This window comes from Cellulomonas sp. P1_C4 (assembly GCF_056406355.1).
This window is the reverse complement of sequence record NZ_JBFUAI010000023.1, coordinates 1-55839: the sequence shown is the minus strand read 5'-3', so window position 1 is coordinate 55839 and position 55839 is coordinate 1. Positions and strand designations below refer to the sequence as shown.

At 74.0% G+C, this 55839-nt stretch carries 57 protein-coding genes and 2 tRNA genes (1 of these 59 only partly in view); 39 read left to right on the top strand and 20 right to left on the bottom strand.

The window, feature by feature from the left end; genetic code table 11:
* Positions 1–570, bottom strand: the 5' portion of a protein-coding gene (locus AC1DYZ_RS17470; protein WP_477066398.1) for an RDD family protein. Its footprint begins 246 nt before the window's first position; the window shows 570 of its 816 coding nt (coding positions 1–570); it begins with the start codon at positions 568–570; its stop codon lies off the left edge, out of view.
* A gap of 51 nt (positions 571–621) precedes the next feature.
* On the opposite strand from AC1DYZ_RS17470, the gene AC1DYZ_RS17465 reads away from it, so the two are divergent.
* Positions 622–1611: a stage II sporulation protein M gene (locus AC1DYZ_RS17465; protein ID WP_477066397.1), complete on the top strand. Its 990-nt coding sequence runs from the start codon at positions 622–624 to the stop codon at positions 1609–1611.
* Here the strand turns inward: AC1DYZ_RS17465 and AC1DYZ_RS17460 are convergent.
* The 6 genes from AC1DYZ_RS17460 to AC1DYZ_RS17435 are packed head-to-tail and all read right to left on the bottom strand — an operon-like array spanning position 1608 to position 8048.
* A complete protein-coding gene (locus AC1DYZ_RS17460) occupies positions 1608–2765 on the bottom strand; it encodes a winged helix DNA-binding domain-containing protein (RefSeq protein ID WP_477066396.1) in 1158 nt (385 codons plus the stop codon). The two genes, AC1DYZ_RS17465 and AC1DYZ_RS17460, sit on opposite strands and share 4 nt — an antisense overlap.
* Complete coding sequence (locus AC1DYZ_RS17455) at positions 2762–4054, bottom strand: DUF58 domain-containing protein (RefSeq protein ID WP_477066395.1); 1293 nt, start codon at positions 4052–4054, stop codon at positions 2762–2764. Before AC1DYZ_RS17455 ends, AC1DYZ_RS17460 begins: the two co-directional genes overlap by 4 nt.
* A 1-nt stretch (position 4055) precedes the next feature.
* On the bottom strand, positions 4056–5063 hold the full coding sequence (locus AC1DYZ_RS17450; protein ID WP_477066394.1) for an AAA family ATPase: 1008 nt from the start codon (positions 5061–5063) through the stop codon (positions 4056–4058).
* Entirely contained in the window at positions 5060–6250 is a 1191-nt protein-coding gene (locus AC1DYZ_RS17445; RefSeq protein ID WP_477066393.1) for a DUF4350 domain-containing protein, read from the bottom strand. The genes AC1DYZ_RS17450 and AC1DYZ_RS17445 overlap by 4 nt, the downstream gene beginning before the upstream one ends.
* Complete coding sequence (locus AC1DYZ_RS17440; protein WP_477066392.1) at positions 6247–6915, bottom strand: DUF4129 domain-containing protein; 669 nt, start codon at positions 6913–6915, stop codon at positions 6247–6249. Before AC1DYZ_RS17440 ends, AC1DYZ_RS17445 begins: the two co-directional genes overlap by 4 nt.
* Entirely contained in the window at positions 6912–8048 is a 1137-nt protein-coding gene (locus tag AC1DYZ_RS17435) for a glycerophosphoryl diester phosphodiesterase membrane domain-containing protein (RefSeq protein WP_477066391.1), read from the bottom strand. Before AC1DYZ_RS17435 ends, AC1DYZ_RS17440 begins: the two co-directional genes overlap by 4 nt.
* Before the next feature lie 197 nt (positions 8049–8245).
* On the opposite strand from AC1DYZ_RS17435, the gene mtrA reads away from it, so the two are divergent.
* From mtrA to secA, 8 genes are all read left to right on the top strand, one after another.
* Positions 8246–8929, top strand: coding sequence for an MtrAB system response regulator MtrA (gene mtrA / locus AC1DYZ_RS17430; protein WP_055912929.1), 684 nt, complete (start codon positions 8246–8248; stop codon positions 8927–8929).
* 7 nt (positions 8930–8936) lie between these two features.
* Positions 8937–10643, top strand: a complete 1707-nt coding sequence (gene mtrB, locus AC1DYZ_RS17425; protein ID WP_477066390.1) for an MtrAB system histidine kinase MtrB — start codon at positions 8937–8939, stop codon at positions 10641–10643.
* The gene (locus tag AC1DYZ_RS17420) at positions 10640–12295 is read left to right on the top strand and encodes an LpqB family beta-propeller domain-containing protein (protein ID WP_477066389.1); all 1656 of its coding nucleotides are present in this window, start codon (positions 10640–10642) and stop codon (positions 12293–12295) included. The genes mtrB and AC1DYZ_RS17420 overlap by 4 nt, the downstream gene beginning before the upstream one ends.
* Positions 12296–12368: 73 nt before the next feature.
* On the top strand, positions 12369–13112 hold the full coding sequence (locus tag AC1DYZ_RS17415) for a ComF family protein (RefSeq protein WP_477066388.1): 744 nt from the start codon (positions 12369–12371) through the stop codon (positions 13110–13112).
* 201 nt (positions 13113–13313) lie between these two features.
* On the top strand, positions 13314–13937 hold the full coding sequence (gene hpf, locus AC1DYZ_RS17410) for a ribosome hibernation-promoting factor, HPF/YfiA family (RefSeq protein ID WP_477066387.1): 624 nt from the start codon (positions 13314–13316) through the stop codon (positions 13935–13937).
* Between the two features lie 81 nt (positions 13938–14018).
* Complete coding sequence (locus AC1DYZ_RS17405) at positions 14019–15278, top strand: winged helix-turn-helix domain-containing protein (RefSeq protein ID WP_477066386.1); 1260 nt, start codon at positions 14019–14021, stop codon at positions 15276–15278.
* Complete coding sequence (locus AC1DYZ_RS17400) at positions 15275–16297, top strand: DMT family transporter (protein ID WP_477066385.1); 1023 nt, start codon at positions 15275–15277, stop codon at positions 16295–16297. The genes AC1DYZ_RS17405 and AC1DYZ_RS17400 overlap by 4 nt, the downstream gene beginning before the upstream one ends.
* Positions 16260–19088: a preprotein translocase subunit SecA gene (gene secA / locus AC1DYZ_RS17395; RefSeq protein ID WP_477066384.1), complete on the top strand. Its 2829-nt coding sequence runs from the start codon at positions 16260–16262 to the stop codon at positions 19086–19088. Before AC1DYZ_RS17400 ends, secA begins: the two co-directional genes overlap by 38 nt.
* A 148-nt stretch (positions 19089–19236) precedes the next feature.
* On the opposite strand, the gene AC1DYZ_RS17390 is transcribed toward secA, so the two are convergent.
* Positions 19237–19839 carry an Rv3235 family protein gene (locus AC1DYZ_RS17390; RefSeq protein ID WP_477066383.1) on the bottom strand — a complete coding sequence of 201 codons (603 nt, stop codon included), beginning with the start codon at positions 19837–19839 and terminating at the stop codon, positions 19237–19239.
* The gene (locus AC1DYZ_RS17385) at positions 19836–20717 is read right to left on the bottom strand and encodes a LysM peptidoglycan-binding domain-containing protein (RefSeq protein WP_477066382.1); all 882 of its coding nucleotides are present in this window, start codon (positions 20715–20717) and stop codon (positions 19836–19838) included. The genes AC1DYZ_RS17390 and AC1DYZ_RS17385 overlap by 4 nt, the downstream gene beginning before the upstream one ends.
* Positions 20718–20933: 216 nt before the next feature.
* Here AC1DYZ_RS17385 and AC1DYZ_RS17380 point away from each other — a divergent pair, with 216 nt between their 5' ends.
* The 3 genes from AC1DYZ_RS17380 (at position 20934) to AC1DYZ_RS17370 (ending at position 22951) form a co-directional block, all read left to right on the top strand.
* Entirely contained in the window at positions 20934–21398 is a 465-nt protein-coding gene (locus AC1DYZ_RS17380) for a hypothetical protein (protein ID WP_477066381.1), read from the top strand.
* Positions 21399–21611: 213 nt separating this feature from the next.
* On the top strand, positions 21612–22334 hold the full coding sequence (locus AC1DYZ_RS17375) for a hemerythrin domain-containing protein (protein ID WP_477066380.1): 723 nt from the start codon (positions 21612–21614) through the stop codon (positions 22332–22334).
* An 89-nt stretch (positions 22335–22423) separates the two neighbouring features.
* A complete protein-coding gene (locus AC1DYZ_RS17370; protein WP_477066379.1) occupies positions 22424–22951 on the top strand; it encodes a hypothetical protein in 528 nt (175 codons plus the stop codon).
* A gap of 6 nt (positions 22952–22957) precedes the next feature.
* Here AC1DYZ_RS17370 and AC1DYZ_RS17365 read toward each other — a convergent pair whose 3' ends face one another.
* Entirely contained in the window at positions 22958–23191 is a 234-nt protein-coding gene (locus AC1DYZ_RS17365; RefSeq protein ID WP_477066378.1) for a helix-turn-helix domain-containing protein, read from the bottom strand.
* A 113-nt stretch (positions 23192–23304) separates the two neighbouring features.
* On the opposite strand from AC1DYZ_RS17365, the gene AC1DYZ_RS17360 reads away from it, so the two are divergent.
* From AC1DYZ_RS17360 to AC1DYZ_RS17335, 6 genes are all read left to right on the top strand, one after another.
* Positions 23305–23967: a CpaB family protein gene (locus AC1DYZ_RS17360; RefSeq protein WP_477066377.1), complete on the top strand. Its 663-nt coding sequence runs from the start codon at positions 23305–23307 to the stop codon at positions 23965–23967.
* A 1-nt stretch (position 23968) separates the two neighbouring features.
* On the top strand, positions 23969–25231 hold the full coding sequence (locus AC1DYZ_RS17355) for a CpaE/TadZ family protein (protein ID WP_477066409.1): 1263 nt from the start codon (positions 23969–23971) through the stop codon (positions 25229–25231).
* Positions 25232–25268: 37 nt separating this feature from the next.
* Positions 25269–25724 carry a DUF6912 family protein gene (locus tag AC1DYZ_RS17350; protein ID WP_477066376.1) on the top strand — a complete coding sequence of 152 codons (456 nt, stop codon included), beginning with the start codon at positions 25269–25271 and terminating at the stop codon, positions 25722–25724.
* A gap of 159 nt (positions 25725–25883) precedes the next feature.
* A tRNA-Gln gene (locus AC1DYZ_RS17345) sits at positions 25884–25955 on the top strand.
* An 85-nt stretch (positions 25956–26040) separates the two neighbouring features.
* A tRNA-Glu gene (locus tag AC1DYZ_RS17340) sits at positions 26041–26113 on the top strand.
* A 157-nt stretch (positions 26114–26270) separates the two neighbouring features.
* Positions 26271–26927 carry a hypothetical protein gene (locus AC1DYZ_RS17335; protein ID WP_477066375.1) on the top strand — a complete coding sequence of 219 codons (657 nt, stop codon included), beginning with the start codon at positions 26271–26273 and terminating at the stop codon, positions 26925–26927.
* Between the two features lie 98 nt (positions 26928–27025).
* Here the strand turns inward: AC1DYZ_RS17335 and AC1DYZ_RS17330 are convergent, their stop codons facing one another.
* Together AC1DYZ_RS17330 and AC1DYZ_RS17325 are read right to left on the bottom strand one after the other, a co-directional pair.
* Complete coding sequence (locus AC1DYZ_RS17330) at positions 27026–27256, bottom strand: hypothetical protein (RefSeq protein WP_477066374.1); 231 nt, start codon at positions 27254–27256, stop codon at positions 27026–27028.
* Positions 27256–27975: an IclR family transcriptional regulator gene (locus AC1DYZ_RS17325; RefSeq protein WP_028046824.1), complete on the bottom strand. Its 720-nt coding sequence runs from the start codon at positions 27973–27975 to the stop codon at positions 27256–27258. Before AC1DYZ_RS17325 ends, AC1DYZ_RS17330 begins: the two co-directional genes overlap by 1 nt.
* A gap of 106 nt (positions 27976–28081) precedes the next feature.
* On the opposite strand from AC1DYZ_RS17325, the gene leuC reads away from it, so the two are divergent.
* The 6 genes from leuC to AC1DYZ_RS17295 all read left to right on the top strand — a co-directional run bounded on the left by leuC (position 28082) and on the right by AC1DYZ_RS17295 (position 34228).
* Positions 28082–29536, top strand: a complete 1455-nt coding sequence (gene leuC, locus AC1DYZ_RS17320; protein ID WP_477066373.1) for a 3-isopropylmalate dehydratase large subunit — start codon at positions 28082–28084, stop codon at positions 29534–29536.
* A 36-nt stretch (positions 29537–29572) separates the two neighbouring features.
* Positions 29573–30238, top strand: a complete 666-nt coding sequence (gene leuD, locus AC1DYZ_RS17315) for a 3-isopropylmalate dehydratase small subunit (RefSeq protein WP_477066372.1) — start codon at positions 29573–29575, stop codon at positions 30236–30238.
* Between the two features lie 105 nt (positions 30239–30343).
* Complete coding sequence (locus AC1DYZ_RS17310; RefSeq protein WP_477066371.1) at positions 30344–30949, top strand: HU family DNA-binding protein; 606 nt, start codon at positions 30344–30346, stop codon at positions 30947–30949.
* A gap of 96 nt (positions 30950–31045) precedes the next feature.
* Positions 31046–32374 (top strand): UDP-N-acetylglucosamine 1-carboxyvinyltransferase, encoded by a 1329-nt coding sequence (gene murA / locus AC1DYZ_RS17305; protein WP_477066370.1) that lies wholly within the window; start codon positions 31046–31048, stop codon positions 32372–32374.
* 40 nt (positions 32375–32414) lie between these two features.
* Entirely contained in the window at positions 32415–33179 is a 765-nt protein-coding gene (locus AC1DYZ_RS17300; protein WP_477066369.1) for a lysophospholipid acyltransferase family protein, read from the top strand.
* Positions 33176–34228, top strand: a complete 1053-nt coding sequence (locus tag AC1DYZ_RS17295; protein ID WP_477066368.1) for an NAD(P)H-dependent glycerol-3-phosphate dehydrogenase — start codon at positions 33176–33178, stop codon at positions 34226–34228. Before AC1DYZ_RS17300 ends, AC1DYZ_RS17295 begins: the two co-directional genes overlap by 4 nt.
* On the opposite strand, the gene AC1DYZ_RS17290 is transcribed toward AC1DYZ_RS17295, so the two are convergent.
* Positions 34225–35382, bottom strand: a complete 1158-nt coding sequence (locus AC1DYZ_RS17290) for a trans-sulfuration enzyme family protein (RefSeq protein WP_477066367.1) — start codon at positions 35380–35382, stop codon at positions 34225–34227. The genes AC1DYZ_RS17295 and AC1DYZ_RS17290 overlap by 4 nt on opposite strands.
* Before the next feature lie 62 nt (positions 35383–35444).
* Between AC1DYZ_RS17290 and AC1DYZ_RS17285 the strand changes: the two genes are divergently transcribed.
* Together AC1DYZ_RS17285 and AC1DYZ_RS17280 are read left to right on the top strand one after the other, a co-directional pair.
* A complete protein-coding gene (locus AC1DYZ_RS17285; protein WP_477066366.1) occupies positions 35445–36626 on the top strand; it encodes a D-alanine--D-alanine ligase family protein in 1182 nt (393 codons plus the stop codon).
* 323 nt (positions 36627–36949) lie between these two features.
* The gene (locus tag AC1DYZ_RS17280; RefSeq protein ID WP_477066365.1) at positions 36950–38026 is read left to right on the top strand and encodes a fatty acid desaturase family protein; all 1077 of its coding nucleotides are present in this window, start codon (positions 36950–36952) and stop codon (positions 38024–38026) included.
* A 1-nt stretch (position 38027) separates the two neighbouring features.
* Here the strand turns inward: AC1DYZ_RS17280 and AC1DYZ_RS17275 are convergent, their stop codons facing one another.
* A complete protein-coding gene (locus AC1DYZ_RS17275; protein WP_477066364.1) occupies positions 38028–38513 on the bottom strand; it encodes a DUF3515 family protein in 486 nt (161 codons plus the stop codon).
* 47 nt (positions 38514–38560) lie between these two features.
* On the opposite strand from AC1DYZ_RS17275, the gene AC1DYZ_RS17270 reads away from it, so the two are divergent.
* Entirely contained in the window at positions 38561–39541 is a 981-nt protein-coding gene (locus tag AC1DYZ_RS17270) for a thiamine-phosphate kinase (protein ID WP_477066363.1), read from the top strand.
* Between the two features lie 4 nt (positions 39542–39545).
* Here the strand turns inward: AC1DYZ_RS17270 and AC1DYZ_RS17265 are convergent, their stop codons facing one another.
* Positions 39546–40070 carry an N-acetyltransferase family protein gene (locus AC1DYZ_RS17265; RefSeq protein WP_477066362.1) on the bottom strand — a complete coding sequence of 175 codons (525 nt, stop codon included), beginning with the start codon at positions 40068–40070 and terminating at the stop codon, positions 39546–39548.
* A gap of 85 nt (positions 40071–40155) precedes the next feature.
* Positions 40156–40347 carry a 50S ribosomal protein L28 gene (rpmB, locus tag AC1DYZ_RS17260; RefSeq protein WP_028050248.1) on the bottom strand — a complete coding sequence of 64 codons (192 nt, stop codon included), beginning with the start codon at positions 40345–40347 and terminating at the stop codon, positions 40156–40158.
* Positions 40348–40631: 284 nt separating this feature from the next.
* Between rpmB and AC1DYZ_RS17255 the strand changes: the two genes are divergently transcribed.
* The 5 genes from AC1DYZ_RS17255 to rsmD are packed head-to-tail and all read left to right on the top strand — an operon-like array spanning position 40632 to position 47348.
* On the top strand, positions 40632–42131 hold the full coding sequence (locus AC1DYZ_RS17255; RefSeq protein WP_477066361.1) for a DAK2 domain-containing protein: 1500 nt from the start codon (positions 40632–40634) through the stop codon (positions 42129–42131).
* A 1-nt stretch (position 42132) separates the two neighbouring features.
* Positions 42133–44430: an ATP-dependent DNA helicase RecG gene (locus AC1DYZ_RS17250; RefSeq protein WP_477066360.1), complete on the top strand. Its 2298-nt coding sequence runs from the start codon at positions 42133–42135 to the stop codon at positions 44428–44430.
* Positions 44431–44473: 43 nt separating this feature from the next.
* Positions 44474–45163, top strand: a complete 690-nt coding sequence (locus AC1DYZ_RS17245; protein WP_477066359.1) for an ABC transporter ATP-binding protein — start codon at positions 44474–44476, stop codon at positions 45161–45163.
* Complete coding sequence (locus AC1DYZ_RS17240) at positions 45160–46791, top strand: DUF6297 family protein (protein ID WP_477066358.1); 1632 nt, start codon at positions 45160–45162, stop codon at positions 46789–46791. Before AC1DYZ_RS17245 ends, AC1DYZ_RS17240 begins: the two co-directional genes overlap by 4 nt.
* A complete protein-coding gene (rsmD, locus tag AC1DYZ_RS17235) occupies positions 46788–47348 on the top strand; it encodes a 16S rRNA (guanine(966)-N(2))-methyltransferase RsmD (protein WP_477066357.1) in 561 nt (186 codons plus the stop codon). Before AC1DYZ_RS17240 ends, rsmD begins: the two co-directional genes overlap by 4 nt.
* Here rsmD and AC1DYZ_RS17230 read toward each other — a convergent pair.
* Complete coding sequence (locus AC1DYZ_RS17230; protein ID WP_477066356.1) at positions 47314–47922, bottom strand: GNAT family N-acetyltransferase; 609 nt, start codon at positions 47920–47922, stop codon at positions 47314–47316. The genes rsmD and AC1DYZ_RS17230 overlap by 35 nt on opposite strands.
* A 63-nt stretch (positions 47923–47985) precedes the next feature.
* Between AC1DYZ_RS17230 and coaD the strand changes: the two genes are divergently transcribed.
* The 6 genes from coaD to mutM all read left to right on the top strand — a co-directional run bounded on the left by coaD (position 47986) and on the right by mutM (position 51500).
* A complete protein-coding gene (coaD, locus tag AC1DYZ_RS17225; RefSeq protein WP_477066355.1) occupies positions 47986–48474 on the top strand; it encodes a pantetheine-phosphate adenylyltransferase in 489 nt (162 codons plus the stop codon).
* On the top strand, positions 48471–48962 hold the full coding sequence (locus AC1DYZ_RS17220) for a hypothetical protein (RefSeq protein WP_456826375.1): 492 nt from the start codon (positions 48471–48473) through the stop codon (positions 48960–48962). Before coaD ends, AC1DYZ_RS17220 begins: the two co-directional genes overlap by 4 nt.
* A 110-nt stretch (positions 48963–49072) precedes the next feature.
* Complete coding sequence (locus AC1DYZ_RS17215; RefSeq protein ID WP_477066408.1) at positions 49073–49651, top strand: YceD family protein; 579 nt, start codon at positions 49073–49075, stop codon at positions 49649–49651.
* 2 nt (positions 49652–49653) lie between these two features.
* Positions 49654–49851, top strand: coding sequence for a 50S ribosomal protein L32 (gene rpmF, locus AC1DYZ_RS17210; protein WP_370505356.1), 198 nt, complete (start codon positions 49654–49656; stop codon positions 49849–49851).
* A gap of 46 nt (positions 49852–49897) precedes the next feature.
* Positions 49898–50596: a ribonuclease III gene (rnc, locus tag AC1DYZ_RS17205; protein ID WP_477066354.1), complete on the top strand. Its 699-nt coding sequence runs from the start codon at positions 49898–49900 to the stop codon at positions 50594–50596.
* Position 50597: 1 nt separating this feature from the next.
* Positions 50598–51500 carry a bifunctional DNA-formamidopyrimidine glycosylase/DNA-(apurinic or apyrimidinic site) lyase gene (gene mutM / locus AC1DYZ_RS17200; RefSeq protein WP_477066353.1) on the top strand — a complete coding sequence of 301 codons (903 nt, stop codon included), beginning with the start codon at positions 50598–50600 and terminating at the stop codon, positions 51498–51500.
* Here mutM and AC1DYZ_RS17195 read toward each other — a convergent pair.
* Positions 51497–52441 (bottom strand): NAD(P)-dependent oxidoreductase, encoded by a 945-nt coding sequence (locus AC1DYZ_RS17195; protein ID WP_477066352.1) that lies wholly within the window; start codon positions 52439–52441, stop codon positions 51497–51499. The genes mutM and AC1DYZ_RS17195 overlap by 4 nt on opposite strands.
* A gap of 56 nt (positions 52442–52497) precedes the next feature.
* On the opposite strand from AC1DYZ_RS17195, the gene AC1DYZ_RS17190 reads away from it, so the two are divergent.
* Positions 52498–53124 carry a response regulator gene (locus AC1DYZ_RS17190; RefSeq protein WP_477066407.1) on the top strand — a complete coding sequence of 209 codons (627 nt, stop codon included), beginning with the start codon at positions 52498–52500 and terminating at the stop codon, positions 53122–53124.
* A gap of 17 nt (positions 53125–53141) precedes the next feature.
* Here the strand turns inward: AC1DYZ_RS17190 and AC1DYZ_RS17185 are convergent, their stop codons facing one another.
* Positions 53142–54848 carry a GAF domain-containing sensor histidine kinase gene (locus AC1DYZ_RS17185; RefSeq protein ID WP_477066351.1) on the bottom strand — a complete coding sequence of 569 codons (1707 nt, stop codon included), beginning with the start codon at positions 54846–54848 and terminating at the stop codon, positions 53142–53144.
* Positions 54838–55839: ATP-binding cassette domain-containing protein (locus AC1DYZ_RS17180; protein ID WP_477066350.1), on the bottom strand; the 1002-nt coding region annotated here is incomplete at its 5' end. The genes AC1DYZ_RS17185 and AC1DYZ_RS17180, both read right to left, overlap by 11 nt.

Below are 55839 nucleotides of genomic sequence, written 5' to 3'. Positions count from 1 at the left end.
GAGGAACTGGCGGACCGACAGGGCCAGGCCGTCGGGCAGGCGCGCGACGTCGGCGCTGCCCGCCCAGCCGGCGAGCGACGGCGGCATGACGACGGGCGTGCGGACCTTCGCGGCGCCCCGCACCCGGACCGCATAGGTGCCCGCCAGGATGTCGCCCACGCGCTTGCCGCGGGGGTTCACGATCGAGCAGATCAGGGCGACGCTGCCGAGCGTCAGCCACAGCTCGCCGACCCCCACGAGCGCCCGGACGAAGGACTGCCGGAACACGATCGGGCCGCCGTCGTCCCGCACGATCTGGATGCCGAGCGCGAGCTTGCCCAGCGAGCGGCCGCGGGTCAGGGTGTCGACCGTCGTGGGGATCACGACCGTGATGGTGGCGAAGAGGACGACGCCGAGGATCCGCACCTGCTCCTCGGAGGCGCTCGTGGACAGCGCGCTGACGGCGACCACGACCACGACGAGCACGACGCCCAGCACCAGCAGGTCGAGCAGCGCGGCGAGCACCCGGGTGGCCGCCGACGTCGGCTGTGCGTCGAGGACGACACCCTCGCCCGTGATGATGCCGTCCATGCTGGGCAGGGTAACCGTTGCCGGAGGCTCCGGGATGGCAGGCTGTGCCGCATGGATCTCGACGCCTTCGAGCGGGCCCGGTCGGCGGACTGGGGCCGGCTCGACCAGCTGGTGCGGCAGCGCCGGCGCACGGGCGCGGAAGCGGACGAGCTGGTCCGGCTCTACCAGGCGGTGGCCGTCGATCTGTCGAGCGTCCGCTCGGCTGCCCCCGACCCGGAGATGGTGACCCGGCTGTCGATGCTCGTCGGGCGCGCCCGGGCCGCGATCGCGGGGACCCACGAGCCCAGCTGGCGCGACGTCACGTCATTCGTCGTGGTCTCGCTGCCGGCGGCCCTGTACCGGATCCGCTGGTGGACCGTGGGCGTCGCCGCGGCGTTCGTCGTGCTCGCGGTCACCGCCGGTGTCTGGGTGGCCACCCAGCCGGAGGCCCTCGCGTCCATGGGGACGCCCAGCCAGCAGCAGGAGTATGTCGACAAGTCGTTCGCGGAGTACTACGCGCCGGGTGCGGGCTTCGCCGCGATGGTCTGGACGAACAACGCCTGGCTCACGGCCGTCAGCATCGGGACGGGGATCTCCGGGGTCCTGCCCGTGTACTTCCAGGCCAGCAACGCGATCAACGTCGGCGCCGCCGGCGGGCTCATGGCGGCGCACGGTCACCTCGACGTGTTCCTGCAGCTCATCGCCCCGCACGGGCTGCTCGAGCTCACCGCGGTGTTCGTCGCCGGTGCGGCCGGCCTCCGGCTGTTCTGGACCTGGCTGGTCCCCGGTCCACGCCCGCGCGGCAGGGCGCTGGCGGAGGAGGGCCGGGCGTTGATCACGGTGGCGATCGGGCTGGTCGGCGTGCTCGCCGTCTCCGGGCTGATCGAGGGGTTCGTCACCGGGTCCGGCCTGCCGTGGGCCATCAAGGTGAGCACTGGCGTCCTCGCGCTGGCCGCCTTCTGGACCTACACGATCGTGCTCGGACGACGCGCCGTGCGGGCCGGGCAGACCGGCGACCTCGAGGCCGACCGCGCGGGGTACGTGCTGGCGACCGCCGGCTAGGCAGGGTCGACGATCACCACGTGGTGCTCGTCGACCTCACCGGCCATGAGAACCACGAGCGCCTCGGCCTCGGCGCGCAGCTCGTCGGCGTGCGCGGCGGTCGGCTGCGCGAATGGCCGGACGGTCAGCGTGACCGGTCCGGGACGGCCGCGCGGCACGTCCCACGTCCCCGCCACGCGCCCGTCCAGCAGGAACGTCGCCGGCACGACGCCGTTCGGGCTGGCCAGGTACGGGCGGTGCTCGGGCGACATGATCCGGGTGCGGTCGGCGTGGCCCAGCAGCACGTTGTCGTAGTCGGGCAGGAAACGCACGGGCGCGTGCACGTCCGGAGAGGGCAGCGGCATCCCGGGCAGGTCGAGCAGCTCGCGCTCGCGGACGGCACCCGGCGACGGCTCGGCGCGGTACCGCACGAGGTCCAGCCGGTCGACGACGGCCCGCAGCCCGGTGAGCCCGGACCAGTTCTGCACGTCGGCGACGGAGGCCGGGCCGAACGCCGCGAGGTAGCGCTGCACGAGGCGCTCAAGCTGAGCGGCGAGCACGGTGGGGTCGGCGAGGTCAGGTGCGGCCGCCGTTCGCGCCGGCCCGAACCAGGACCAGGCCGTGGTCCAAGTAGTCGCGCCGGAGCGGCCCCAGACTCCGCGCGGCGGCACCTGGACGAGCGGGAGCGTCCCGCGCGCGGCGTAGGCGAGCGAGCTCGGGGCGACGTCGGGCCAGCGCTCGGCGAGCAGCCTGCCGAGCTCGGTGGTCACGCGGGGCTCGGCCTCGACCAGCTCGCGGGCCGCCGCGGTGACGGCGGGGACGTCGAGCGTGCGCAACGCCGCGCCGTGCGCGGCGTTGACCCGCAGGTCCTTCGCGTAGAGGGGAGCGATCAGGCCTGGGAGCAGGAGCGCGTCGTCGGCCGTGACCAGGTGGATGGTGCCGCGCATCACGGCGATCCGCGCGACGGTCCGGTCCCAGAACGCGTCGGCGAGCTCGTCGGTGGCGAAGCCCTCGACCCGGCTCCACAGCCCGACGTACGGCGACCACGCGTTCTGCGCCTGGAGCCCGACCAGGTGGTCGACGACCTCGAGCGCGCTGCCGGCCCGTCGCTGGAGCAGGTGCTGCCGGGCGAGCAGGGCCCGGTTCAGGTGGGCGCGCGTGAGCAGGTCGGTCACAGCCGGCCCGCCGCCTTGAGGGCGAGGTAGCTGTCGGCCAGCCGGGGCGCCAGGTCGTCGGGCAGCGCCTCCAGCACCTCGGCTCCACGCTGCCGCAACCGGATCGCCGCGGCGGCCCGCTCCAGGCCCACGCGCTCGGCGGCCGCGGCGTCGAACAGGGCGGCCGCGCTGCCGCGACCCGCGCGCAGGGCGTCGACCTCGGGGTCCGCCACGGAGGCGAGCACCACCTGGTGCCGATCGGTGAGCTGGCCGACCACGCCCAGGAGCCCCTGCTCGATCGCGGCGGGGTCGAGGGCCGTGAGCAGGACGACGAGGGCGCGCTGGCTCAGCCGCTCGCGCACCTGGGCCACGACGCCGGGCCAGTCGGTCTCCACCAGGGTGGGTTCGGCGAGGGCGAGGGTGTCGGCGAACGCGGCCATGACCCGTGGGCCGGTCGCGCTGGCCACCCGGCCGCGAACGCGGCGGTCGAAGACGATCAGCTCGACGCGGTCGCCCGCCTTGGTGGCCAGCGCCGCGAGCAGCAGCGCCGCCTCGATGGAGGCGTCGATCCGCGGGGCGTCGAGCACCCGCACCGCGGACGTCCGGCCGGTGTCGAGCACGATGAGCACCCGCCGGTCGCGCTCGGGCCGCCACGTGCGCACCACGACGTCCGAGCGGCGCGCGGTTGCCCGCCAGTCGATCGAGCGCACGTCGTCGCCGATGACGTACTCGCGCAGCGAGTCGAACTCCGTGCCCGGGCCGCGGACCTGCACGGCCGCGCGCCCGTCGAGCTCCTTCAGCCGGGCGAGCCGGCTGGGCAGGTGCCGTCGCGACGCGAACTCGGGCAGCACCCGGAGCCGGCCGGGGACGGTCAGCGAGGCCTGCCGCCCGGCGAGTCCCAGCGGCCCGACCGTGCGCACGGTGACCCGGTCCGCGTGCGCGTCGCCGCGGCGCGTGGGTACCAGGACCGTCCGCACCCGGGTGCCCTCACCGGCCGCGACGTCGACCGTGTGCCGGTCGTTCACGGCTCCGGCCGACGGCGGCCACGCGTCGCGGACCACCGCCCGCAGCCGTCGTCGGCCCAGGTGGGACAGCGTGAGCGTCGACGTCGCCGGCTCCGTGAGCCGGGCGGACGACGGGACGTCCCGCCGCACCCCGACCTGCCGGGGCGACGCGGCGAGCGCGATGTCGACCGAGCACGCGACCACGACGAGCAGCGTCCAGAGCAGCACGGTGCCGGTGGCGGGCACCAGGAGCACCACCGGCAGACCGAGCGCGGCGAGGACGGCCGCGCGCCACGTGACGGCCATGTCAGCGGGGGACGGGGACGGACGCGAGCACCGTGTCGAGCACGCTCTCCGTGGTGACGCCCTCGAGCTCGGCCTCGGCACGCAGTTGGACGCGGTGCCGCAGGGTCGGGTGGGCCAGCGCCTTGACGTCGTCGGGCGTGACGTAGGTGCGGCCCGACAGCCACGCCCACGCGCGGGACGTGGCCAGCAGCGCGGTCGCGCCGCGCGGGGAGACGCCCAGCGAGAGCGACGGGGAGCGCCGTGTCGCGCGGCAGACGTCGACCGCGTAGCCGAGCACCTCGGGCGCGACCTGGACGCGGGCCACCTCCGCCCGGGCGCGGGCGAGCATCTCGGCGTTCGCCACGGGGCGCAGACCGGCCCCGGCGAGGTCGCGGGGGTCGAAGCCGGCCGCGTGGCGGGCCAATACCTCGATCTCCTCGTGGCGCTCGGGCAGCGGGAGCAGCAGCTTGAGCAGGAACCGGTCGAGCTGCGCCTCGGGGAGGGTGTAGGTGCCCTCGTACTCGACCGGGTTCTGCGTCGCGATGACGAGGAACGGGTCGGGCAGCGGTCGCGGCGTGCCGTCGATCGATACCTGACGCTCCTCCATCGCCTCGAGCAGCGAGGCCTGCGTCTTGGGAGGCGTCCGGTTGATCTCGTCGGCGAGCAGCAGGTTGGTGAACACCGGCCCGGCGCGGAACGAGAACTCGGCGGTGCGCGCGTCGTACACCAGCGAGCCGGTCACGTCGCCGGGCATGAGGTCCGGCGTGAACTGCACGCGCTTGGTGTCCAGGTCGAGCGCCGCGGACAGAGCGCGGACCAGCAGCGTCTTGGCGACGCCGGGCACACCTTCGAGCAGCACGTGCCCGCGGCACAGCAGGGCGATGACCAGACCGCTGACGGCCGCGTCCTGGCCGACCACGGCCTTGGCCACCTCGGCGCGCACGGCACCGAGGGCGGCCCGCAGCTCGTGCGAGGGCTCGGGCGTCGGCGGGGCCGCCGTCGCCGTCCACTGGGGGCTGTCGTCGCTCACGTTCGGTGAACCTCGCTCTCGAGATGGTCCAGGGCGCGGGCCAGGTCGGCCAGCCCGCGGTCGTCGGTGGGTGGTGGTCCGTAGAGCAGGGCCTCGACGTCCGCCGGCCGCCGGGACGTCGCGCGGGCGACGGCGTCGACGACGAGCGGTGCGGGCGCCGAGCGGGGGAGCCMGAGCCGGGAGGCGCTGCGGGCGGCCGTGCCGGCGCGCAGTGCGGCGGCGGCGTGCCCGAAGGATCGCCCGCGCCGGTAGAGCCGGCCGCGGCCGCGCGTCGTCTCCCCGGCCCGGACCACGACGGGCATCGGCTCGGTGACCAGGCGGCCGAGKCGGCGTCCCCGCCACAGCGCGATCACGGCGACGACGAGCAGGAGCTGCAGCGCGAGGACCGGCACGACGGGCGGCAGCAGCTGCGCGAGCCCGCCGCTGGGCTCGTTCGTCACCCCGGTGTCGTCGAGCGACGGGATGTACCAGACCAGCCGGTCGTGGCGCCCGAGCGCCCGCAGCACGAGGGCCGCGTTGCCCTGCTCGTCGAGGTGCTCGTTGGTCAGGGGCGCGAAGTCGGTCAGTGCGACCAGTCGCCGCTCGCCGTCGTCGACCACGGCGTACGCGCCGCCCCGATCGACACCGGTGCCGGGGGCCGGGAAGCAGACGACCGCGGCGGGGCCGGTGGCCAGGAGGGAGCCGGTCGCGGTGATGGAGCCCGCGGCGACGGCGTCGGGGTCGTCGCACTGCGCGGAGCGGACCTCGGGCTGGCCCGACAGCCCGCCGTCCGCGGCGACGGAGTCGGTGAGCAGGCTGAGCGCCCACTCGGCGTCGACCATCACGAGGTCCGCACCGCTGGCGTCGATCACGCCGATCTGGGCGTCGTCGAGCAGGTAGTCGCCGACGACGAGCAGGGTCGAGCCGGGGACGGCGAGCGCGTGCACGTCGGAGATGTGCCGCACGTAGCGCACGTCGACACCCTCGCGCCCGAGGATCTGCGCCGCCGCCCGGGCACCCGCGGGGGCCGGGTTGTCCGGGGCGAGCGTCAGCGTCGAGGTCTGGGGCTCGGGCAGCGCCGAGAGCACACCGGCGACCACGACGAGGGCCAGCAGTCCCAGCGGCCACCGGGCGCGCCGCCACCGTCGCGACGACCTGCTGCGGGCGGTGGTGCCGTCGCCGACGACGACGTCCGTCGCCACGCTCACCGGGGGGCCGCCACGGCCAGGTCGGCCACGGACTGTCCGGCGGCGGGCCGGGTGCCGCKCACGCGCTCGTCGAGCGCGCGCACGACGCGGTCGTCGTYGGCGGTCCCGGGCACGTCGCCGAACGCCACGTCGTCGAACATCCTGCCCGCCGCGACCAGGTCGGCGCCGAGCTCGGGCAGCCGGGCGGCGGCGGCCAGGGCGGCCTCGTGGGCCGTCCGCGCCGCCCGTTCGTCGAGCACGGTGCGCTCCTCGAGTCCCCGGACGATCGCCCGGTAGCGCTCGAGGACCGCGAGCGACCAGTCGCCACGACCGGCGGCGGCGTCCGCGGCCGCCCGGATCTGCTGGGCGCTCCGGCTGTCGTCGGCGTCGAGGACCCGTCGCGAGGACGGGCTCGTCCGCGAACGTCGCACGGGCCCGCCGACGAGGAACGCGATCACGACGACGGCGACGACCACCCCGACCACCAGCAGCACGAGCCAGGGGTCCAGCGCCGCGGGCGTGCGCAGGCCGGCCAGCTGCTCGGCGACCCAGTCCCACAGCCGCCGCAGGAGCGAGCGCTGCTCGTGGTAGACGGGGTCGAGCAGCTCCTGGCGGGCCCAGCGGCGCGCGGTCGCGGCGTCCGGGTCGACCGGGACCCCGGCCATCACCCGGGCCGCCAGGTTCACGCCGTGGTCTCCGCGGCGCGCGCCAGCTCGACGTCCAGGCCCTCGCGGCGCATCCGGACGTCGATGTAGAGCAGCGCGACGACCGCCGACAGGAAGGTGGTCGACAGCGTCGAGGCGATGATGTTGGCGATGCCGATGACCACGATCGAGCCGAACGACGTGGCCGTGGGGTCGCGCAGGAACAGGCTGGAGATGAGCGTCGCGGGGAACACGATGATCTGGACGATGATCCCGGCGAGCACGCTGGTGAGCAGGTAGATGCCGAACAGGCGCCAGAAGCTCCCGCGCGTGAGCCGCCACGACCGGACGATCGTCGGCCAGAACTTCTTGCCCTCGAGCATCAGGGCGGGCGCGACCAGCATGGTCCGCGTCGAGTACCAGACGCCGAGGACGACCACGACGAGCAGGCTCAGCAGCCCCACGACCACCGCGAGCGCGATCTGGTCGTTCACCGCGAGCAGGGCGACGGCCGCGACCAGGGCGCCGAGAAGGACGACCCACGCGAGCCCGGTGAGGAAGGTGAAGCCGACGACGAGCCAGACCCGCCAGGAGCGCAGCACCTCGCTCACGCTCGCGACCTGGCCGAGGACCGAGCGGCTCACGGAGACGATCAGCAGGCCGGTGAGCACGGTCGTGGCGATCGCGGTCACGGGCGCCCCGACGAGCAGACCGAACGACGAGCCCAGCTGGTCGGCGAAGCCCATCTGACCGGACGGGTCGACGTCGGTGGAGAGGTCGGACAGCTGCCCCGCGGCGATGCCCTTCACGTACCACTGGATGACGGACTGCAGGACCACGGCCAGCGTCACGACGAGCGCGGCGAGCCCGAACATCACGCGCGGGTTGGCGCGCACGGCCCGGAAGGCGCCGTCGTAGATCTCGCCCATGCCGAGCGGGCGCAGCGGGATGATGCCGGGCTGCAGGGCCGGCGGGCGCCACACGACACCGGGAGGCGGTGGCGATGCGGGTCCCCAGGCGCCATAGCCGGCGGGGGGCTGCGGCGTACCCCAGCCCGGCGGCGGGACGGGAGCCGGCGGGCCGGGCGCGACCGGCGGCGCCGGCGGCGGAGGCGTGCTGCCGGAGGGCGCGGCCCACGTCGGCGTCTGTGGAACGTCGTCGTGCGGGCTCGTCATGCGAGCGCGGCTCCCTCGGCTGTCGTCGGACGGGCGGATCGCCGCGGCGGCCTGCAAAGCCTGGCCCCCCGCGGAGCAATCATCGTGCCACGGCGGCAGGCGCCTCCGACGCGCGTCCGGGTGATCTGTGGGGGTCCGTGTCGCGTCGCGGACCCAGGTGGCCCAGGTCCGGGGCTGCACGGTGCGACAATGCCGCCATGAAGGGACGCGTGCTGGTGGTCGACGACGACACCGCGCTGGCCGAGATGATCGGCATCGTGCTGCGGTCGGAGGGTTTCGACCCTGTGTTCTGCGAGGACGGTGACGAGGCGATCGGGGTGTTCCGAGCCACGCAGCCGGACCTCGTCCTGCTCGACCTCATGCTGCCCGGCAAGGACGGCAACGAGGTGTGCCGGCAGATCCGTGCCGAGTCGGGCGTGCCGATCGTCATGCTCACGGCCAAGAGCGACACGGTCGACGTGGTCCTCGGCCTGGAGTCGGGCGCCGACGACTACATCTCGAAGCCCTTCAAGCCGAAGGAGCTGGTGGCCCGCGTGCGTGCCCGGCTGCGCCGGAGCGACGAGCCCGCCCCCGAGCACCTGACCATCGGCGACGTGACCATCGACGTCCCCGGCCACCGGGTGGCGCGCGCCGGCCGCCCGGTCTCGCTCACCCCGCTCGAGTTCGACCTGCTCGTGGCGCTCGCCCGCAAGCCCTGGCAGGTGTTCACGCGCGAGGTCCTGCTCGAGAAGGTGTGGGGCTACCGGCACGCCGCCGACACCCGGCTCGTGAACGTGCACGTGCAGCGTCTGCGCTCGAAGATCGAGAACGATCCCGAGCAGCCCGAGATCGTCGTCACCGTCCGCGGCGTCGGCTACAAGGCGGGCGTGGCCTCGACGTGAGGCCTCCATGCGGCGGGTGACCAGCGCCTGGCGGCTGGTTCGGGCACGGTCGCGACGACGGGTCCGGTCCTGGGCGCGGGCGTGGCGGTCCTCCTTGCAGGTCCGCGTCATCACCTCGACCCTGGCCATCGGCCTCGTCGCGCTCACGCTCGTCGGCGCGTACGTCAGCGGCCGCATGGCCGACGGCCTGTTCAACGCGCGGCTCGACCAGGTGCTCGAGGAGAGCGCCCGCTCCACCCAGCAGGCGCAGGCCACGCTCGACGCGTCGACGGCGACGTCGGGCACCGACGTGCAGCGCTTGAAGCGCGACGTCGCGCTCGCGCAGCGCACCGGCGGGTCCGACCGCCGGGAGGTGTTCCTGCTGCGCGCGCCCGGGCAGAAGGGCGGCAGCGTCACCGTCTCGGGCGCCGCCTCGAACCAGGAGCTGGTGCCGCTCGTCACCACCGAGCTCCGCATCGCGACGGCCGGCGGTGGCCAGCACTGGCAGTCCGTCGCGATCCCCCTGGAGTCCGGCGGCATCTCGCCGGGGGTCATCGTCGGCCAGGACGTGACCGTCCCCGTCGACGGCACCTACCAGCTGTTCTTCCTCTACAGCCTGCAGTCCGAGCAGGACCGCCTCGACTTCCTGCAGCGCACGCTGGGCCTCGCGGCGGTCGCCCTCGTCGTGCTGCTGGGCAGCATGACGTGGCTGGTCACGCGCCAGACCGTCCGGCCCGTGCGGCGCGCCGCCGAGGTGGCCGAACGGCTGGCGGACGGGCACCTGTCGGAACGGATGCCCGAGAAGGGCGAGGACGAGATGGCGACGCTCGCGCGCTCGTTCAACGAGATGGCCGACAGCCTCCAGGACCAGATCCATCGCATGGAGGAGCTGTCCACCCTCCAGCGGCGGTTCGTCTCCGACGTCTCGCACGAGCTGCGCACCCCGCTGACGACCATCCGCATGGCCGGCGAGGTCATCCACGCGGCGCGCGAGGACTTCGACCCCGCCGCCAAGCGGTCCGCCGAGCTCCTGCAGACCCAGCTGGACCGGTTCGAGGACCTGCTGGCGGACCTGCTGGAGATCAGCCGGTTCGACGCGGGTGCCGCGGTGCTCGACGCCGAGAGCCGCGACGTGCGGGACGTCGTCATCCAGGCCGTCGACCACGCCTCGCCGCTGGCCGACCGGCGCGGCGCGTGGCTGCACGTGGTGGTCCCGGAGGAGCGCTGCGTCGCGGACATCGACCCCCGCCGGGTCGAGCGCATCCTGCGCAACCTCCTGGTGAACGCCGTCGAGCACGCCGAGGGCAGCACAGTCGAGGTGACGGTCGGGGCCGACGCGCACTCGGTGGCCGTCACCGTCCGCGACCGCGGCGTCGGCATGACGCCCGACGAGGCGGTCCACGTGTTCGACCGCTTCTGGCGCGCCGACCCGGCGCGTGCCCGCACGACCGGCGGCACCGGCCTCGGCCTGGCGATCTCGCTGGAGGACGCGCACCTGCACGGCGGGTGGCTCGAGGCGTGGGGCAGGCCCGGCCGTGGCGCGAGCTTCCGGCTCACGCTGCCGCGACGGGCGGGCATCCGGCTCAGCGGGTCGCCGCTGCCGCTCACGCCGGACGAGTCGCCGATCACCGGCGCGCTGCGCATCCCCGTGGTGCGTCCGCACACCGACCCCGCGGCGCTGCCCGACATGGTGGCCGACGAGCTCGACACGGCCGACCGGCAGGAGGTCCGATGAGCGCGCGCCGGGTCCGTCGGGCGACCCTCGCCGCACTCACGGTGGCCGTGCTGGCGGCGTGCACCGCGATCCCGACCTCGGGACCGGTGCAGGAAGGTGATGCCGAGGTCACCGAGCCGTCGGACATCGACGTGCTCGCCGAGGGCCCGCAGCCGGGTGACACCCCAACGGAGATCGTCGACGGCTTCCTCGCGGCCGGTGCCGCCGGCTTCAGCGACAGCTTCGTGACGGCGCGGGAGTACCTCGCCGGCGAGGCCAAGACCACCTGGCAGCCGCTGGCGAGCGTCGCCGTCGCCGGCCCGTGGCAGTACGAGCCGTCCACCGTCGACACCGAGGTCACCATCGACGTCCCCGTCAAGGCGCGCGTGGACGAGGGCGGGCGCTACGCCGAGGCGGCGCCCGAGGGCGGCGAGTCGTTCACGTTCGAGATGGTCCAGGACGACGCCGACCAGTGGCGCATCTCCAAGCCGCCCGACGGCCTGATCCTGCAGCAGGAGGACTTCGCCCGCAGCTACCGGCCGGCCTCGCTCTACTTCCTGTCACCCGACCACGTGTTCCTCGTCCCCGAGTCGCGCTGGTTCCCCTGGAAGAACCTGCCGACCTCGATCATGACCGAGCTGCTCGCCGGCCCGTCGCCCTGGCTGCAGGACGCGGTCGACACCGCGGTGCCGGACGGCGTGGAGCTCAACCCGCAGTCGGTCACCATCGGCGAGGACGGCGTGGCCCACGTGAGCCTCGCGCCGGCGCTCGCGGTCACCCGCGCGGACCGTGACCTCCTGCTCCAGCAGATCGACGCGAGCCTGCTGCCCGTCAAGGGCATCGGCTCCGTCCAGGTCGACGCGGGCGGCGTCATCCTCGAGCCGGGCGCCAAGACGCTCCAGCGCGGGAACCAGCCCCCGAGCAACGTCGAGCTCGTCCAAGACGACAAGATCGCCGCGCTCGTCGACGGCGAGGCCGCCCCCGTGCCGGGGCTGGGCTCGCTCGCGGGTCTCGACGCCCGGAACCCCGCGCGGAACGAGGACGCCTCGGTCCGCGTGATGCTCTCCGGGACGACCAGGCTCACGACCGTGCCGACCGGTGCCGAGCCCGCTCGCGACCTGTTCACCGGCACCGGCCTGGTCGCGCCGTCCGTCGACCGGTTCGGCTGGGCCTGGACCGCCTCGTCCGACGGCCTCGTCGCGGTGCCCGCCGACGGCGACCCGGTCCATGTGACCGCGGACTGGCTGGTCGACCGGACCGTGCGCGCGGTGCGGGTGGCCCGCGACGGGGTCCGGATCGCGATCATCTCCGCCGGTGCCGACGACGTGAAGGTCGACGTCGCCGCGATCACCCGCGACGAGTCAGGTTCCCCGCAGCAGGTGGGCCTGCCCCAGCGTGCGGGTGCCTCGCTCGTCGACGCCAGCGCGGTCGTCTGGGCGGACGAGTCGACGCTCGCGGTGATCGGACGGTCGACCGGCAACCCCGCCGTGCACCTGGTGCCGGTCGCCGGCCCCACGAAGGCGCTGCCGGACGTGCCCAAGCTCGCGGCTCTCGCGGCCGGGAGCGTCATCTACGTGACGACGACCGACGGCGACCTGCGCAGGTTCGTCGGACCCACCTGGGCGCAGATCATCGGCGTCACGGGCGCGTCCGACCCGTTCTTCCCCGGCTGATCGAGGCGCCCACAGCCCCCGGTCGTCCACGGCTCGCGCGTCGGTCGAGCTCGGGCGAGGGCACGCTCGGTCCGTGACCCTCGCCCGTGAGCTGCTGGGCCTGCTGCTGCCCGTCGAGTGCGGGGGGTGCGGAGCCGACGACGTCGCCTGGTGCCCGGCGTGCGACTCCCGTGTGGCTGGGCCGCCGTGGCGGTGCGAGGACCGCGCGCCCAGGCTCGACCGGCTGGACGGGTCCGCGGCGCTGCCGGTGTGGACGCTCGCCGACTGCACGGGCGACGTGCGGCGCGGGATCGTCGCGTGGAAGGACCGTGGCCGGCTCGACCTCACCGGTCCGTTCGCGCGCGCGGCCACGAGGGCGGCGCGGGTCGTCGCCGGGCTGCTGGACCTCGGCGACCGGCCGCTCCTCGTCGTGCCCGCACCGTCGACGGCCGCGTCGCGCCGCCGCCGGGGTGCCGACCTCGTCGGTGCGCTCGCAGCCGCGGTGGCGAGCGGGCTCTCGGACGCCGGCGTGCCGGCCGAGGCGGTGCCCGTCCTGGCCCGGGTGGGCGGTCGGGACCAGGTGGGCCTGGGTGCGCGGGCCCGCGCCAGGAACCTCGCCGGGCGCGTCCGCGTGCGCCCGGCCCACGTGCCGCGCGTGCGGGGGAGCGCCGTGCTCGTCGTCGACGACATCCTGACGACCGGTGCGACCCTCGCGGTCTCCCGCGCGGTGCTCGAGCGGGCCGGGGCGCTGGTCGTCGGGGGTGTCACGCTCGCGTCGACGCCCGGTCCGACCGCCCCGCCGAGGCTGCCACCGGGGCGACCGATGTCCACAGGGTGATCCCTGCGCGGTGCGGGTGGTTCGTCGACACCCACGGGGTTAGCGTGGGGGCCTGAGCCACGGCGCCGAGCGGAGCCGACCCCAGCGGGGTCGTCCGGCGGGCCGCGGGAGGAGGTGACGCCGCCCGACTGCCCCCTGGGGCAGCCCATCGCTTGTCACCTGGGCGGGCACGGCCCGCCCCTGACCTCGCAGGAGGCTCACATGGAGATCGTGGTTGCCGGCCGGCACACCGAGGTGCTTCCGAAGTACAGGACGCACGTCGAGCAGAAGCTCGCGAAAGTCGAGCAGCTGGCCCCCCGCGCGCAGCGGATCGATGTCGTCGTGTCGCACGAGACCAACCCCCGTCAGGCGGGCAGCAGTGAGCGCGTCGAGCTCACGGTCGTCGACCGAGGACCCGTGATCCGCGCCGAGGCGTGCGCAGACGACCGGTACGCGGCGCTGGACCTGGCGCTCGGGAAGCTTCTCGAGCGGCTGCGTCGCACGCGTGACCGGCGCAAGGACCACCGCAACCACACTCCGATCGCCCCCGTCGACGTCCGGCCACCCGAGCCCGAGCCCGAGGCAGCCGCACCGGTCGACCCCGACGCGGCCACCGAGACGACTCTCGGCGACTCGCCCGTGATCATCCGCGAGAAGGTCCACCAGGCACAGCCGATGACCGTCGACGACGCGCTCTATGAGATGGAGCTCGTCGGGCACGACTTCTTCCTGTTCATCGACGCGGAGACCGCGCAGCCGTCGGTCGCGTACCGCCGCCGCGGCTGGAGCTACGGGATCATCAAGCTCGACACGCCCGTCGCCGTCGCGGCCGCCGTCGGAGGCTGACGACACCGGTGCCACGACGCCCGTCCGGTCCCGTGACCGGGCGGGCGTCGTCGTGTCGGTGGTGCAGGGCAGGATGGGCGTGTGCTTCCCGAGCGCCTCTCCCTCTCGCAGGCCCGCCGCATCACGTTGCGTGCGCAGGGCCTCGACCGCTCCCGCCCGGAGCGCGCGGCGGAGCCCACGATGCGTCAGTTCCAGCAGGTCGTGGACCGGCTGGGCGTGCTGCAGATCGACTCCGTCAACGTGCTCGCCCGCGCGCACCTCATGCCGACGTTCTCCCGGATCGGCGCGTACGACCCGGCGCTGCTGGACCGCGCGTCCGGCCGCTCCCCGCGTCGGCTGGTGGAGACGTGGGCGCACATGGCCTCGTTCGTGCCGCCCGAGACGTACCGGTTGCTCGGCTTCCGGCAGCGCGACTACCAGAACCAGGCGTGGGGCGCGATCGCCGAGGTGCCGCTGAAGCACTCGCCGATCCTCGAGGAGGTCCGCGCGATCATCGCCGAGCGCGGCCCGATCACGGCGCGCGAGGTGCAGGCCGACTTCGAGGCCGAGCACCCGACCACGCGCGGGGAGTGGGGCTGGAACTGGTCGGTGGCCAAGCGCGTGCTCGAGTTCCTGTTCTTCACCGGGGAGATCACGTCGGCGGGTCGTAACGGCGCGTTCGAGCGGCGGTACGACCTGACGACCCGGGTCCTGCCGCCGGAGGTCCTGGCCGCCCCCGAGCCCTCGGACGAGGACGCGATCCGCGCGCTGACCGAGATCGGCGCGCGTGCGCACGGCATCGGCACGCTGCGCAGCATCGCCGACTACTTCCGCATCAAGGAGGTCCGGGTCGCGCCGGCGATCGCCGAGCTGGTGGAGGAGGGGGTGCTGCACGAGGTCGTCGTCGACGGCTGGAACCAGGGGACCGTGTGGCGGCACCGGGACGCCGACCTCCCGCGCCGGGCCACCGGGCAGGCGCTGCTCAACCCGTTCGACCCGCTGGTGTTCGAGCGCCGCCGGCTCGAGGCGCTGTTCGGCCTGCGCTACCGCATCGAGATCTACGTGCCCGAGCCGCAGCGCGTCTGGGGCTACTACGTGCTGCCGTTCCTGCTGGGGGAGGCGCTGCCCGCGCTCGTCGACCTCAAGGCCGACCGGCAGGCCCGTGTGCTGCGCGTCCACGCGGCCCACCGCTCGCTGGGCTCCACCCTGCCGGACGCCGACGTCGTCGAGCCCCTGGCCGCGGAGCTGCGCGAGCTCGGAGGGTGGCTCGGCCTGGACGACATCGTCGTGGGCGACCGCGACGGGCTGCTGCGCGGCGACCTCGCGGTCGACCTGTCGCACGCCCTGCGGTTCGCCGCGTGACGCCCCAGACCCGGCCACGCGACTTCGCGCTCGTCGCCCTCGGCGGGGTGCTCTGGGGCACCGGCGGGCTCGCGGGGGCGGCGCTCGCGGAGGTCGCCGGCCTCCCGCCGCTCACCGTGGCGGCATACCGCCTGCTCGGCGGCGGCGGAGTGCTGCTGGTGGGCCTCGCGGTCGCGGGCGCGCTGCGCGGCCTGGCCCGGACGCGCCCGGTGGTCCTCCGGGTGGTCCAGACCGCGCTGCTCGCCGCGGTCTACCAGGCCGCGTACTTCGGCGCGGTGCAGCGGGCCGGCGTCGCGGTGGCCACGCTCGTGGCGCTGGGTGCGGCACCGCTGCTGGTGGCCGTGGGCACCGCCGTCGCCGAGCGACGGCTCCCGTCGCCCCGCACCCTGCTGGCGCTGGGCCTCGCGTTGGCGGGTCTCGTGCTGCTGGTGGGCCCGTCGGACGCCGCCGGGCCGGGGACCGCGGCCGGCGCACTGCTCGCGCTCGTCGCGGCAGCGGCGTTCGCGACGATGACCGGGCTGAACCGCCGCAGCGTGCCGGGACTAGGCCCGCTGCCCCTCACGGCGACCGCGTTCACGCTCGGCGGAATCCTGTTGCTGCCGGTCGCCGCACTGGCCGGCCCCGGTCTCGCCGCCCCTGCCGACGCCCAGGGCTGGGCGCTCCTGGCCTACCTGGCCGTCGTGCCCACCGCGGCCGCCTACAGCGCCTACTTCACGGGGCTGCGGCACGTCCCGGCCACCACCGCGGCCCTGCTCGCGCTGCTCGAACCGCTCACCGCCACGATCGGCGCGGTCCTCCTGCGCGGGGAGCGTCTCGGCGCCGCGGGCGTCGTCGGCGCGGTGCTGCTGGGCGGCGCGGTGGTCGTTCTACGCCCGCGCCGCGCAGGCTCGCCTACGATGGACGGGCCCGGCCGTGCGGCCGGTCACCTCAGCCGCTCCGACGCCGCGCGCGCCCGGAGTGCGAACACGTCGGGAGTAGTGCGTGCCAGCGATCCTCGAGAAGGTCCTGCGCCTCGGTGAAGGCCGGATCGTCAAGAAGCTGTCGGGCATCGCCCAGCAGGTCAACGCCCTGGAGGACAGCTTCGTCGCGCTGTCGGACGCCGAGCTGCGCGAAGAGACGGACCGCTTCCGCGCCCGCCTCGCCGAGGGCGAGACGCTCGACGACATCCTCGCGGAGGCGTTCGCCACGGTGCGCGAGGCCGCCCGGCGGACCCTCGGGCAGCGGCACTTCGACGTGCAGCTCATGGGCGGCGCCGCGCTGCACCTCGGCAACATCGCCGAGATGAAGACCGGTGAGGGCAAGACGCTCGTCGCGACGGCGCCCGCGTACCTCAACGCGCTGAGCGGCAAGGGTGTCCACGTCGTCACCGTCAACGACTACCTGGCCAGCTACCAGGCCGAGCTGATGGGCCGTGTCTACCGCTTCCTCGGCCTGACCAGCGGCGTGATCCTGTCGCGGCAGGAGCCGTCGGAACGCCGCAAGCAGTACGCGTGCGACATCACCTACGGCACCAACAACGAGTTCGGCTTCGACTACCTGCGCGACAACATGGCGTGGAGCACCGACGAGCTGGTGCAGCGCGGCCACAACTTCGCCATCGTCGACGAGGTGGACTCGATCCTCATCGACGAGGCCCGCACGCCGCTGATCATCTCCGGACCGGCGTCGGGCGACACCAACCGCTGGTACGCGGAGTTCGCCAAGGTGGTCCGCCGCCTGCAGGCGGAGCGCGACTACGAGGTCGACGAGAAGAAGCGCACGGTCGGCGTCCTGGAGCCCGGCATCGAGCGGGTCGAGGACTACCTCGGCATCGACAACCTCTACGAGTCCCTCAACACGCCGCTGATCGGGTTCCTCAACAACGCCATCAAGGCGCAGGAGCTGTTCAAGCGCGACAAGGACTACGTCGTGATGAACGGCGAGGTGCTGATCGTCGACGAGCACACCGGCCGCATCCTGCCGGGCCGCCGCTACAACGAGGGCATGCACCAGGCGATCGAGGCGAAGGAGGGCGTCGCCATCAAGGCGGAGAACCAGACGCTCGCCACGATCACGCTGCAGAACTACTTCCGCCTCTACGGCAAGCTCGCGGGCATGACCGGTACGGCCGAGACCGAGGCCGCCGAGTTCCAGGGCACGTACAACCTGGGTGTCGTCCCGATCCCGACCAACCGCACGATGCAGCGCATCGACCAGCGCGACTTCGTCTACAAGAGCGAGGACGGCAAGTTCGACGCCGTCGTCGCGGACATCGTCGAGCGGCACGCGCAGGGTCAGCCGGTCCTGGTGGGCACCACGAGCGTCGAGAAGAGCGAGCTGCTCTCGTCCAAGCTGAAGAAGCAGGGCGTGCCGCACGAGGTGCTCAACGCCAAGCAGCACGCACGTGAGGCGTCGATCGTCGCCCAGGCGGGTCGCAAGGGTGCCGTGACCGTCGCGACGAACATGGCTGGTCGAGGCACCGACATCATGCTGGGCGGCAACGCCGAGTTCATGGCCGTCGAGGACCTGTCCGCCCGTGGCCTCGACCCCGCGGAGAACGCGGAGGAGTACGAGGCCGCGTGGCCGTTCGCGCTCGAGAAGGCCAAGGAGTCGGTGGCCGCCGAGCACGACGAGGTCGTCGAGCTGGGCGGGCTGTACGTGCTCGGCACCGAGCGGCACGAGTCGCGACGCATCGACAACCAGCTGCGTGGTCGGTCCGGCCGTCAGGGTGACCCGGGCGAGTCCCGGTTCTACCTGTCGATGCAGGACGACCTGATGCGCCTGTTCAACTCGGGCCTCGCCGAGTCGATGATGACGCGCGCCGGCTTCCCGGAGGACATGCCGCTCGAGTCGAAGATCGTCACGCGCGGCATCCAGTCGGCGCAGTCGCAGGTCGAGGCGCGCAACTTCGAGATCCGCAAGAACGTCCTCAAGTACGACGACGTCATGTCGCGCCAGCGCGTCGTGATCTACGAGCAGCGCCGCCGGGTGCTCGAGGGCGAGGACCTGCACGAGCAGGTCACGCACTTCCGCACCGACGTCCTGTCGGCCTACATCACCGGCGCGGCGGCCGAGGGTCGGCCGGAGGACTGGGACCTCGACGCGCTGTGGACGGCGCTCAGGGCCGTGTACCCCGTCTCGATCACGCCGGAGGAGGTCATCGAGCAGGCGGGCGGAGCGACGCGCCTGTCGGCGGAGCTCATCGAGCGCGAGATCCTCTCCGACGCCGCGCACGCGTACGCCGAGCGCGAGGAGCAGATCGGCTCGGAGAACATGCGTCAGCTCGAGCGGCGCGTCACGCTCTCGGTCCTCGACCGCAAGTGGCGCGAGCACCTCTACGAGATGGACTACCTCAAGGAGGGCATCGGTCTGCGGGCGATGGCCCAGCGCGACCCCCTGGTCGAGTACCAGCGGGAGGGCTACCAGCTGTTCAACGCCATGACCGATGCCATCAAGGAGGAGACGGTCGGCTTCCTGTACAACCTGGAGGTCCAGGTCGCGGAGCCCGAGGCCCCGGCGGCTCCCGCGGTGACGGCGGACTCGGCTGTCCAGGCAGCGGCCAGCGCGGGCGCGCAGGCGGCGCTCAAGCCGTCGGTCTCGGACGGCCCGACGCCGGGCAAGCTCGTGGCCAAGGGGATCGACGGGCCTGCCCAGCGCGCCCCGTTGCAGTACTCGGCCCCGTCGGTCGACGGTGACGGCGGCGTGGTCACGCGCGGGGACGCGGGCGGCAAGAACGCGGGCGCCCGGCCGGCGGCGGCCACGTCCGGCGAGGACGGCACGGCCAACCGTGAGGCACGCCGCAAGGCGGCCAAGCAGCAGCGCAAGCGCTGACCTGGACGACGGCCTGCCCCGATCGGCGGGTTCACACGGTCGCTGCAACACCTCGTCTGAGGAGTTGTAGCGACCGTGGTCGTTTCTGGGGAGTTGAGAGGGCGGTGCTTCGTCGGGCTGGACCGGGCGGGCCTTCGTGCGTCCCGCGTCAGCCGATCTCGAGCGCCGTGGCGCGCCAGGCACCCCGGTGTCCCTCGAGCCGGACCGCCACGGCCCGGACCCGCGCACCGTCGTCGGCCACGACGCTCGCCTCGAGCACGAGCGGCCCGACGCGGCAGGCGCGGGCCCGGCGGATCATCGGGGGCCGACCCGTCCCAACGCCTCCGAGCACCCGCTGCGTGAGGCCCGCCCGCACCTGGAGCGAGTCGAGCACGCCGGGCGTCAACCAGCGTGCGAGCTGGGCGGCTGACCGCCGGCCGGTCAGCACCTCCAGCGCCGCGAGCGCGATCGTGCGGGCGACCACGGCCGGGTCGCCGTCGGGCACCGGCCCGGGCTCGTCGTCGTCGACCTCGGCCATGGGAGACCGGTCGCTCGCCCGCAGGACGGCGATGCGCGCCGACGCGGTCAGCGGCACCGCCTGCTCAGGCCCGGCCGCCTCCTCGACCGCGGGAGGCGGCAGTGCCGGGACCAGCCGCGCCTGCGGCCGGCGCTGCCGCGCGCTGGCGTCCMCGTGCCGCGCCGCGCGGACGCGAGCGAACGCCTCCTCCGTGGCCGAGCCGGTGCCCGGGCGGGCGAGCACGAGCGCGTTCATGACAACGCTCCGGCGACCGTCGCGGGCACCACCAGCACCTGTCCGGGGTGGATGACGTCGGGGTCCGCGCCGATGGTCGCGGCGTTTGCGTGGTACCACTGCGGCCACGCGGCGGCGATCTGCGCGTCGCTCGCGCCGGGTGGCAGGTGCCGGGTGGCGATGGCCCAGAGGCTGTCCCCGTCCGCGACGGCGACGGTGTCGCTGTTCGCGGGGGCGGCGGCGACCGACGGCACGGCGGGCGCGCTCGTCGGCACCTGTGCCGGGACCTGCGCCGGCGTCGCGGCACCCGCCGTTTGGGCTCGCAGATCGTCCTGCACGATCGACGATGCCGATGCCGATGCCGATGCCGATGCCGATGCCGACTGCTCCGGCTCCGGCCCCGGCACAGAGATCTCGCGGTCCGAGGCCGCCGGTGGTGTCGTGACGACCCAGCCGAGATCGTCCGCGCCGATCGCGACCGACGCGGTGGGCGACGGTGTCGGCGCGGGGGTGGTCGCGGACGCCCCGGTCGCGACGCCCAGCCCGACGCTCGCGCCGACCGCGACGACGAGCGCCTTGCGCACGATCGCCGGTGCGTACCGGTGCACCAGCCGTTCGCCCGCCCGCCAGCTCGCGCCGGCTACCCGGGCGACGACGCAGACCGCGGTGAGGAGCGCGCTGGCGGCGAGCCACGAGGCCACGACGGCGCCCACCGCGCAGACGCCCACCTCGACGGCCGTGTCCACGCGCCACGCACCTGCCTGCGCGGTCACGGCGGCCGAGAGCCGGGCCGCCGCCGCCGCAGCCAGCGTGGCCGACGCCGCTGCTCCTACGAGCAGGGCACCGAGCGCCCCGCCCGCACGAGGGCGGACACCGTTCCTGCTGTCGTCGATCGCCACGATGACCTCAAATCATGTCGTTTGATGCAGTTTGATGGTTCTTGAGGGTCATACATGTACCCGAATGCCCGATGTTGTGTCCAGTGGTGCCCGTGATCCGGCGGTGCCCTTGCCGCGCACGTGGTGTCGCCGCGAGGGGAAGGAGGGGATTTGCGCCGCCACCGCCAGGGTCTTTCGACCGTGTTCGTCGGGGCACCGGCGCGCCATCGTTGGACCATGTCGGCCGTCGCCAACGACACCCACGTCCGGGGGTCGAAGGCATTGCGCCGCACGCTCCTCGGCCTCCAGGGGTTCACCCTTGTCGGCGTCGTCGCAGGGGTCCACGGCTTCCTGACCGGCGCCTTCGAGCCTCTTGTCGCCGAGGTGGTGGGGCATCTCGCCGTCGTCGATGACGCCGGCCGCGTTCCGACCCTGGCACTCGGCCTGGTCGTCGGCGTGCCACAGCTGGTCGCGTTCGTTCTCGCACTCCGTGCGGATCGCCGAGCCGCAGTCGTCGGCCTCGCGGCCGGCATGACCTTGACGGCGTGGGTCGTCGTGCAGCTGCCGCTGATCGGCTGGAGCTCCCCGATCCAGTGGGCGTTCTTCGCAGTCGGGCTCTGCGAGTCTGCCGTCGCCTGGCGGCTCGCTCGCCGCTCTGTCAGGCGCGACGACGCCGTCGCCGGACGGCGGACCGGACGGTAGCGGCGGCACGGGCACGCCGGGGACCGGCCTGCTCCCACGGAGCTCGGCGCGCCTGACGGGCCGCTCCCCAGGCACGTCGTTGCGTCGTTCTGGGCTCGCTCTGGACAAGCGAGGCGTTTTGCCCCTTTTGTCGCACCCCTCGCCGTCGGTAGCCTCGTCTCGCGCGAGTGCGCGACAGCCCATCGCTTCTTCTCCAGTGCTGCAGGAGGAACCGTGGTCGAGTTCTACGTCGCCGAGCCCGGGGAGATCGCCCCGCCGGTGCCCGAGGGTCCGCAGCTGTGCAACGGGCAGGACATGCGCGTCGTGCACAACGCCTTCCTCTGGTCGTACGGGAAGGCTCCCGGCCTGGTCCGGGGAGTCGCCGCCGGCGACACCGCCCGCAGCGAGCTCGTCGGCCAGTGGCTCGGCGACCTCGACGCGACGCTGCACGAGCACCACCACAGCGAGGACCAGCTGCTGTGGGACAAGCTCGAGCAGCGCGCGCCCGCCTGCGCCCTGCACGTGTCGCAGATGCGTGCCCACCACGCCCAGGTGCAGCAGCTCCTCGACGAGGCCGGGCCGCTGCTCACGCAGTGGCGTGGGGCGGCGGATCCCGCCGACCGTGAGCGTCTCGCCGACGCCTACGAGCGCATGTTCGCGGTGCTCAAGGTCCATCTGCGTCGCGAGGTCGTCGAGGTCATCCCTGTCGCCGAGCGGGTGCTCACGAAGCAGGAGTGGGAGCAGCTCGGTGAGCACACCATGGACGCCATCCCGAAGTCGCGACTCATGCCGCAGTTCGGCATCCTCCTGGCCAACCTCGAGCCGGCCGAGCGCGCCCGGTTCTTCGGCGAGGCGCCCGCCTTCGTCCGCGTGCTCTACAAGACGCTGGGCAAGCGGCAGTACGCGAAGCAGCACCGTGCTCTGTTTCCCGGGGAGCCCGTGCCGCCGACGGTGTGACGGCCGCGGGGCCCGCGAGGCGGGTGCCGCCGATGTGCATGCAGGCGTCGGGGAGCGTAAGGAACGGCGCGACCCCCTACGGTGCTCCCATGCGGTGGGAGTCGCTCTTCGCGGACATGGAGGCCCAGCTGGCGGCGGGCCGGCTCGCCGACCTGCGGGCGGACGTCGCCGAGCTGGCGCGTGCTGAGCGCGCGTCGGTCGGGCTCGCCGCGAGGGCGCGCTCGTCGGTCGGCTGCCGGTTGCGCGTGCTGGTGGGGAGTGCCGACGCCGTGGAGGGTGAGCTCGTCGATGCGGCGCCGGAATGGCTCCTGCTGGCCGCCTCGCCCATGCGCCGGGCGCTCGTGCCGATGAGCGCGGTCGTCGCGGTCGACGGGCTCGTCGCGCACGCCGCCCCGGCCCCGGGCGCCGTCGAGGCGCGACTGGGACTCGGGCATGCGCTGCGTGCGCTGGCGCGGGATCGGGCGGTCGTCCGCCTCGATGTTCGTGGCGCCGAGCTCTCGGGTCGGATCGAGCGGGTGGGGGCGGACCATCTCGACCTCACGGACGAGAGCCGGACCGGCCGTGGCGCGTGGGCCGTACCGTTCGCCGCGCTCCGGGTGGTCCGGTCGGGCGGCTGAGGCTCGTCAGTCCGAGACCGGCTCCTCGTGCGTCCCGCCGTCGCTGGTGATGCGGGCGCGGGTCTGCTCGTACATCCGCTGGATGTACTTCTCCAGCTCGGTGGACTCGACGCGCCACTGCAGGCGTCCGCCGATCTGGATCGCCGGCAGCTCGCCGGAGCGGACGAGCGCGTAGGCCTGCGGGGCGGAGATGTTGAGCACCTCGGTGACGTCAGCGAGCGTGAGGAACCTCGACGGCATGACCGCAGTGTGGCACGCGCTGGCGCCCGGACCGGTTTGTCCACAATGCTCCCTCCGCGGCGTGCCGCACACGGCAAGATGGCGGCCCACGGGCCGACGAACCAGGAGAGTCGATGGACACGAGCGTGATCGATCTGCCCGCGCCGGTGGCCGCGCGGCTGCGTCGTCCGGGCTGGCGTGACCCGCGCCTGCTGGCCGGGATCGCGATGGTGGCGGCGTCGGTGCTGCTGGGCTCGTGGGCGGTGCGGACGGCGCAGGCCACCGTCCCGGTCTACGTGACCCGCGCGGCGCTGGTGCCGGGGGACCGGGTCGCGGTCGACGATCTCGCGGTGGTGGACGTGCGGCTGGGGACGGTCAACCTGGACCACTACCTACGGGCGGACCAGCCGGTCGCCACGGACGGCGTCGTCGTGAGGGCCGTCGGTCGCGGCGAGCTGGTTCCGGCCTCCGCGGTCGGCTCGGCCGCGGACCTCGACCTGCGGCCCGTGTCGATCACCCTGACGCGGGCACCGTCGCACGACTTCGCACCCGGCGTGCTGGTCGACGTCTGGTTCACCCCGCCGGCACCCGACGACGACGCGTCGCCGGGGGAGCCCAGGCAACTTGCGGGCGGCCTCACGGTTGCCGAGGTGACGACGCCGTCCGGTGCGTTCCGCGCGTCCGGCGGCAGCTCGGTCCAGGTGCTGGTGCCGACGGACGTGCTGCCCAGCATCCTCACCGCTCTCGCCGCCGACGGTGCGGTCGACGTGGTGCCGGTGCCCGGGACGGGTGGCTGACGTGACGGTCGGGGTGCTGTGCGCCGTGCAGGGTGCGGCGGAGTCGATCATCGTCCAGGCCGTGGAGCAGACCGGCGGCCGCCTGAGCGTCACCCGGCGGTGCGCCGACCTCACCGAGCTGCTCGCCGCCGCGGAGGCCGGGCTCGGCCGGCTCGCCGTGGTCTCGGGCGACCTGGAGCTGCTGGACCGCGAGGCGATCGACCTGCTGCACCGCGCGGGCGTGCGCGTGGTCGGCATCGGCGACGCCGCGCGTCCCTGGCTGGGGGAGCGGCTCGCCGCGCTGGGTGCGGACCTCGTGGCCGTCGCCCCGCAGGACGAGGTTGCGGCCGGCTCCGTGGTCCGGGACGCCCTGGCGATCCTCGACGACGCGCGCGACGACGACGTGCCGGGCATCGCCCAGCCCGAGGAGATTCGGCGCCCCAGCCGGGGCCTCGTCGCGGCGGTCTGGGGTCCCACCGGTGCGCCGGGCCGGACGACGGTCGCGGTCAACGTGGCGGCTGAGCTCGCCGCCGCCGGGCGCCGGACGCTGCTCGTCGACGCGGACACCTACGGCGGGTGCGTCGCTCAGGTGGTGGGCATGCTGGACGAGGCGCCCGGTCTGGCGGCCGCGGCCCGCGCGGCCGGTCAGGGCACGCTCGACCTGATGACCCTCGCGCGGCTGACCCCGTCCATTGCGCCCGACCTACGGGTGCTCTCCGGCATCTCGCGGGCCGACCGCTGGCCGGAGCTGCCCTCGTCGTCGCTCGACGCGGTCTGGTCGGTGGCCCGCGGGCTGGCGGAGTGGACGGTGGTCGACTGCGGCTTCTGCCTCGAGCAGGACGAGGTGCTCAGCTATGACACGCGGGCCCCGCGCCGCAACGCGGCGACGCTCAGCGCCCTGGAGGCGGCGGAGGTCGTCCTCGTGGTCGGCGCCGGCGACCCGGTGGGCATCCAGCGGCTGGTCCGCGGCCTCGGTGAGCTCACCGACCTGGGGCTCGGTGCCACGCGGGTCGTGGTGGTCAACCGGGTCCGGGCCTCCGTGGCGGGCCCGCACCCCGGGGACGCCGTCGGTCAGGCCCTGGCGCGCTACGCGGGCGTCACTGACGCGCACCTCGTGCCCGACGACCGGGCGGCCGTGGACACGGCCCTGCTCGAGGCGCAGACGCTGCGCGAGGCCGCTCCGGGCTCGCCCGTGCGGCGGGCGCTCGCCGGCGTCGCGGCCCGGGTCGATGCTGTGCTCGTCGGCGCGCCTTCGCTCGAGCCGATCGCTGCCGCGCGCGCCTGACCGCCCGGGTGCGCCCGCCGCACGGCACACTGGCGGGGTGCGCATCTACCTCCCGGCCTCTCTCGACCAGCTCGACCCCACAGCGGGATCCCTCACGGCGCGCCGCGCGCACGCCGTGACGCCGGCGCTGCGTGCCCTGTTTCCCGACGAGGACGACGAGGGCCTCGAGTTCGCGGCGCAGCTCGCGGCGGCGGACGACTCGCTCGAGCACCTGGCGACGCACCCCGACGCCCCGCAGCTGCGGCTGGTCGTCTCGGTCGACGTCCCCGACGCCGCGGTCGAGCCGGTCACGGACGACGAGGACGTGCCCAGCGCGATCGAGCTGGTGAGCGCGGTMGCGCAGGCCGACGTCATCTGCGTGCACGTCGACGAGCCCGGCGCGGCTCCCGACGTCGTGCTCGCGGCCGGGGGAGACGAGGCGGCCGTCGACCGCCTCGACGAGCGTGACCTGCTCTGGTACGACGCCTCGGAGCTGGCGAGCATCCCCCGCTGAGCGCGCGGCTCCGTGGCCTTCGTCACGAACGGCCGTCCAAGCGGGAGCCAGTTGGACCCGGCCCCGACGCTCAGGTAGTGTTCACCGCCGGTACGACGTCCGGATGCACGTGTGTCCGCCCCGCCAGGCGGCCCCCGAGCTCCGGGCGTTATACCCCCATGGGGTATGGTGTAATTGGCAGCACGACTGATTCTGGTTCAGTTAGTCTAGGTTCGAGTCCTGGTACCCCAGCGCGAGCACCGCTGGTCCGACCTCCTCGGAGGATCGGGTAGAGTGTTCACTCGCAAGCGAGGCCCTCGGGTCCCGCAGCGTATAGGCCCCCGTTGTGTAGCGGCCTAGCACGCCGCCCTCTCACGGCGGTAGCGCCGGTTCGAATCCGGTCGGGGGTACAGAGTTGCGAAGGGCCCCTCCTAGCGGAAGACGCTGGGAGGGGCCCTTCGTCGTTGCCGCCCACGTCGGGCTCGGGTCCGGCGCGCTCAGCGGGGCGGCGCGCACGAGCCTGGACGAGAATCGGACGACTGACGTGCGACGGCGGGACGAGAAGCTATGAGCGACAGCATCATCGGCCTGGGCGTGATCGCGCTCTTTGCTCTGATGCTGGTGGCCCTTGTCCTCGGCGCGCGACGTCGCCCGCCCGCGTCCGCTGTCACGGTGGGCACAGCGAGGGGACGACCTGGGATGGCCGTTCATCCGTGGCGGGGCCATTGGTTCGCCACGGCCGTGGGCTGGCTCCTGCTCGCGTTGTTCGTCCTCGCCGGGCTCTCGGCGATCGGCTCCTCCAACGGCGCCGCCGGGTTCCTCCTGCTCGGTTCGATGCTCGCGGCCTACGTCGGATGGTGTGGGGCAACCGGCCGGGCCGGCGACGGAACCGTCACGCTGACGCCCGAAGGGATCCACCAGCGCTATGCCGGGTCGGACGTCTTCATCGACTGGGACAACGTGCGCGGGCTGGTGACCACCCCGAAGGACTTCATCGTCCAGACCCACCACCCTGTAGTCCCGACCCGCCACATGCTGCCCCTCGTCGGGGGACGGCGAGCGATCGTCCGGGACGACGCCATCGCGTTGCCCCGGCGCGGGCTGCCACCGCTGCCCTTTCAGGAGATGATCGAGCTGTATGCGACGAGCTCCGCGGCTCGGGACGAGCTGGGCACGGACGAGGCGATCCGGCGGGCCCGGGAGCTGCTGGCCGGCGTCTCCTGAGATTGGGGCCGGGCCGGGAACCTGCCGCCATCGGCCACGAGCACGGACAGCGGCGCGGCTTCGGGCGGTCGGCGACAGAAGCGCGAGCGTTCCTCGGGTCAGTGCTGCCCGGGTGGGCCGTGGGAGGACGTCGGCAGCAGGGCGACGACGATCGCGCCGATGACGGCCACGAGCGCGCCGATGAACACCCCGGTGATCAGGGCGCCGGCGGCGCCACCCCCGCCGAGAGCGGCCAGGAGCGCGCCCACGACGAACCCGACGGCGAACCCGATGGCCGCCACGCGGTTGCGCAGCCTTCGTCGGCTAGCCGCGGCGCCCCGGACAGCCATCAGTCGGCCGTTCGGCGGAGCACCTCGGTGAGCCGGTTGGCCGCCGAGACGACCGCGGCGGCGTGCAGGCGGCCGGGCTGGCGCGAGAGGCGCTCGAGCGGGCCGGAGACCGACACCGCGGCGACGATCCGGCCCGACGGGCCGCGCACGGGGGCGGACACCGACGCGACGCCGACCTCGCGCTCGGACACCGACTGCGCCCAGCCGCGGCGACGGACGCCGGACAGGATCGTGGCGGTGAACTTGGCGCCCTGGAGCCCGCGGTGGAGTCGGTCCGGCTCCTCCCAGGCGAGCAGGATCTGCGCCGCCGAGCCCGCGTGCATGGTGAGCGTGGCGCCGACCGGGATCGAGTCGCGCAGGCCGATGGGCCGCTCGGCCGCGGCCACGCAGATGCGCTGGTCGCCCTGGCGCCGGTAGAGCTGCGCGCTCTCGCCGGTGTGGTCGCGCAGGGCGGCCAGCACGGGACCGGCGGCGGCGAGCAGGCGGTCCTCGCCGGCGGCCGTCGCGAGCTCCGAGAGGCGGGGTCCGAGCACGAACCGACCCTGCATGTCGCGCGCCACCAGACGGTGGTGCTCGAGCGCCACGGCCAGCCGGTGGGCTGTCGGGCGAGCAAGATGGGTGGCAGTGACGAGCTGCGCGAGCGTGGCTGGGCCGGCCTCGAGGGCGCTGAGAACGGATGCGGCCTTGTCCAGCACGCCGACTCCGCTAGAGTTGTCCATAGGTCGATATTGGCGTCTCGAAGGCTGAGATGCAAGTACGGCGGCAGACGAGCCGGGAAAACCACACTCCCGGCCGAGAGTACGAACGAGAGAACGGACCGAGAAGATGGCCGGCACGTTGGCGGAGAAGGTCTGGGACGCGCACGTCGTGCGACGGGGCACGGACGGCGCGCCTGACCTCCTCTACATCGACCTCCACCTCGTGCACGAGGTGACGAGCCCGCAGGCGTTCGAGGGTCTGCGCCTCGCGGGCCGCCCGGTCCGCCGGCCGGACCTCACGCTCGCGACAGAGGACCACAACACCCCCACGCTCGACATCGACCGGCCGATCGCCGACGAGACGAGCCGCACCCAGATCCAGACGCTGCGCAACAACGCCGCGGAGTTCGGCGTGCGCATCCACTCGCTCGGCGACGCCGACCAGGGCATCGTCCACCAGGTGGGACCGCAGCTCGGTCTCACGCAGCCGGGCCTCACGGTCGTCTGCGGCGACTCGCACACGTCCACGCACGGCGCGTTCGGCGCCCTCGCGTTCGGCATCGGCACCAGCGAGGTCGAGCACGTGCTCGCCACGCAGACGCTCCCGCTCGCGCCGTTCAAGACGATGGCCATCACGGTCGACGGCGAGCTGCCCCCGGGTGCCACCAGCAAGGACATCATCCTGGCGATCATCGCGAAGATCGGCACCGGCGGCGGCCAGGGCTACGTGCTCGAGTACCGCGGCGAGGCGATCCGGGCGCTGTCGATGGAAGCCCGCATGACGGTCTGCAACATGTCGATCGAGGCCGGCGCCCGCGCGGGCATGATCGCCCCCGACCAGACCACCTTCGACTACCTCAAGGGCCGTCCGCACGCGCCCGAGGGCGCGGACTGGGACGCCGCGGTCGCGTACTGGAGCACGCTGAAGACCGACGAGGACGCCGAGTTCGACGTCGAGGTCGTGCTGAAGGCGGAGGACCTCGAGCCGTTCGTCACGTGGGGCACCAACCCGGGCCAKGGCCTGCCGCTGTCCGGCTCGGTCCCGGTGCCGGAGGAGATCGCCGACGCCAACGAGCGCGTCGCCGCCGAGCGCGCCATCGAGTACATGGGCCTGACGCCCGGCCAGCCGCTGCGCGAGATCAAGGTCGACACGGTCTTCATCGGTTCGTGCACCAACGGCCGCATCGAGGACCTGCGCTCGGTGGCCAAGGTCATCCGCGGCAAGCACAAGTCCGACGACGTCCGCGTCCTGGTGGTGCCGGCCTCGGCACGTGTCCGGCTGCAGGCGGAGGCCGAGGGCCTCGACAAGATCTTCCTCGACTTCGGCGCCGAGTGGCGCAACGCCGGCTGCTCGATGTGTCTGGGCATGAACCCCGACCAGCTGGCTCCGGGCGAGCGCTCGGCATCGACGTCGAACCGCAACTTCGAGGGCCGGCAGGGCAAGGGCGGACGCACGCACCTGGTCTCGCCGCTCGTCGCGGCCGCGACGGCCATCCGCGGAACCCTCTCGTCGTACGCCGACCTCGCCACGGGCGCTCCGACGCCCGACGGCAGCCCTCTCACCGACCTCCAGACGGTCTGACCGGGGAAACTCGGGAACCGGGAAAGAGACACAGCCATGGAGAAGTTCAGCCAGCACACCGGCGTCGGCGTCCCGCTGCGGCGCAGCAACGTGGACACCGACCAGATCATCCCGGCCGTCTACCTCAAGCGCGTGACGCGCACGGGGTTCGAGGACGCGCTGTTCGCCGCGTGGCGCGGCGACCCGTCGTTCATCCTCAACCAGGACGCCTACAAGGCGGGCTCCGTGCTCGTCGCCGGCCCCGACTTCGGCACGGGCTCGTCGCGCGAGCACGCCGTGTGGGCCCTCAAGGACTACGGGTTCAAGGTCGTCATCTCGAACCGGTTCGCGGACATCTTCCGCGGCAACTCCGGCAAGCAGGGGCTGCTCGCCGCCCAGGCGGCGCAGGAGGACATCGAGCTCATCTGGAAGATCCTCGAGACGCGGCCCGGCACCGAGATCACGGTCGACCTCGCGTCGAAGACGATCACGTGCGACGACGTCGTGGTGCCGTTCCAGGTGGACGACTACACCCGATGGCGCCTCATGGAGGGCCTGGACGACATCGGGCTCACGCTCGAGCACGCCGACGAGATCTCCGACTTCGAGGCTCGTCGCGAGCCGTGGCGGCCCGCGACGCTGCCTGCCAAGCACCTGCCGCCCGTCGAGATCGTGGCCGCCCGACCGGCCGGCGTGCCGGTGGAGATCGGCCGACGGCCCTGAGGTCGCCCCGGCGGGTCGCCCGCGCGGGTGGCCCGCCGGGCGCCCGCTGTCGATAGCGTGGCAGCGGGCAACGACGCGGAGCGTGTCGGCCCAGAGAGGACGACCATGCTGGGCAAGTCGCAGATCGCCGACCGGATCGCTGCTCGAGGCGCGTCGAAGGGCGCCGCGCTCGCCGCAGTCGAGGCGGTCGTCGACGAGATCACGTCGGCGCTGGCCGCCGGCGAGCGCGTGACGCTCACGGGCTTCGGCACGTTCGAGGCGGCCGGTCGCGCCGCACGCACGGCCCGCAACCCCCGCACGGGCGAGACGCTGGAGGTCGCGGCGACGACCGTCGCTCGCTTCCACCCCGGTGCCACGCTGCGCGCGCGGGTGGCGGCCGGACCCGGAGAGCCGCTGGGCGCCGTCGCGGACCTCGGCTCGCTGCAGGGGGTCACCGCGCCGGCCGCGGCACCGGCCGCCGCGCCGGTCCGCTCGACGCCGTCGGCGGACGTGGCGCCGAAGGCCAAGGCAGCAGCCCTCCCGAAGAGCAAGGCGACGCCGAAGGCGAAGGCCAAGGCCGAGGCGAAGAAGGCCGACGTCAAGAAGCGGGCCGACGCGGCGAAGAAGGCCGAGGCGAAGAAGCGCGCCGACGCGAAGAAGGCCGAGGCGAAGAAGGCCGACGCGAAGAAGGCCGGGAAGAAGTCCGGCAAGGGCAGCACCAAGAAGAAGTAATCCGCGGGCCCGACCGTGTGAAGGTTCGGCGCCGACCTCGGCGCGCCGCCGCTCGGACGGTCGGGAGCACCCCCGCGCGTGGGAGACGATGTTTCGATGAGCGATCTGCTGTACGTCAACGGTGGCAACCCCCTGTCGGGTGAGATCACCGTCCGCGGTGCCAAGAACTTCGTCTCCAAGGCGATGGTCGCGGCCCTGCTGGGCGAGACGCCGAGCGTCCTGCGCAACGTCCCCCAGATCCGCGACGTCGGTGTGGTGACGGGCCTGCTCGAGCTGCACGGCGTCAAGGTCGACGCCGACGCGGAGGCGGGCGTGCTGCACCTCGACCCGACGGACGTCGAGTCGGCGCACGTCGCGGACATCGACACCCACGCGGGCTCGAGCCGCATCCCGATCCTGTTCTGCGGCCCGCTGCTGCACCGTCTGGGCGAGGCGTTCATCCCGGACCTGGGCGGGTGCCGGATCGGCGACCGGCCGATCAACTACCACCTCGACATCCTGCGGCAGTTCGGCGCGGTCGTGGAGAAGACCGACAACGGCATCCACATCCGGGCGCCGCGACGCCTCCAGGGCACCAAGATCGCGCTGCCGTACCCGAGCGTGGGGGCCACCGAGCAGCTGCTGCTGACGGCCGTGCGCGCCGAGGGCGTCACGGAGCTGGCCAACGCGGCGATCGAGCCCGAGATCATGGATCTCATCAACGTGCTGCAGAAGATGGGCGCGATCATCTCGGTCGACACGGACCGCGTGATCCGGATCGAGGGCGTCGACCGCCTGTTCGGGTTCCAGCACACGGCGCTCTCCGACCGCATCGAGGCGGCGTCGTGGGCGTCCGCGGCCCTGGCAACGGGCGGGGACATCTTCGTGCGCGGGGCCACGCAGCCGGAGATGACGACGTTCCTCAACACGTTCCGCAAGGTCGGCGGCGAGTTCGCCATCGACGACGACGGCATCCGGTTCTTCCACCCCGGCGGCGACCTGCGCTCGATCACGCTCGAGACCGACGTGCACCCCGGGTTCATGACGGACTGGCAGCAGCCGCTCGTGGTGGCGCTCACGCAGGCGAAGGGTCTGTCGATCGTGCACGAGACGGTCTACGAGAACCGCTTCGGGTTCACCGAGGCGCTGGTGGGCATGGGCGCGACGATCCAGGTCTACAAGGAGTGCCTGGGCGGTCGGCCGTGCCGGTTCGGGCAGCGCAACTTCTTCCACTCCGCCGTCATCTCGGGTCCCACGCCGCTGGCTGCCGCGGACATCGAGGTGCCTGACCTGCGGGGTGGCTTCAGCCACCTCATCGCCGCGCTGACCGCCAAGGGGACGTCGTCGGTGCGCGGGATCAGCCTGATCGACCGGGGCTACGAGCGCTTCACCGAGAAGCTCGAGGCGCTGGGTGCCGAGTTCAGCCGCGAGCTGACGAGGGCATGAGCGCATCGACCGCTCCGGGTCCCCGGTAGCATCGGCTCCCGTGCATCCGCCGGCCAGATCCAACCGCGCCTACCGCAACGTCGCGCGCATCGTGCGTCCCCCGATGCTCGCCATGACCCGCCGCCAGTGGCGCGGCACCGAGAACCTCCCCACCGAGGGCGGGTTCATCGTCGCGTCGAACCACATGACGAACATCGACCCGCTGACGTTCGCGCACTTCCTGTGGGACAACGGCTACGCGCCGAAGATCCTGGCCAAGGCGCCCCTGTTCAAGGTGCCGGTGCTGGGCTGGGTGCTGCGAGTGACGGGGCAGATCCCGGTCTTCCGGAACACGGCGTCGGCGGGGGACTCGCTCACGGCGGGGATCCTGGCGGTCGAGGCCGGCGACGCGGTGGCCGTCTTCCCCGAGGGCACGCTGACGCGCGACCCCGACCTGTGGCCGATGGTCGGCAAGACCGGGATCGCCCGCCTGGCGCTGAGCACGAAGGCCCCGGTCATCCMGGTGGCCCAGTGGGGTGCCCAGGACCTGCTGGCGCGCTACGGCAAGATGCTCAAGCCGTTCCCGCGCAAGCTGGTCACCGTGGTGGCAGGCCCGCCGGTGGACCTCGACGACCTGTACGACCGCCCGCAGGACACCAAGACGCTGCGCGAGGCCACCGAGCGCGTGATGACCGCGATCACCGCGCTCCTCCAGGAGGTCCGGGGCGAGGAGCCGCCGGCGATCCGCTACGACATGCGCAAGCCGCTCGCGCAGGGCGAGAAGAGGGTCGGCGGCGACCACGCGACCCACCCCGAGCTGCCGTGACGGCGGACCAGGTGGCCGAGGAGCGGCCGGTCGTCCCCGGAGCTCCCCGGCTGCGCGCCGCGGTGCTCGGCGCCGGGGCGTGGGGCACCACGTTCGCGGCCGTGATGGCCGACGCCGGCTGCGACGTGACCATCTGGGGTCGCGACGAGTCGGTCTGCCGACAGATCGCCGACGAGCACCGCAACGAGGCCTACCTGCCGGACGTCGTGCTCCCGGGGCGGATCACGGCGACCACCGATGTCCGGGCCGCTCTCCGGGGCGCCGACATCGTCGCGGTCGCCATCCCGTCGCAGAGCGCCCGGGCCACCCTCACGCCGCTGGCTGACGCGGTCGCCCCCCACGCCGTCGCCGTCTCCCTGATGAAGGGCGTCGAGCTGTCGACCGACCGCCGGATGAGCGAGGTCGTCGCGGAGTCCCTGGGCATCCCGGCGGGCCGCGTCGCCGTCGTCTCCGGCCCGAACCTGGCGCTCGAGATCGCGCACCGGCAGCCGACCGCCACCGTCGTGGCCTCGACGGACGAGGCGACCGCGCAACTGGTGGCCCGGGCGTGCGCGTCGTCCTACTTCCGGCCGTACACCAACGACGACGTCGTCGGGGTCGAGCTGTGCGGCGCCGTGAAGAACGTCATCGCGCTGGCCGTCGGCATCTCGCAGGGCCGCGGGCTGGGCTACAACACGATGGCCACGGTCATCACCCGGGGCCTCGTCGAGATCACGCGGCTCGGCCTGGCGCTCGGCGCCGACGCGGACACGTTCCCGGGCCTCGCGGGCCTGGGTGACCTCATGGCGACCTGCGCGTCGCCCGACTCGCGCAACCACACGCTCGGCGGGCACATCGGCCGTGGCATGACCCTCGACGAGGCGATAGCCGCGACGGGCGGCACGGCCGAGGGCGTGAAGTCGAGCCGCTCCGTGCTGGAGCTGGCGACGACCCTGGGCGTCGAGATGCCGATCACGTCCGCCGTGGTCAAGGTGCTGCACGAGGGGCTGCCGGTCGACCAGCTGGCCTCCCTGCTGCTTGCCCGGCCGCACAAGGCCGAGGGCGTCTAGCGGGTCCTCCGCGACCGCGTCAGTGCCTGGTCGAGGTCGCGCCAGAGGTCCTCGACGTCCTCGATGCCGACCGACATCCGCAGCAGGTCCTCCGGCACGGTGAGCGACTCGGTGGCGAAGCGCCGGCGGCGCTCCAGCGTCGACTCGACCCCGCCCAGGCTCGTCGCCGGCACCCAGAGCTCCAGCGCGGCGACGACCGCGTCGGCCGCCTCCGGGCCGCCGACCGGGCGCAGGCCGATGATCGCCCCGAAGCCGTCCATCAGGCGCGCCGCGCGATCGTGCCCGGGGTCGGACGGCAGGCTCGGGTGCCGGACCTCGGCGACGCCCGGGTGCTCGCTGAGGCGGCGCGCGAGCTCCGCGGCGTTGGCCTGGGCGCGCTCGACGCGCAGGGCGAGCGTGCGCAGGCCGCGCAGGGCGAGCCAGACCTCGAACGGGCCGGCGATCGCGCCGTGCAGGGTCCGGTACGCGTGCAGTCGGGCGTGCAGGGCGTCGTCGTCGGCCAGCGCGGCGCCCAGGACCACGTCCGTATGCCCCGCGAGGTACTTGGTCACCGAGTGCACGACGACGTCGGCGCCGTGCTCGAAGGGGCGCTGCACCAGCGGCGTCGCGAAGGTGTTGTCGACGCCCACCAGCGCGCCGGCGGCGTGCGCGCCCGCGACCAGCGCCGGGAGGTCGGCGACCTCGAGCATGGGGTTGGTCGGCGTCTCGATCCAGAGCATCGAGGTGGGGGTCCGCAACGCGTCCAGCACGGCGTCGGTGTCGTCGATGTCGACGAGCGCGACGTCGACCCCCAGCCGGTCCTCCAGGTCGCGGGCGTAGCCGAGCGTGACCTGGTAGGAGTGGCGGGGCAGGACGAGCCGGCCGCCCGGCGGGATGAGCGAGAAGGCGGCGGCGATGGCGGCCATGCCGGAGCCGAACACGAGCGCCGGGTGGGCCGAGCGCTCCAGCGCGCCCAGCGTCTGCTCGAAGGGGTGCCAGGTCTCGGCGTCGATCCGCCCGTACAGCGGCTCGTCCGGCGCGGGCACGCCGCGGGACACGAACGTCGAGGAGAGCACGAGCGGGGGGTTCACCGGGGCGCCCTGGGTCCGTGCCGGCCGGCCGGCGGCGACCGTGAGCGTCGCGGGAGAGAGGTCGTCGAAACGCTGGGAGGTCACGGCGGCAGGTTACCCGGCGTCGTGCTCGGGGCCCGTCCCTCCGACAGGTAGGGTCGGGCGCGATGGACGCCACCGCACAGCCCTCGGGCCACGACCAGACCCCTGAGCCGATCCTCGAGACGACCACCGGGACGGCTCGCCGACCACGTGTGATGGTCGTGTTCGGCGGCCGGTCCGGCGAGCACGGGATCAGCTGCGCGACCGCCGGCGGCGTGCTGCGCGCGATCGACCGCGATCGCTACGACGTCCTGGCGGTGGGCATCACCCCCGCCGGGCGCTGGGTGCTGGCCGACGACGACCCCGACCGCTGGGCGATCGTCGACGGCCGGCTCCCGCAGGTCGAGGACACGGCTGCGCACGTGCTGCTGCCGCAGGCCGTCGACGACCGCGACGTGCAGGTGCTCGAGGCCGGGCAGCTGCCGCGCGTGCTGGGCGAGGTCGACGTCGTGTTCCCGCTGCTGCACGGTCCGTTCGGGGAGGACKGCACGCTGCAGGGGCTGCTCGAGCTGGCGGACGTCCGGTACGTGGGCGCCGGGGTGCTGGCCTCCGCGGTCGGCATGGACAAGCACATGATGAAGCTGGTGCTGGCGGGCCACGGGCTGCCCGTCGGGCCGTTCCGCGTGGTGCAGCCGGGCGAGCTCGACCGCGACCCCGAGGGCGTGACCGCCCGGATCGCCGAGATCGGCCTCCCGCTTTTCGTCAAGCCCGCGCGGGCCGGATCGAGCCTCGGCATCTCGCGCGTCACCGACCTGGCGGACCTGCCGGCAGCGATCCGCGCCGCCGCGGAGCACGACCCGAAGATCATCGTCGAGGCGGCCATCGTCGGCCGCGAGATCGAGTGCGGTGTGCTCGGCGGCCACGACGGCGACCGGGCCCGGGCCTCGCTGCCGGGGGAGATCCTGGTGACGGACTCGCGGCACGCGTTCTACGACTTYGAGGCCAAGTACCTCGACGAGGCCGGGGTGACGCTCGCGTGCCCGGCCGACCTGCCCCTGGGCGTCGTCGAGGCCGTGCGGGACGTCGCTGTGCGCACGTTCGAGGCCGTGGGCTGCGAGGGTCTGGCGCGCGTCGACGTGTTCGTCACGCCGGACGGCGAGGTCGTGGTCAACGAGATCAACACCATGCCCGGTTTCACGCCGTACTCGATGTACCCGCGGATGTGGGAGGCGTCGGGCGTCGGCTACGCCGACCTCGTCGACGAGCTGCTCCGCCTCGCGCTTGCTCGGCCCACGGGTCTGCGGTGACGATCGCCGAATGGACGCCGACATTCGCCAATGCGGCCCACGGGTGTGCGGTGACGAAAGTCGGATGTACGCCCGACGTTCGCCCTGTCGTACGCCCAAACTCAGCCCGGCAGGCTACCCTCGGGGCACTCGTGATGGACCGCGGCGCGACAACGACGTCGTCCGGGGTGGACGTCCCACCATCACCGTCGGGACGCATCGCGCCCCTCCGCACCCTCCACCCGGGGGCGCGCCGCACGGCCGGCACGAACGTCCGGCTCCCGTAGATCGATGGTGAACGTCATGACCGTCTCGCAGGCAGTCCAGACCCGCGAGGCGAGCGCATGAGCGCCACCGTGTCGCCCGGGGCACCTATTCCGGCACGAGCGGCCACAGCGCAGGACTACTCGGCGCTGGCCGCGTACGTCCGCGAGTCCGGGCTGCTGCGGCGCCGCTACGTCTACTACTGGACCCGCCTGGTCGCCGTCGTGCTGGCCTTCGCGTCGGTCTGGGTGGCCGTTGTGCTCGTCGGCAACTCGTGGTGGCAGCTGGCCGTCGCGGCCGGGTTCGCCGTCGTGCTCACGCAGATCGCGTTCCTCGGGCACGACAGCGCGCACCGCCAGATCTTCAAGTCGGGTCCGTGGAACGACTGGACCTCACGCATCCTCGCCGGCGGGTTCGTCGGCCTGAGCCACACGTGGTGGCGCAACAAGCACAACCGGCACCACGCCTCGCCCAACCAGGTGGGGGCGGACCCCGACATCGCGCCCGGCGTCGTCGTCTGGACGCAGGACGTGCTCGAGACCCGCAGCGGCTGGCGCGCGTGGTTCGGCCGCCACCAGGGCTGGTTCTTCTTCCCGCTGCTCATGCTCGAGGGCCTCAGCCTGCACGCGTCGAGCGTCCGCCTGCTGCTCGCCAAGGGCACCGTGCCGCACCGCTGGGTCGAGGCGCCGATCGTCATCACGCGGCTCGCCGTCTACGTCGGCCTGCTGTTCTGGCTGCTCCCGCCCGGCAAGGCGCTCGCGTTCATCGGGGTGCAGATGGCCCTGTTCGGTGTGCTGCTCGGCGGCTCGTTCGCACCGAACCACAAGGGCATGCCCATCATCCCCGCGGGGATGAAGGTGGACTTCCTGCGCCGCCAGGTTCTGACGTCCCGCAACATTCGGGGCGGCGTGGCCGTCGACTTCGTGATGGGCGGGCTCAACTACCAGGTCGAGCACCACCTCTTCCCGAGCATGCCGAGGCCGAACCTCCGGCACGTGCAGCCGGTCGTGCGCGACTACTGCGAGAAGCTCGGGGTGAACTACACCGAGGTCGGCTTCTTCCGGTCGTACAAGATCATCGTCGAGTACCTCAACCGGGTCGGGCTGGCGGACCGGGCAGCGTTCGACTGCCCGGTGGCCTCCCTCTACGGGCGCTGACCTACACGCAGCTGCGGACCTGCTCGGTCAGGGCGACGGCGGGCCCGAGCTGGTCCACGAAGGACGTCGAACGCTCCGTCGCGACCGCGGCCGGCACGTGCAGCTCGACCGCGGGCTCGCGGCCGTACGTGGTGAACGTCCAGTCGCCGTCCTCGCCCTCGATGACGACCCAGTCGATGCTCGGGCCGCCCGGCGTCTCGACGGTCTGGCAGTGGTCTGTCGTCGGCCCCAGGGGCTCGACGCCGCAGCGCAGGACGATCGGTGCCGCGGGGTCGCCCCACGCCGTCGTGGCCTGCGCCGTGGTGTCGCGCTGGGGGAGGCCGTCGCCGAGCGAGTCCGGCATGGCCAGCACGACGGACGCGCAGACGGGGTCCGTGGCGTGCGGGGCGACCTGAGCCGGGATCGTGCTCGCGCACCCGGCGAGGGCGGCGACGCCACCGACCGAGGCCACGGCCAGCAGGCGTCGGCGCAGGGGCGGCTGGGGCACCCGGTCACGGTAACCCGAGCGCGGCGCCGAACCTCTACCGTGTCGGGGTGACCGGCGACACCCCCACCGATTCTCTGCGCGTCTCCGAGCTGACCGAGGAGCAGCTGCTCGCCCGCATCTTCCCCCTCCTGCCCGTGGGCGCCGACACCCTCGTCCCGCCCGGCGACGACGCCGCGGTCGTGGCCGCGCCCGACGGCCGGTTCGTGGTGACCACCGACGTGCTGGTCGAGGACCGGCACTTCCGGCGGTCGTGGTCCTCCGGCGAGGACGTCGGCCGGCGTGCGGCCGTGCAGAACCTCGCCGACGTCGCCGCGATGGGCGCGCGGCCGACGAGCCTCGTGGTCGCCCTGGTGATCCCGCCGGACCTGCCCGCGTCGTGGGTGGACGGCCTGGCCCGGGGTCTGGCCGCGGAGTGCACCCCGCTCGGGGTCGGCGTGGTGGGCGGGGACCTGTCCGGCGGGCCGCTGGTGGTCGTCTCCGTGGYCGCGCACGGCGACCTGGGCGGGCGCGCGCCCGTGCTGCGGTCGGGCGCACGCCCGGGCGACGTCGTGGCGCACGCGGGGGTCGCGGGGTGGTCGGCGGCCGGGCTGGCGCTGCTCGAGGTGGGCGCTGAGAACCCCGACGCGGAGCTGGTGGCCGCGTACCTGCGGCCGGTGTCGCCGCTCGCTGCGGGTCCGGCCGCGGCCGCGGCAGGGGCCACGGCGATGCTCGACGTGTCGGACGGTCTGCTGCGCGACGCCGGTCGGCTCGCCCGCGCGAGCGGTATCGAGATCGACCTGGAGGTCGCGGCGTTCGCCGGGGACCTGGACCGCCTGGGCGACGCGGCGGCGCGCCTCGGCGCGACGGTGGAGCGGTGGGTGCTCGACGGCGGCGAGGACCACGGGCTGCTGGCGACGTTCCCGTCCGGAGCCGTGCTGCCCCAGGGGTTCCGGGCCGTCGGCCGCGTCACGGACGGGACGCTGCCGGGGGTCCTCGTCGACGGGGTGGCTGCGCCGGCGAGGTCCGGGTGGGACCACTTCGGCGGGTGAGGGCTCAGCCCCGGCGGTAGCGGACCTCGAGCAGGCTCTCGCCGCCGATGTCGTCGTAGCGCTCCACGCCGTCGGCCTGGAAGCCGTGCCGCCGGTAGAAGTGCCGCGCGCGCTCGTTGTCCGCGAGCACCCACAGCGTGATGGTGGTCTTGTCGCCGACCTCCCCGATGACGGTCCGCATGAGGTCACGGGCCACGCCGTGCCCCCACGTGCCGGGGTCGAGGTAGATGGAGAAGATCTCCCGGTCGCCGCGTCGCGCGTCCTCGTCGCGGCCCGGCCCGACGGTGACAAACCCGACCAGGCGGTCCGGCACGGCGGCGACCCAGGTGAGGATCTCCTCGCGCGGGCCCTCGCGCAGGTACCGACCCCACTGGGCGGTGCGTTCGTCGGCGTCCAGGGAGGCCAGGTACGCGTCGGGCACGATGCCCGCGTACGCCTCCTGCCACGAGCGCACGTGCACCCGGGCGATGCCCGCTGCGTCCCCCTCGGTGGCGACTCGGATCGTCACCTCGTCCAGCTGCTCGACCATGGAGGTCACCATGCCACAGGAATCGGACATGACGAAGGGCCATGAAGTGACAACCTCATGGCCCTTCGGATGTTGCAGGGGTACGTCAGATCGCGCGCTGCACCTTGCCGGCCTTGAGGCACGACGTGCACACGTTGAGACGCTTGGGCGTCCCCGCGACGACGGCACGCACGCGCTGGATGTTCGGGTTCCAGCGACGCTTCGTGCGCACGTGCGAGTGCGAGATGCTGTGCCCGAAGCTCGGGCCCTTGGCGCAGACGTCGCAGTTGGCAGCCACGGTCTTCTCCTGTTGCTCTGTACGGATCATCTGCCGCGTGTGCGGCGAAGTATGTGTCGGAGCGCACGAGCGACGCCGACTCCATGCCGTTTCCGGAGAGGATTCGGGGGCCGCTGCGGGGCACCACCAGTGCCCAGCATGGCCGGGCAACCGGTCAAGACTAGCCCATCGGCCACGTCGGCCCAAATGTGGGTGCGATGAGGCAGGGTGGTGCAGCGCAGGTGCAGGCGGGAGCGCCGGAGCCTGCGTGAGCTGACCGGGTGTCCGGGGACGACGGAGGTGCGGTGGACCTGCTCGACGCGGCGGCGGTGCGCACGTGGGCGGTCGCGGCGTGCTCAGCGCTGGAGGCGGCCCGGGACCGGATCGACGCCGTCAACGTGTTCCCGGTCGCGGACTCCGACACCGGCACCAACGTCCTGCTGACCGTCACCGGGGGTGTCGAGGCGATGGGGCTCGTCGGCCCGGACGCGGGCGCGCCGGACGTGGCGCGGGCCTTCGCCCGGGGATCCCTGCTGGCCGCCCGCGGCAACTCCGGGGTCATCGTCAGCCAGTACCTGACCGGCTTCGCCCGCGCGCTGCCGGCCGCCGCGGGCCCACGCKAGGCCGCCCGCTGCCTGTCGGTGGCGGCCCGGGCCGCCCGGGAGGCCACCGTCGAGCCGCAGGAGGGCACGGTCCTCACGCTCGCCGACGTGGTGGCCGGCGCCGCGACGACGGCCGCGGACGCGGGCGCCGACCTGCCGACCACGCTGGCCGAGGCGGTGGCGKAGGCCCTGCGCGCCCTCGGGCGGATCAGCGCCGCGCACCCCGTCCTGCGCGCCGCGCACGTGCTCGACGCCGGCGCGTGCGCCCTGCTCGTCGTGCTCGACGCCCTGGCCCGCGCGGCCGCCGACGAGCGGCCCGTCGCGGTCCCGCTCGACTGGCTGCCCGCCGCAGCCGCCCACCACGCGTCGGCCGAGGCCGCCGGCGGGGCGTTCGAGGTGATGCTGCTGGTGAGCGACGAGCAGCCCGTCGTCGACACCGGCGCGGAGCTGCGGCGCCGGATGGGCGCGGTCGGCGACTCGGTGGCCGTCGTGGGTGGCGACGGCTGGTGGCACGTGCACGTCCACACCGACGACCCGGCCGCGGCGATCGCGGGCGCGGCGGTGGGTCGGCGCGAGCAGGTGCTCGTCCGGCTCCTGTCCGGTGCGCACGCGGGCGGGTCGGCGATCGACGGGGGACCCGAGCGGTGGGGCGTCGTCGTCTGCACGGCGGCGCCGGAGCTCGCCGCCTGGTACGCCGCCACGGGTGCGGTGACCGTCGTGCAGTGCCCGGAGGCGCCGGTCCGACCGGTCCACCTCGAACGGGCGGTGGTCGACTCGGGCGCCGCGCACGTGGTCCTCCTGCCGGGCGCTGCGGGCTCGGCGGTCGAGCTCGCCACACCCGGTGTGCTCGTCCACGTGCTCGACGCCCGCGACGAGGTCCGGCTCGTGGTGGGTGCGCTGGCGCTCGCCGGCGCCGGCCCGACCGTCGAGGGGCGGGCCGCGGCGGACGCGGCACTCGCTCGGCTCGCCGTGCGTGAGGTCGAGGTCGCGACCCCGCGGTCCGCCTGCGACGCGACCGACGCGCTCGTGGCCGTGACGCGACCCGCGCCCGCCGAGAGCCTGACGGTGCTCGTCCGGGACGCTCCGGACGGCGCGGTCGTCGACGCGCTCCTGGCGCACCTGGCGGCGCGGCACCCGGGCGTCGAGCCGACGGTGGTCGGCCCGAGCGGGCACGGTCCCGCGCTCGTGATCGGGCTGGACTGACGTGGCGACGCGCAGGCCTGGCTCCGACCGGCTGACGTACCCCGACAGCGTCCACACGCCCGTCGACCCGCTGGACGAGCGGTTCGCGGCCGCGACGCCGGCCGACCAGAAGAAGTTCGCGGGGCTCGGCCTCGAGACCGTCGGCGACCTCCTGTCCTACTACCCGTGGCGGTATGCGGACTCGCGCGAGGTCACCGACATCGCGAGCCTCGCGGTCGGAGCCAACGTCTCGCTCGTCGCACGGGTCCGCGGCGCGGAGATCAAGACCGCGATGAAGACGGGCAAGCCGCGGGTCGAGGCGAAGATCACCGACGGCACCCGCACGCTCGACCTGGTGATCTTCATGCCCCACCGCAACGCGGCGGAGTTCCACCTCCGGCGGCTGGTGCCGGGCAGCCTCGGGCTGTTCTCGGGGCAGATCAACGTGTTCAACGGGCGGCTGCAGCTGGCCAACCCCGTCTACGCGATCTTCGGGCTCGAGGTGGACGAGGAGGTCGCGCTCGAGGAGGCCGAGTGGCCGATCCCGATCTACCCGGCGACCGCGGGCCTGGAGTCGGAGAAGATACGCAAGGCGGTGCGCAAGGCGTTCGACCCGCTGACCGAGCAGGACGTGCCGGACCCCGTGCCTGACCTCGTGCGCGCGGAGCGGCACCTGGCGTCGCGCTGGTCGGCGCTGCGGGGTGTGCACGTGCCGCAGACCGAGGAGGACTGGCGCAAGGGGCAGGCGCGCCTGCGGTACGAGGAGGCGTTCGTGCTGCAGGCGGAGCTGGCGCGCCGACGCGCGCACGCGCAGCGCGAGGAGTCGACGGCTAGGCCCGCACGGGCGGGCGGCCTGCTGGACGCGTTCGACGCCCGGCTGCCGTTCACGCTCACCGAGGGCCAGGTGGCGGCGGGGGAGCAGATCGCCGACGACCTCGCCCGGCCGCACCCGATGCAGCGGCTGCTCCAGGGCGAGGTCGGCTCGGGCAAGACCGTCGTCGCGCTGCGGGCGATGCTCCAGGTGGTCGACGCCGGCGGCCAGGCGGCGCTGCTCGCCCCGACGTCGGTGCTCGCCGCGCAGCACGTGCGGACGCTGCGCGCGATGCTGGGCGACCTGGCCGAGGGCGGCCTGCTGGGCGGGTCTGAGATCGGCACCCGCGTCGCGGTGATCACGGGCGCGCAGTCGGCCGCCGAGCGGCGCACCAACCTGCTCGAGGCGGCCAGCGGACAGGCGGGGATCGTCGTCGGCACCCACGCACTGCTCTCCGACCCCGTGCAGTTCGCCGACCTCGGGCTGGTGGTCATCGACGAGCAGCACAAGTTCGGCGTCGAGCAGCGGGGACGGTTGCAGGCGAAGGCCGCCAACTCGCCGCACCTGCTGGTGACCACGGCGACGCCGATCCCTAGGACGGTGGCCATGACGGTGTTCGGCGAGCTCGAGACCTCCGAGCTGCGGCACGTGCCCGCCGGGCGCAGCGGGATCACGACGCACGTCGTCCCGGCCGACAACCGGGTCTGGATGGACCGCACGTGGAGCCGGGTGCGCGAGGAGGTCGAGAAGGGCGGCCGGGCCTTCGTCGTGTGCGCGCGGATCGACGAGGACGCAGATGGGGAGGGCGACGCCGACGACGGGGTCGATCTGGTTCCCGACGAGCCMGCGACCGTCGGCGAGGCGCAGGCCGCCGCGCAGCGCGCCCCGAAGCGCCCGCTGCGGGCCGTGCTGGAGGTGGCCGAGACCCTGCGCGCCGACCCGCGGCTGGGCGGCGCGGCCGTCGGGCTCCTGCACGGGCGGATGACGAGCGAGGAGAAGGACCGTGCGATCGCCGACTTCGCCTCGGGCCGCACGCCCGTGCTCGTGTCGACCACCGTCATCGAGGTCGGCGTGGACGTCCCGGCCGCGACCGTCATGGTCATCCTCGACGCGCACGTGTTCGGGCTCTCGCAGCTGCACCAGCTGCGCGGGCGCGTGGGCCGGGGGAGCGCGCCGGGGCTGTGCCTGCTGGTCGCCGACGCGCCCGAGGGCACCGTCGCGGCGCGGCGGCTGGGCGCGCTCGCGGAGACCACCGACGGGTTCGAGCTCGCGCGAGTCGACCTCGAGCTGCGCCGCGAGGGCGACGTGCTCGGCTCGGCGCAGTCGGGGCGACGCGGGACCCTGCGCTTCCTGCGCATCGTCAGCGATGGCGCGGTCATCGACCGGGCCCGCGACGACGCCCGCGCGCTGGTCGAGGCCGACCCCGAGCTGGCCGCGTGGCCCGCCCTGCAGGCGGCGATCGCGACGCAGCTGGCGGACGGGCGCGAGGAGTTCCTCGGACAGAGCTGACGGTGGGGCGCAGCACCCATCCACCGCGGATACCCTGGCGCACGTGTCGAAGCCCGTGATCAGCGCCAAGGACCTGCTCGTCGGTTACGGCGGAGCGCCCGTGTGTGCCCCCGTGTCGTTCACGCTGGCCCCGGGCAAGGTGGTCGCGCTCGTCGGGGCCAACGGCTCGGGCAAGTCGACCGTGCTCCGCGCGGTGATCGGGCTGCTGGAGCCGTCGGGCGGGACCCTGCAGGTGTTCGGCGCACCCGTGGACGAGCGCGAGGTCGGCTTCCGCACCAAGGTGGCCAGCGTGCTCGACGACGACGCCTACTTCCCTGCGCTCACGGTCTCGGAGCACCTCTACCTGACCGCCCGCGGGCACGGAGTCCACGGCGCGCAGGAGGTGGTCGCCGGGCTGCTCGCGGAGTTCGGGCTCACCGACCACGCGCGCTCGCTGCCCGTCGCGCTCTCCTCCGGCCAGCGCCGCCGGCTGCTGCTCGCCGCCGGGTTCGTGCGGCCCCGGTCGCTGCTGGTGCTCGACGAGCCTGAGCAGCGCCTCGACCGGGCCATGCGCGACCGGCTGGCGGGCCGGATCGTCGCCGAGAAGAAGGCGGGCGGTGCGGTGCTGCTGGCCACGCACGACCCCGACCTGCTGCGGGCCGTCGCCGACCGGGCGGTGCACGTGGCGGACGACGTCACGCGCCTGCTGCCCCCGGACCAGGCCGCCGACCTCATCTCGCGGGAGAACCCGTGACCGACCTGCCCGACGACGACACGCTCGACGACGAGCCCGCGGTCCAGCCGTTCGAGGTCGGCGAGGTCCCGTCCGCCAAGAGCATCCGCCGGTTCACGTCGCAGGCGGCCAACGCACGCGGCGGCGCGAGCATCGGCTCGCTGCTGTCGAGCGTGTACTACGCCGTCATCAGCATCGCGATCAGCATCGGCATCGCGCTCGGCGCGGCCCAGGCCATGCGCGTCGCGCTGCCGCCCGCGCCGGACGTCGAGGCGCCGGTCTCGCTGAGCCTCGCCACGCTCGTCGTCGTGATCCTCGTGGCGCTCGCCGGGGTGCTGCTCTCGCTGGCCGGCCGGCTCGGCCCGGTCGGCGCGGGCGGTGCCGAGGCGGCCTGGTGGCTGGGGCTGCCCGTCGACCGGCGAGGCCTCCTGCGGCCCGCGGCGCGCCGCCTGCCGCTGCTCGCCGGCTTCGTCGGGGCGGTGGTCGTCGCGCTCCTCGACGCCGGCCTGCTGGCCGACCCCGGGCACCGCGTGGTGCGGGTCGCCGGCACGGCCGCCGTCGTCGCGGCCGGGATCGTGCTGCTGGCGGCGGTGGGGCAGTCGGCCAGCGTGTCGCGGCGCGGGATCGCGCTCGTCGGCGACGTGCTGCTGTTCCTCGCTCCCGTGGCGGCCGTCGCGCTGTCCCTCGTCGGGTGGTCGGTGGACGCCGTCCCCAGTCCGCCCTGGTGGCTGCTGGCCGCCCTGGCCGTCGTCGTCGCCGGTCTCGCCTTCCTCGTCGACCACCGGCTCGGGCGGATGCCCGAGCGGACCCTGCGCGAGAGCGGCTCCGTGGCGACGCAGGCCGTCGGTGCCGTGGTCTCCATGGACTCGCGCGAGCTCGGCCGCGCGCTGACCGACGGCGCCGCCCCCCCGGTGCGGCGCTGGCTCTCCCCTCTGAGCACCGCTCGTGGGCCGGCCTCCGCGCTGATCACCGCCGACCTCGTCGTCCTGCGCAGGTCGGCGCGGCACGTCGTGCAGCTCGGGGTCGCGGCGCTGGTGCCCGTGCTGGTCAGCACGGTGCCGCAGCTGGCGAGCCCGTTCGGGGTCCTGCTGGGCCTGCTGGTGGCCGGCTACGTCGCCATGAGCGCGACCGGGGAGGGCGCCCGGCGCGCCGAGATGGCCCCGATCCTCGACCGCCTGCTGCCCATCGAGGCCAAGACCGTGCGGCGGCTGCGCATGGTYGTGCCCGCCGCCGCGATGGCGCTCTGGTCGGTCGTCGCGTTCGCCGCGGTCGGCCGCTGGGCCTCCGACGTGCCCGCGTGGATCGTGCTCGGGCTGGCATCGACGCCGGTCTGGGCCGCGGCCGCGGTCCGTGCCTCCTACCGGCCGGCGCCCGACTGGGGCGGCGCGCTCGTCTCGACGCCGATGGGCGCCCTGCCCACCGGCGTGGCGACCGTGCTCGCGCGCGGCCCGGACCTCGTGGTGCTCGGGCTGCTCCCGGTCTGGATCGCGGTCCTGCTGCGCACGGTCAACCCGATCCTGCTGTACGTGCAGGTCATCCTGTCGGTCATCGCGGTGGCGATCGCGTCGTCGATCCGCACGGGCTCGCTCATGGAACGGATGATGGAGTCGCAGGAGTCGATGCAGGACAAGGCGGGCGTCCGCAAGTGACCCGCATCGTCGCCGGCACCGTCGGTGGCMGCACGCTCGTGGTGCCCAAGGCCGGCACCCGGCCGACGAGCGAGCGGGTCCGCGAGGCACTGTTCTCCCGGCTCGAGCACCTGGACGTCGTCGACGGCGCCCACGTGCTCGACCTGTACGCCGGGTCCGGCGCGCTCGGGATCGAGGCGGCCAGTCGCGGGGCGCAGCACGTGACGCTCGTCGACGCCGCCCGGGACGCCGTGGACGTCTGCCGCCGCAACGTCGCGACGCTCGGCCTGGCCGACCGTGTGCAGGTGGTCGCTGACAAGGCCGAGAAGTTCGCGCAGCGGACGCCCGGCGCGCCGTGGGACCTCGTGCTCGTCGATCCGCCCTACGACCTGTCGGAGCAGGACCTCGGGGACGTCCTGGCGGCCGTGGCGCCCGCGCTGTCCGAGCACGCCGTCGTCGTGGTCGAGCGGTCGTCGCGGACGCCGGAGCCCACCTGGACCCCGCCGCTGGAGCGCTTCGACCGACGCGCCTACGGCGAGACGGTCATGTGGTTCGCGGAGCTCGCAGCAGCACCGTGAGCAGCGGTCCGCCGTCGCCCAGCCGGACCGTCCCGACGCCGGTGTAGCCGAGCCGTCCGTAGAACGGCAGGTTCCGCGGGTCGGTGGTCGCGAGGTACGTCCCGGCGTCCCCGGCGGCGGCGATCCCCGCCTCGACCAGCCGTCGGCCGATGGTGCGGCCCTGCCACGCCGGCTCGACCCCGAGGAAGTTCAGGTACGGCGTCGGCGCGGTGGGCGCGAGCGGTGCGGCGGACGCGAGCGCGGMCAGGATCTCCGCGGCACGGTCCGCGCCCACCAGGGCGGCCAGCGCCCCCGCGGGCGTGGGCAGCGACTCCGGGGCCGGGTCCGCGTCGGGCAGGCGCCACGCCGCGACCCCGACCACGCGGCCATCGACGCGGGCGACGTGCACCCGCCCGACCGCCAGGTACCGGTCGACCGACGGCCCGAGCCAGGCGGCGCACGCGTCCTCGCGCGTCTCCTCGTCGGGCAGCGCCCAGGCCATGAGCGGGTTCGTCCGGTAGGCGCGGGCCAGCACGGTCCGGACGGCGGGGGAGTCGGCGGCGGTGGCGTGGTCGAGGACGACGTCGGAGGCCATGCCCGAGGGTAGGGCGCCGCGCGTCCGGCTGGCCCGCGCACGCCCCTGGCCTACCCTGACGTGGTGAGCATCGCCGTCTGCCCCGGGTCGTTCGACCCCCTGACCCTCGGGCACCTGGACGTGATCCGGCGCGCGCGCTCGATGTTCGACGAGGTCGTCGTCGGCATCGCCCGGAACTCGTCGAAGGCGGCCCTGCTGCCGATCGACGTCCGGCTCGCGCTGGCGCGGACGGCGCTCCGGGACCTCGACGGGGTACGGGTCGAGGCGGTCGACGGCCTCCTGGCCGACTTCGTCGGCACGGTCGGTGCCTCCGCGGTGGTCAAGGGCCTCCGCGGCGGCGCGGACTTCGACGCCGAGCTGCCGATGGCGCTGATGAACCGGCACCTGTCCGGCGTGGAGACGGTGTTCGTGGTCGGTGACCAGAAGCTGGCCCACATCGCCTCCTCGCTGGTCAAGGACGTGGCCCGGTACGGCGGACCGATCGACGACCTCGTGCCGGAGGGCGTCGTGGATGCCGTGCGGGCAGCACTTCGAGAAAGGGACGCACGATGACGGACGAGGACCCGACCACCCGGCCCGAGGGCCTCACGGGCGTGCTTGACGCGATCGGGACGGCGGTGGCGAACGCGCGCGCGATGCCGATGTCGTCCTCGGTGCTGGTGAACCGTGCCGAGCTGCTCGACCTGGTGGAGCAGGCGCGGGACGTGCTGCCCAGCCAGCTGTCGCGTGCCGACGAGGTGCTCGCCGACGCCGACGCKGCGCGGTCGGTCGCGCAGGCCGACGCGGACGCCGTGCTGGCCCAGGCGCGCGCGCAGGCCGCCGCCCTGGTCGAGCAGGAGGCGGTCGTGCTGGCCGCGCAGGAGCGGGCGGCCCAGATCGTCGCCGAGGCCGAGGAGACCGCCGAGCGGCTGCAGCGCGACGCCGACGACTACTGCGACCGGCGGCTGGCGGACTTCGAGATCGACCTGGGCAAGGTGCTCAGCCAGGTGCAGGCGGGCCGGGCGAAGCTGGCCGGGCGGCTCGGGGCCGACGAGAGCTGAGACCTGCGCCACTCCCTGAGGATTTGGGCGGCCCCTGACCTGTGCCGTAGAGTTGCCCGTTGGTTCTGCCGCTCATGGCACGGACCGAGATCAACGAGGGGACCCTGGCCGTGCAGCGCCCTGTTCACCTCGATCCCCGTTCGCCGTTCGTGCTCGATTCGCACGAGCTCGGCCGACGTCCGGGATCGACGCGGACCGTGCAGCGCACCGTGGGCGCCCCGGAGGATCTCGGTACCGACGTGATCGGCATCCCCACCGGGACCGATGTCGAGCTGGAACTGCGGCTCGAGGCGGTCATGGAGGGGGTCCTGGTCTCCGGATCCGTCCGCGGCCGGGCGATCGGGGAGTGCGTGCGCTGCCTGGGCGAGGTTGTCGAGAACGTCGACGTCTCCCTCATGGAGCTGTACGTCTACCCTGAGCGCGCGGCGATCGCGGTCGAGGACGGCGACGACGAGGAGGACGTGCGCGAGCTGGAGGGCGACCTGGTCGACCTCGAGCCCGCGCTGCGGGACACGGTCGTGCCGGCTCTGCCGTTCCAGCCGCTGTGCCGACCCGACTGCCCCGGTCTGTGCTCCGAGTGTGGTGCACGGCTCGCGGATGACCCTGACCACTCGCATGAGACGCTTGACCCCCGCTGGTCCGCCCTGGGCGACCTGCTGGGTTCGAACGACGAGACGAAAGAGAGCTAGCCGTGGCTGTTCCGAAGCGCAAGATGTCGCGCAGCAACACCCGTGCGCGTCGGTCGCAGTGGAAGACCACTGCCACGACGCTCCACACGTGCCCGCAGTGCAAGTCCAACAAGATGCCGCACACGGCCTGCCCGACGTGCGGTACCTACAAGGACCGTGCCTACGCCGAGGCCGTGCGTACCGAGTTCGAGGCTCGCTGAGCCTCAGCTCGTCCCGCCGCGCAGCATTGATGACCGGAGGGCCGGCGTGAGTGCCGCGGCAGAACTTCTCGAGAAGCTCGGGGTCCACCTGGACCCCGAGCTTCTCGTGCTTGCCCTGACCCATCGGTCGTTCGCGCACGAGGCGGGCGGCATCCCGACCAACGAGCGGCTCGAGTTCCTCGGGGACTCGGTGCTCGGGCTCGTGGTCACGGAGTCGCTCTACCGGGCGCACCCCGACCTGCCCGAGGGGGCCCTCGCGAAGATGCGGGCGGCCACGGTGTCGCAGCGCGCCCTCGCCGTCGTCGCCCGCGAGCTCGACCTGGGCAGCTTCGTGCTGCTGGGCAAGGGTGAGCTGAGCACCGGGGGCCGGGACAAGGACTCGATCCTGTCGGACACGCTCGAGGCGGTGTTCGGCGCCGTGTACCTGTCCCACGGCCTGGAGCCGGCGCGCGGGCTGGTCGCGCGGCTGGTCGGGCCGTCGCTTGAGGCGGCCGCGGACCTCGGCGCCGGGCTCGACTGGAAGACGTCGCTGCAGGAGCTCTCGGCGACGCTGGGTCTCGGGGCGCCCGTCTACGAGGTCACGGGCGAGGGTCCCGACCACTCCCGCACGTTCACGGCTCGTGCGGTCGTCGCCGGGGTGTCGCGCGGGGTCGGCATCGGTTCCGCCAAGAAGCTCGCCGAGCAGGACGCCGCCGCGGATGCGTACCGGGCGCTCGCCCTCCTGCAGCAGGACACCTCCGCCTGACGTGCCCGAGCTCCCCGAGGTCGAGACCGTCCGGGACGGGCTGGCTCGGCACGTCCTGGGCCGCACGGTCACGGGCGTCGAGGTGCGGCGCGACTACAGCGTCCGGCGCCACACCGGCGGACCGCTGGACTTCGTCGGCCGGCTCGACGGGCGGCGGCTCGACGCGGCGGTCCGGCGCGGCAAGTACCTCTGGCTCCTGCTCGACGACGGCGACGACGCCCTCATGGCCCACCTCGGCATGAGCGGGCAGCTGCTGGTCCGCGGACCGGGCGAGCCCCTGGTCGAGCACCCCCACCTGCGCGTGCGGGCCTCGCTGGACGACGGGTCCGCACTCGACTTCGTCGACCAGCGCACCTTCGGGCACCTGAGCGTCCCGGACCTCGTGCCGACGCCCGACGGGCTGCCGGGCGGGCTCGGCTCCCCGGCGCCGGTGGTCCCCGAGCCCGTCGCCCACATCGCCCGCGACCTCCTCGACCCCGCGCTCGACCACGACGCGCTCGTGGCCGCGGTCCGACGACGCAAGACCGGCCTCAAGCGCGCGCTGCTCGACCAGACGCTGGTCTCGGGCATCGGCAACATCTACGCCGACGAGGGCCTGTGGCGCGCGAAGCTGCACTACGCGCGGCCGACCGAGACGCTGCGGCGGTCCGAGGTCGAGCGGGCGCTGGCCGGCGCGCACGAGGTGATGACGGAGGCGCTCGCGCAGGGCGGCACCAGCTTCGACGCGCTCTACGTCAACGTGAACGGGGCGTCCGGGTACTTCGACCGCTCGCTGGCCGTGTACGGCCAGGAGGGTCGGCCGTGCCCGCGCTGCGGCACGCCCGTCCGGCGCGACGAGTTCATGAACCGGTCGTCGTACTCCTGCCCGCACTGCCAGCCGCGCCCGCGGCGTGGTCGCTTCTAGCGTCGGACCACGTTCCGCAGCTTCCCTCCTGTGAGGAACGCCGTGAGGTTCGCCGTGACCAGCTCACCGGCGCCGATGGGCCGACCGCCCGCCGCGTGCGGGCTGATGAGGATGCGGGGCTCCGCCCAGAGCGGCGAGTCCGCCGGCAGGGGCTCGGTCTCGAACACGTCCAGGGCGGCGCCGGCCAGCCGCCCGGCCCGGATCGCCGCGAGCAGCGCCGCCTCGTCCAGGGTGGCGCCGCGGCCTACGTTCACCACCCACGCGTGGGACGGCAGCACGTCGAGCACGCCGGCGTCGACCGCGTGCCGGGTCTGGTCCGTGGCCGGCAGCAGCGAGACCAGGACGTCCGTGCGGGGCAGGTGGTCGGGCAGGTCGAACGCGGAGATGACGGGGTAGCCGTGGCGGTCGCCCGCTGTCGTGGCCACGCCCGTGACCTGGGCACCGAGGGCGGTGAGCAGGGGTGCGAGCCGGGCCGCGATGGAGCCGAACCCCCAGATCAGCACGCGGGAACGGTCCAGCGTGCGGAAGGCCTGGCCCGGCTCGGTGTGCTGCATGCCGCCCAGCTCGCCGGCCCAGCGGTGCGCGTCCTGCGCACGTACCAGCTCAGGCAGTCGGCGTGCGGCGGCGAGGATCAGCGCGAGCGTGTGCTCCGCGACGGGTCCGTCGTGCAGGCCGCGGCCCGAGGTGATGACGACGTCGTCGGCGAAGCCCGCGGCGAGGGCGGCGTCGGGCCCGGCGGCGAGGGTCTGCACCCAGCGCAGCCGGGTCAGGCGCCGCGCCGCATCGGCCAGCAGCTCCTCGCCGTTGCCCCAGAGCACCAGCGCCTCGGCGTCGAGGGCGTCCTCGGGCATCGGTGCGTCGACGTCGTAGCGCACCACCCGGATGTCCCCGGGAACGGTGGGCTCGTCGGTCAGTGTCGATGGCAGCAGCAAGGTGGTCACGTCGTTACGATGCCATCGTGCCTCCCACCAGCGCCTCCGCAGGCCCCATCACCGTGATGATCGTCGACGACCACGAGGTCGTCCGTCGAGGGATCGCGGAGGTCGTCGACCGCGCCGACGGCATGTCGGTCGTGGCCGAGGCGGGGTCGGTCGCCGACGGTGTCCGCCGCGCCGCGCTGGTGCGCCCGCAGGTGCTGCTGGTCGACCTGCAGCTGCCGGACGGCACGGGCATCGAGCTCTTGCGGACGGTGCGCGAGACCCTGCCGGCGGCCCGCGCCATCGTGCTGACGTCGTTCGACGACGACGACGCCCTGGCCGCCGCGCTCGACGCCGGGGCCGCGGCCTACCTGCTCAAGTCCGTGCGCGGCGCAGAGATCACGGACGTCATCCGAGCGGTCGCGGCCGGCCGGGTGCTGCTCGACGAGCGGACGGTGACGCGCCGCAAAGCGGGCCACGACGACCCGACCGAGAACCTCACGCCGAGCGAGCTCAAGGTCATCGAGCTCATCGGGGAGGGGCTGTCCAACCGGGAGATCGCGGAGCGGCTGGGCGTCGTCGAGAAGACCGTGAAGAACCACATCACCTCGCTGCTGGCCAAGATGGGCCTGCAGCGACGCACCCAGGTGGCCGCGTGGGTGGCGTCGCGCAAGAGCACGAGCTGGCGGGCCGAGCCGGGGCACTGAGGCCCGGGGCAACACCATCAGCCGAGCGGCGCCTCCCACGACAGGAGGGTGCCGCGTCCGTCGGGGGGAACCCCCAGGCTGAACGTCCCGCCGTGCTGGCGGGCGCGCGAGGCGAGGTTGCCCGTGCCCGACGACCGCTCGCGTCGCACCGGCAGGCCCGCGCCATCGTCCTGCACCTCGACGAGGACGACCCCGATCGGTCCGGCCCCCCGGACTGAGACCCGCACCGTGACCGACGAGGCGTGGGCGTGGCGGGCAGCGTTGGCCAGCCCCTCCCGCACGACGGCGACCACGTCGGAGGTCAGCGCGGGGTGGACCCTCTCGTCCAGACGGTCCTCGTCGACGCCGTCGTCGACCAGAACGACACCGTCCAGGGCGAGGACGAACGACGGCGCGAAGCCGAGGCCGGTGCGTGCGAGGGATGCCTCCCGGCGCAGGCGCTCGACCAGTCCGGAGGCCGCGTCGGGGTCACGCAGCTCGTGCACGATCTGCCGGATCTGGCGGACCGAGCCGTCGACGTTGTCCAGCGCCTCGTCGACGATGCCGGTCAGCTCTGACGGGTCGACGCCCCGCGCAGCGCGCCGCCGGACGGTCTCCAGCTGCATGCCGGTGGCGAACAGCTGCTGGATCGCCAGATCGTGCAGGTCGCGGGCGATGCGCTCGCGCTCGTCCAGGAGCGCGGCCACGTCCTGCGCGTGCCGTGCGCCGGCCAGCACGTAGGCGAGCGCGGCCTGGGCCGCGAACGACTCGGCGGTGGCCAGGTCACCGTCCTCGAACGGAGGGGCACCGATCCGGCGCAGCAGGATGAGGACGCCCATGTTGCGGCCGGCTGACTGCAGCGGCGCATACAGAGCGGGGCCGAACGTGCGCATGACGGGGACGGCGACCGTGCGGGCCGCTGACATGGACGGCAGCGTGAGGCCCTTGCCCTCGGTCATCACCGTCCACGCGCGGCCGCCGTGCGGCATCTGTGCGCCGAGGAGGCGCTCGCTCTCGTGCCCGACCGCCAGCTCGATGAGGAGCTCCCCGCCGACGCCCGGCAGCGCGAGCGCGGCCGTGTCGGCGTGCGCGACCTCGCGGGCGGTCGACGCGATGTGCTCGAGCGCCTCCTCCTCGTCGATGTCCTCCAGCAGCATCGTGGTGATGTCCTGGCCGGCGCGCAGCCAGTGCTCGCGCCGCTCCGCCTCGGCGTAGAGCTGCGCGTTGGCGACGGCGGCGCCGGCCGCGGCGGCGAGGGCTACGACGACGTCCTCGTCCTCCTGTGTGAACCCGCCGGCCTTCTCGGACAGGTACAGCTGCCCGAACACCCGCGATCCGACGCGCACCAAGGCGCCCAGGAACGACCCCATCGGCGGATGCTCGCGCGGGAAGCCCCGGAAGGCGGGGTGCTCCCGCAGGTCCGCGAGGCGCAGCACACCCGTGCTCGGGATCTGGCCGAGCACGCCCTGGTTGTGCGGCGCGGTCCCCAGCGCGGCGGCCACCGCGGTCGGCACCCCGGTGAACACGAAGAGAGTCGAGGTCCCCTGCGGGTCCAGCACGTTGATGGCGCCGTAGCGGGCTCCCGTGAGCTCGCCGCTGACCTGCACGAAGCGCTCGAGGACGGCGGGGAGCGCGAGCTCGCTGGCGACCGCCAGGATGGCGCCGAGCAAGTCGGTCAGGGCGTCGCCGGTGAGGGGGATCGGCGAGTCGGGCACCTCGGTGAGCTGCCCCTTCTCAACGGGCATGTCCGGCCTCCTGCCCGTCGGTCGCACGTTCGCGGTCCAGCGACTCACCGTAGCCGGGGGCGGTGGCAACGAGCTCCGCGTGCGTGCCGCGGGCGCGGACCCGGCCGCCGTCCAGCCAGACCACCTCGTCGGCGGCGGCCAGCGGCGTGAGCCGGTGGGTCACGACGACCACCCCCCGAGGGTCGCGCAGCAGGTCGGTCACCAGCGCGTCCGCCCGGTCCGGGTCGAGGTGCTCGGCGGGCTCGTCGACCAGGAGCAGCGGGGCGGGGGACAGCAGGGCGCGCGCGACGAGCAGGCGTCGCCGCTCACCGCCGGACACGGTCCGGGCGTCGGGGCCGAGCAGGGTGTCGAGGCCGTCGGGGAGCCCGTCGAGCCAGTCGCCCAGCCCGACGCGCCGCAGGACCTCGGTGGCCTCGTCGGGCGTGACGTCGCCGCGTGCGACGCGGAGGTTCTCGAGCACGGTGGTGCCGAACACGTGGGCGTCCTCGGTGCCGACGACGACCGCGGCGACCGCAGCGTCGCGGGACAGGTGGTCGACGTCGTGCCCGTCGAGCGTGAGCGAGCCGCCGCGCCGGGGGAGCAGCCCAGCGAGGGTGAGCAGCGTGGTCGTCTTGCCCGTGCCGGACGGGCCCACGATGGCGAGCGACCGGCCGGCGCGCAGGTCGAGGTCCAGGCCCTCGACGACGGGCGGTGTCCCGGGCCAGCCGGCGGCCAGGTCGGTCGCGACGAGCGGCGGACGCCCCGGAGCCGCGTCCGTCGGGGCGGGGTCGGCGGGGGCGTCGAGGAGCTCCAGGATCCGGACCGCTGCCGCGCGCGAGCGCTGCACCTGGATGGCCGCCGCGGGCAGCAGCGACGTCGCCTCGAACGCCGCGAGCGGCGTCAGCACGATCACCGCGAGGTCGACCGGCGCGAGGAGCCCCGCGCCGACCGCCGGGATGCCGGTGAGCAGGGCGGCGAGCACCGCGACACCGACGGCGAGCTGGCCGAGGCC

Bases quoted from the DNA above. Each gene is read 5' to 3' on its own strand.
- AC1DYZ_RS17420 (WP_477066389.1), top strand. From the start codon at position 10,640: ATGAGCGCGCGCCGGGTCCGTCGGGCGACCCTCGCCGCACTCACGGTG.
- AC1DYZ_RS17370 (WP_477066379.1), top strand. From the start codon at position 22,424: ATGCGGTGGGAGTCGCTCTTCGCGGACATGGAGGCCCAGCTGGCGGCG.
- hpf (WP_477066387.1), top strand. From the start codon at position 13,314: ATGGAGATCGTGGTTGCCGGCCGGCACACCGAGGTGCTTCCGAAGTAC.
- AC1DYZ_RS17280 (WP_477066365.1), top strand. From the start codon at position 36,950: ATGAGCGCCACCGTGTCGCCCGGGGCACCTATTCCGGCACGAGCGGCC.
- leuD (WP_477066372.1), top strand. From the start codon at position 29,573: ATGGAGAAGTTCAGCCAGCACACCGGCGTCGGCGTCCCGCTGCGGCGC.
- mtrA (WP_055912929.1), top strand. From the start codon at position 8,246: ATGAAGGGACGCGTGCTGGTGGTCGACGACGACACCGCGCTGGCCGAG.
- AC1DYZ_RS17360 (WP_477066377.1), top strand. From the start codon at position 23,305: ATGGACACGAGCGTGATCGATCTGCCCGCGCCGGTGGCCGCGCGGCTG.
- AC1DYZ_RS17330 (WP_477066374.1), bottom strand. From the start codon at position 27,256: ATGGCTGTCCGGGGCGCCGCGGCTAGCCGACGAAGGCTGCGCAACCGC.
- AC1DYZ_RS17335 (WP_477066375.1), top strand. From the start codon at position 26,271: ATGAGCGACAGCATCATCGGCCTGGGCGTGATCGCGCTCTTTGCTCTG.
- AC1DYZ_RS17185 (WP_477066351.1), bottom strand. From the start codon at position 54,848: ATGCCCGTTGAGAAGGGGCAGCTCACCGAGGTGCCCGACTCGCCGATC.
- AC1DYZ_RS17310 (WP_477066371.1), top strand. From the start codon at position 30,344: ATGCTGGGCAAGTCGCAGATCGCCGACCGGATCGCTGCTCGAGGCGCG.
- AC1DYZ_RS17455 (WP_477066395.1), bottom strand. From the start codon at position 4,054: ATGGCCGTCACGTGGCGCGCGGCCGTCCTCGCCGCGCTCGGTCTGCCG.
- murA (WP_477066370.1), top strand. From the start codon at position 31,046: ATGAGCGATCTGCTGTACGTCAACGGTGGCAACCCCCTGTCGGGTGAG.
- AC1DYZ_RS17325 (WP_028046824.1), bottom strand. From the start codon at position 27,975: ATGGACAACTCTAGCGGAGTCGGCGTGCTGGACAAGGCCGCATCCGTT.
- AC1DYZ_RS17365 (WP_477066378.1), bottom strand. From the start codon at position 23,191: ATGCCGTCGAGGTTCCTCACGCTCGCTGACGTCACCGAGGTGCTCAAC.
- AC1DYZ_RS17190 (WP_477066407.1), top strand. From the start codon at position 52,498: ATGATCGTCGACGACCACGAGGTCGTCCGTCGAGGGATCGCGGAGGTC.
- AC1DYZ_RS17265 (WP_477066362.1), bottom strand. From the start codon at position 40,070: ATGGTCGAGCAGCTGGACGAGGTGACGATCCGAGTCGCCACCGAGGGG.
- AC1DYZ_RS17380 (WP_477066381.1), top strand. From the start codon at position 20,934: ATGTCGGCCGTCGCCAACGACACCCACGTCCGGGGGTCGAAGGCATTG.
- AC1DYZ_RS17465 (WP_477066397.1), top strand. From the start codon at position 622: ATGGATCTCGACGCCTTCGAGCGGGCCCGGTCGGCGGACTGGGGCCGG.
- AC1DYZ_RS17435 (WP_477066391.1), bottom strand. From the start codon at position 8,048: ATGACGAGCCCGCACGACGACGTTCCACAGACGCCGACGTGGGCCGCG.
- mtrB (WP_477066390.1), top strand. From the start codon at position 8,937: ATGCGGCGGGTGACCAGCGCCTGGCGGCTGGTTCGGGCACGGTCGCGA.